This window comes from Bacillus sp. JH7, assembly GCF_001563515.1.
In the GTDB taxonomy this organism is placed as follows: domain Bacteria; phylum Bacillota; class Bacilli; order Bacillales; family Bacillaceae_G; genus Bacillus_A; species Bacillus_A cereus.
The window spans coordinates 1-56,765 of the sequence record NZ_LPUS01000034.1; the positions used below are offsets into that span (position 1 = coordinate 1).

The window sequence follows — 56,765 nt, forward strand, 5'->3', positions numbered from 1 at the left end:
TTCGCTCGACTTGCATGTATTAGGCACGCCGCCAGCGTTCATCCTGAGCCAGGATCAAACTCTCCAATAAAGTTAGTTTGTCTAGCATCTAAAATAAAAATTGACGTTTCACGTTGTTTGTTTCGTTCAGTTTTCAAAGAACTACTTGGTCGCTCATTTGCGACTTCCTTATGTTAACATTTTCGTTTTTCGATGTCAACTAAGTTTTTCAATTTCTTTTTGTCGTTTTCTGCGTTTCCGCATCAGCGACGGTTATTAATTTAACATATACAAACTATTAACGTCAACACTTTTTAATAAAAAATTCTTTTTCTTACATAACGAATACATTCTTCTGTGTTAGCTACTCTCCGGAATAAACAGAAAATGATTTTATATCTTTCTTCCATGGCTTTTTTTACAACTTCATGAATACGCTCATCTTCAAAATCAAATAAAAGTTCCTCTAATTCTCTCTTCAATATGTATTCCATTTCTTTTCTCTCTTCTTTTGTCAACATCAGCCCAAGCAAACAATCACCTCAATAATTCCTTACGCAACAATAAACGTTCCGCTCATTTTCAATTATCACAATCCTATCATCCATTATATCCACTACTTACGATATTAATCCTTTGTTCTCTTTTTTATATTTACAGCATATATGTAACTGAAAAGGATTGGACAAAGGGGCGTAATATTATGTTTTTCTTTTTTATTACGAGTAAGAGAAATTTTAAACACATTAGCTTAATAGTGATACTGTCCTTATTTACAGCATGGCTACTCTTTTTAAAAACATATTCACATGAATCTGCTTTTTCAACTGCTACAGGCCCTAAAGTAATTTACAAAGGAGACACCGCTAAAAAGCAAGTTGCATTTACGTTTGATATTAGTTGGGGAGACAAAAAAGCAATTCCAATCCTAGATACTCTTAAAGAAAGAGAAATTAAGAATGCAACATTCTTCCTTTCTGCTGCATGGGCCGAAAGACACCCCGATATTGTAGAGCGAATCATGAAAGACGGACACGAAATCGGTAGTATGGGGTACAATTACACATCCTACACTTCTCTAGAGACAAATGAAATAAGACGAGACCTTTTACGAGCACAAGATGTTTTTACGAAACTTGGTGTAAAACAAGTCAAGCTGTTACGTCCACCTAGTGGCGAATTTAACAAAGCAACCCTTAAAATCGCAGAATCACTTGGATACACCGTCGTGCATTGGAGTAATAATTCAAACGATTGGAAAAACCCAGGTGTAAATAACATCGTTTCCACTGTCTCTAATAATTTGAAAGGTGGAGATATCGTCTTATTACACGCATCCGATTCTGCCCTTCAAACAAATAGAGCTTTACCGCTGCTCCTGCAAAAAATAAAAAGTGATGGATATGAGCAAATATCCGTATCACAACTTATTTCCAACACAAGTACGAAAAGTGAAGATGTGAAGTAGCTTCTTCCCTACCACTCTTCACGCATAAAAAGCTCTACTACCTTTCAAGAAGGTGGTAGAGCTTTTTTAATCATACCATTTCCAGCATTATAACTGCTGGTGTATAAAATCTCTCTATTAAGCTGATTTACTTGTTTTTCCGATTAAACGATGTAATACAAGTAATTGATATGCATTACATAACAATAGCGGTATAACCATTAAATATAACCAATCTGTATCATTAATCCGAAGCGCCGGTACCCATTCAAGGATCGTTACAACAACCATAAAGAACAGAGCTGGCACAAATGCTTTTTTATTTGTTTCTTTGCTTTTTACATAAGCAACAATTGCTCCAAACACAAATAATATTCCAGCAACAAGTATGTTATTCCCTAACGAGACTTCCCCATTTGCAATAAGTACAGATCTTAAATACACAAAATCAAATAATACGAATGCAATAAAGAAGAGCTGGACTGCATTCCATAAAGAAGATGAGCGGAACATCCCTAGTCCAAAACGGTGGATTGTTAAATATGCAAAGAATCCCATTTGACTTATAACACTAAAAATAAATCCTACACCCATCAGCCAGAAAGATACTGCTAAAATCTCCTTACCGTCGAAATTTTGAAAAAATTTATTGTACTTGTCCCACTCCAAAACAAAACCAATAATAACTGTGCTAATTCCACCAAGAAACAACGTCGTTAAAAATAGTCGTACCCACTTGCGGCTATTCACAACACATCCCCCATTATCCTTATATTTCTAATTAAATTGTATCAATGACAATTTCAAAAAGCTAGCCATGTTCATGTATAAATTCCTTAAAGATATTTATATTAAAAAGAGAGAACTGTGCTGAAAGGAGTTCCAACTTATGAAACGGATGCTATTCATTTTCGTTTCTTCTTTTCTACTTATCGCACTTGCAGCATGCGCACAAGGAAAAGAAACGAAATCCGAACTAGATTACGATCAAACAAAGAAAATGATTGTTGATATTTTAAAAACAGATCAAGGTAAGAAAGCTATTCAAGATGTATTAACTGATGAAAAAATGAAACAAGCACTCATACTAGATGAAACAGTAGTAAAGAAAACGATTGAAGATGCCATGGTATCCGATAAAGGGCAACAATTCTGGGAAAAGCTCTTTAAAGATCCTGAGTTCTCATCGAAGTTCGCTAAAAGTATGGGGAAAGAACAAACCCAATTAATGAAAACCTTATTAAAAGACCCTGAATACCAAGCAGGCGTTATAGAAATTATGAAAAATCCTGAAGTAGAAAAAATGATGTTACAAACAATGAAGAGTAAAGAATACCGTCAATATCTACAACAAGTACTAACAGAAACTGCTGAAAGTCCACTCTTCCAAGCCAAGATGATTGATATCATTAGTAAAGGTGTGCAAAAAGCTGAAAAAGGCGGATCTGGTAAGAAAGAAGCAGGCGGTGACGGTGGTTCTCAAGGCGGGAAGAAGGAAGAATAGTAAAAAATAATAACTATAATAACGAGTGGACAATTTATACATTGTTCACTCGTTATTACTTTATCTTGCTATTAACAGACGAAATGGCCCCCTCTAGTTAAGCGAAAGGTTTACTAGCAACAAAAGCCTTATTGTTGTCAGTAACAGGTGAACCCCACTGATTAAAGTTTCACTTTATTTTTGTGTAACAGCTGTTCTATCAATTACTGTTTCAGCTATTTTACTATAAATAATGCCCGTTGTATGTGTATCTTCATATACTGAAGGAGCAAAGTCTTCTTTATTCCAATCGGGTTGTTGTAGCGGAATGCGACCAAGAACATTCGTTTGTAATTCGGTAGCTAACTTATCTCCCCCGCCTTTTCCAAATACATATTCTTTCTCACCAGTTACCTTACTTTCAAAATATGCCATATTCTCAACAACACCAAGAATACTATGTTCAGTGCGCAATGCCATCGCTCCAGCACGCGCTGCTACAAACGCAGCTGTTGGATGAGGCGTCGTTACAATAATCTCTTTGCAAGATGGCAACATTGAGTGCACATCTAACGCAACATCACCTGTGCCTGGTGGCAAATCTAGTACTAAATAATCTAAATCGCCCCATTCTACTTCTGTGAAGAAGTGGTTTAACATTTTCCCAAGCATAGGTCCTCTCCAAATAACTGGTGCATTATCCTCTACAAAGAAGCCCATTGAGATTACCTTTACACCTAAACGTTCCACCGGAATTATCTTGTCACCTCTTACGATAGGACGTTTTTCTATCCCCATCATGTCTGGCACACTAAAACCGTAAATGTCCGCATCAATAATACCAACTTTTTTTCCTAAACGAGCTAAAGCAACTGCAAGGTTAACGGAAACAGTTGATTTTCCCACGCCACCTTTTCCACTCGCTACTGCTAAGAATGTTGTTTTTGAATTAGGTGACAATAAAGATTCACTTTGCTCTTCTTCTTGTTCCGGTGCAAACTGAGCTAATTCCTCTTCTGTAAATTCTGCAAAACGAAGTCCAACTGTTGCTGCCCCAAGTTCTTTTACTAACTTTACAATTCCAGACTGCAACTGCATTTGTTCCGCTGTACCGGTTTTTACGATTGCAATTTTGACACTCACATGTTCCTTCTCTGGCTTGACTGTTACCTCTTTAATTGCACTTGTTTCTTTTAATGTTTTATGTAAAAACGGATCTACAATCCCTTCTAACGCTTCAACCACTTGCTCTTTCGTTATCATAATTAGCCCAGCCCCCTGTATGAAAAATAACGTAATGTTAATTGAATTTATCTCTGCTTATCCTTGAAATAAATGCGTTTACATTTCCAGTATAACATATTTTCCGAAAACTTCGTTAACGAGAGAAGCTCAAAAAAATCCTCCTTATTCTGGAGGATTTCCTTTTTCCGTGAAATAACGTAATATACCACGGTATATTGCAGCTGCTACCTTTTGCTGATATTTCTCCGAATTTAACATATACCTTTCGTTCACATTCGATAAAAAGCCAGCTTCAATTAAAGCACCTGGTGTTTTAGAATACTTTAATAAATATACATGCGAAATTGTCTTAGCAGAACGATTCGTGTTTTCTAAACTTGTTCTCAATTCAGCCTGTATAAATTTTGCAGCACGTTCATTTTCAATCGAAGAGCGGTAATAGAACGTTTGTGCGCCTTTCGATCCACTACTAGTTAAAGCATTTAAATGAATACTTGCAAAAAAGTCTACATCAGGTTTATTGATGATTTCTACACGTTTTTTTAAATCCTCTGCTTTACGTCTACTATATGACTTTGTATCTTTGTTAGCTAAATCATAATCTCCCTCACGCGTTAAAATAACTAGTGCACCTTGTTCTTGTAAATAGTCTTGTACCTTTTTTGTAATTTCAAGCGTAATATCCTTTTCTATAATATCCTTTCCACCAACAGCCCCTCCATCTGGTCCACCATGCCCAGCATCTAATACAATTACTTTCCCTGATAAGGGTAAATTCCAAGCTCGCCACGATTTTGTAATTTGAAATTCTTGTTTAACTAAAAAAAACAATACAACCGCAGCGAGTGCAAAAGAGATAATTCGAATTCTCTTCATACCTTTCCTCCTCCAGCTAGTCCCTCTAATTACTTATATGGGACAAGAGGAAAGTTTATGCTTGTCTTAATGAAGCTTTAATCGATATCTTCTTTCACCTTTTTCATACCCTTCTTGCCACCACAATCCTATAAACTGCTGACAAGATTCAAAAAGTAATTCCTCATCTTTCAACTTTATTTCTCGCATAGTCATACTCGTTAAAAATTGAAATAGCGTTTCAGTTAATTGTTGTTCTTCTTCTAAAGCTCTATATTTCACATCAAAAAACGATTCACCATAATAACCAAATTTACTGTATCTCGCTCCTAATAAATAAGATTCTATCCCTAATTCAATACAGTAATCTTCATACTGACGATGAAGCTCTTGCATTTGAAAGGCATCACGAATATTTGAACGCAATGTTTTTAATGATAATTCCCGCAACATCTTCCGCTCGTATTTTAACTGCTTTTCTTTTTGTTTTTCTTGTAAGCTGACAATGACATTCATAGTACTTATAAACCTCCCTAATACGTATTAGTCTAAACTTCTAAAGAAGAAGCATACGCGTGGCGGTAGCACTAAAATATTCCAAGCTATAAAAATTGCAAAAGAAGAATGAAACATAAAAAAACCCCAACCAAAATGGTTGGGGTTTGTAGTTCGCAAAAATTAACGTTTTGAGAACTGAGGTGCACGACGTGCGCCTTTAAGACCGTATTTTTTACGCTCTTTCATACGTGCGTCACGAGTTAATAGACCTGCACGTTTTAGTGTTAGACGGTATTCTGGATCAGCTTTTAATAAAGCGCGAGAAATACCGTGACGAATAGCACCAGCTTGACCAGTGTATCCACCACCATTTACGTTTACAAGTACATCGTAGTTACCTAAAGTTTCTGTTGCAACTAGAGGTTGTTTCACTACTTCACGTAATGCAGCAAATGGGATATAGTTTTCAAAATCACGACCGTTAATGATAACGCGTCCTTCGCCTGGAACTAGGCGTACGCGCGCTACTGAACTCTTACGACGTCCAGTGCCATAGTATTGAACCTGTGCCAAAGTAAGCCCTCCTTTAATTAATTATCCGCGAAGTTCGTAAACTTCTGGTTTTTGTGCTTGGTGTGGATGCTCTGCTCCAGCATACACGTTAAGTTTCTTAGAAACTTGACGGCCTAAGCGTCCTTTTGGAAGCATGCCTTTAATTGCAAGCTCTAACATTTGTACAGGGTAGTTTGTACGCATTTCAAGAGCTGTTCTTTGCTTAAGTCCACCTGGGTGGTTAGTGTGACGGTAGTAAATTTTATCGTTTAATTTATTACCTGTTAAATGAATTTTCTCAGCGTTAATAATAATTACATGATCACCCGTGTCAACGTGTGGTGTAAATGTAGGTTTGTTTTTACCACGTAAAATGGATGCTACTTCACTAGCAAGGCGACCTAAAGTTTGACCTTCAGCATCAACCACATACCATTTACGCTCAACTTCGTTAGCTTTTGCCATAAAAGTCGTACGCATGTGTTTCCCTCCTCGTTATCTTTTCCATAGAAAAAATCTATTGTTTATCTTAAACACGATTTCCTTCCGGGGCTAATCGTGGTTTTAGAAACAATACCATATGTTATGATATACTTTTGAGTTTCTAATGTCAAGCAAATGTTACACCAGGATTAGTTGTTATAGTTTACCTCCCATAAGTAAAGCCCATGACCTGGAGCCATCTTTCCAGCAAACTGACGATTTTGTTTCGCTAAAATCTCTGGAATGCTATCAGGATCAAGCTTTCCTTGCCCTACGCTAAGTAACGTACCAACAATAATTCTGACCATATTATATAAAAATCCATTACCTACAAAACGAAAAATCATTTCATCATTTTGTTCAATTAACTCGATTTCATAAATTGTTCGCACTTTATCTTTTTTGTCAGTTTTTGCCGAACAAAAAGAAGTGAAATCATGTGTTCCAATAAAATAAGGAATTGCTTTTCTTATAGAGTTGATTTCGAGCGGGTATGGATATTGATATACGTAATTTCTACGGAATACATCCGCAGTCTTTGATAATAATACACGATAACGATATTCTTTTTTCTCAACACCGTAACGTGCATGAAATTCTTCTGTTTTTTTCTCTACTTGCTTAATAACAATATCATCTGGCAACATTGTGTTTAAAGCATTAATCCATTGCCACTCTTCAAGAGACAAAGGAGTATCAAAGTGTATTACTTGTCCTTTTGCATGAACTGTAGAATCTGTTCTACCAGATGCCTGAACACGAACAAGTTCTCCCTTATGCAATTTCTGCAATGCTTTTTCTATCTCCTGTTGAACAGTACGATGGTTCGGCTGAATTTGATAACCACAAAAATGCATGCCATCATATGCAACCGTACATTTTATTCTATCCATTTCTCTATTCTCCATTACGATCGCACCCATGCCAAAATACAAGCTAAACAAAATAAGCTGACAATCGTTACTGTATCGCTTGTTTTCCAGCGTAGTTGCCTAAATTTAGTACGTCCTTCACCACTTTGATATCCACGAGCTTCCATCGCAATGGCTAAGTCCTCTGCACGCTTAAAAGCACTGATAAACAGAGGAACGAGCAGTGAAATAATAGCTTTCATTCTATCTTTTATCGGTCCCCCGGCAAAATCAATACCACGTGACGCTTGTGCTTTCATTATTTTACTCGTTTCATCCATTAATGTCGGGATAAAACGAAGAGAAATTGACATCATTAATGCGATTTCATGAACAGGAACCTTTATACGCTTCAACGGCTTTAATAACGTCTCCAAACCATCTGTAATTTCAATAGGTGTCGTCGTTAACGTTAATAATGTCGTCATTAAAATAATAACGAAGAATCGTACAGAAATGTATATCCCTTGCTCTAATCCTTTTTCATATATCGAAAACCAACCAAGCTGGAATAGTACATCCCCCTCCTTATTTGTAAAAATATGCAGGAAAAATGTAAAAAGAAAAATCCATAAAATTGGTTTTAAGCCCGAAAGTACATAACGAATCGGCACTTTTGCAAAAAATAAAGCAATGAGTGCATATAAAAATAAAAATCCATATGAAATCGCATTATTTGCTAAGAAAACAACAAATACATATAAAAAGACAATCAGCAGCTTCGTACGTGGATCAAGTTGATGAATAAGTGAATTCCCCGGGATATATCTCCCAATAATCAACTGCTGCATGATTCATGACCACCTTTTCGTAACACCTGCACAACTTCATGAGTAAGATCCTCTAAAGATAAGGTAGCCTTTGGAATTGAAATACCAAACTTCTCTTCAATTGCACGTTTATACTTTAATGACATAGGAAGATCCACACCAATTTTCTCTAGTTCATCGGCATGTGAAAATACTTCCTCTGCACTTCCTTGCAAAAAGACCGTTCCTTTATGCATAACTACAATCTGCTCCGCATACTGAGCAGCATCCTCCATATTATGCGTTACAAGGATAACTGTAAGCCCCTTTTCCTTGTGCAGCTTATAAAACATCTCCATAAGTTCGTTCTGCCCTTTTGGATCTAGTCCTGCTGTAGGTTCATCTAATACAAGCACTTCAGGTTCCATCGCCAGTACACCCGCTATAGCAACACGTCTCATTTGTCCACCACTTAATTCGAACGGAGAACGTGTTAACAGTTCCGGTTCTAGCCCTACAAGTTCAATTGCCTTTCTAGCCTTTTGCCTTGCTTCGTCTACAGATACTCCAAAATTAGTAGGGCCGAAACAAATATCTTTCTCCACAGTCTCTTCAAACAACTGATGTTCTGGGAATTGAAAGACAACCCCTACTTTTTTACGTAGTGGCTTTAACTTTTTTTCTTTCTTTCCTGCCGAAATCAAATGTTCACCAATTTGAACTGTACCATTTGTCGGCTGCAATAAACCATTTAAATGTTGAATCATCGTTGACTTACCTGAACCAGTATGACCAATAATGGCATAATAGCCCCCACTTGGAAACGACACATCTACATCATAAAGTGCGCGTCTTTCAAATGGAGTTTTATATTGATAACGATGCTCTACTTTTTGGAATGTAATCTCCAAAGTTCGTTCACCAAGCTTTCCATTGTAAGATGCGTATTTTGCAAGAGAATTTCATTTCTTTTTAATAATTCTGCTATTTTCACTGAAAACGGTACATCTAAGCCAATTTCTTGGAGCATATGAGAGGATTTGAAAATTTTTTCTGGAGTCCCTTCCTCTAATATTTCTCCCTTATTTAAAATAATGACACGATCTGACTGTGCCGCTTCTTCTAAATCGTGCGTAATCGATAACACGGTAATACCTTTTTGAGTAACAAGTTGTCTAACCGTTTCTACTACTTCACGTCTCCCTTGAGGGTCTAACATTGACGTTGCTTCATCTAATATTAAAATAGATGGTTGAAGTGCTAAAACGCCTGCTATTGCCACTCGCTGCTTTTGCCCACCAGATAAGGAATGAGGCTCATCATTAAGAAAATCTTCCATACGGACAAGTCGCAAGGCCTGTTCTAATCTTTCAATCATTTGTTCTCTTGGCATTCCGATATTCTCTAAGCCAAATACAACATCATCTTGCACTGTTGTTCCAACAAATTGATTATCTGGATTTTGAAATACCATTCCAATTTGTTTTCGAACATCCCATACCGTTTCCTCTGATAAAACCATTGTATCATTTACTGTAATAGTCCCTGCTTCTGGCAAAAACAAACCATTCAATAATTTTGCAAGTGTAGACTTTCCTGAACCGTTTTGTCCAATAATAGATACCCACTCTCCCTCATATAAGGAAAATGAAACATCTTTTAATGCATAAGTGGCTGCCCCAGGATATTGAAATGATATATTTTCTATCCGAAGTTTCTCTTTTTTCAATAGAAGGCACCCTTTCCTTCGCACAGTTAGCCTATTTTTATATTTAAAAAAAAGGGCCATGACCAGTTTCTTGAAAAGAACTGTCCTGCCCTTTTAATTATCATTATACTAACTCGATAATTACCATTGGTGCTGCGTCTCCGCGACGTGGACCAATTTTTGCAATACGAGTGTATCCGCCTTGGCGCTCAGCATAGCGTGGAGCTACATCAGCGAATAGTTTTTGAAGTGCATCTTGACCAGTCTCAGCGTTAGCTACTTCATTGCGAATGAAAGCTGCTGCTTGACGACGAGCATGAAGATCTCCGCGTTTACCTAAAGTGATCATTTTTTCCACTACAGAACGAAGTTCTTTTGCACGAGTTTCTGTCGTTTGGATGCGCTCGTTGATAATTAAATCAGTAGCTAAATCACGTAACATAGCTTTACGTTGCGCACTTGTACGGCCTAATTTTCTGTATGCCATTCGTAGTTCCCTCCTTTGTTGATGGGTTTAAATCCTCAGTCGTCTTTACGTAAACCTAAACCTAATTCCTCAAGTTTATGTTTAACTTCTTCTAAGGATTTACGTCCTAAGTTACGAACTTTCATCATATCTTCTTCTGTTTTGTTCGCAAGCTCTTGTACAGTATTAATTCCTGCACGTTTTAGGCAATTATAAGAACGAACAGAAAGGTCTAGTTCTTCGATAGTCATCTCAAGAACTTTCTCTTTTTGATCTTCTTCCTTCTCGACCATAATCTCAGCATTTTGTGCTTCATCAGTTAAACCAACAAAGATATTTAAATGCTCAGTTAAGATTTTGGCACCTAAAGAGATAGCTTCTTTTGGCCCGATGCTTCCATCCGTCCATACATCAAGCGTAAGCTTATCATAATTAGCCACTTGTCCGACACGTGTCTTTTCCACTTGGTAAGTCACACGTGATACTGGAGTATAAATAGAATCAATAGGAATTACTCCTATTGGTTGATCTTCGCTTTTATTTGCATCAGCTGGCGTATACCCACGGCCACGCTTTGCAGTTAAACGCACGCGGAAATGCGCATCTTTTGCTAACGTTGCAATGTGTAAATCTGGATTTAAGATTTCTACATCACTATCGTGAGTAATATCAGCAGCTGTGACAATACCTTCGCCCTGTACATCAATTTCCAACGTCTTCTCTTCTTCAGAGTAGATTTTAAGAGCTAACTTTTTCAAGTTTAAGATGATCGTCGTAACGTCTTCTACTACGCCCTCAACTGTTGAAAATTCATGTAATACGCCATCGATTTGGATAGCAGTAACAGCGGCACCAGGGAGTGAGGATAAAAGAATACGACGTAAGGAGTTACCCAAAGTAGTACCATATCCACGCTCAAGCGGTTCAATTACGAATTTACCATATTTAGCATCTTCGTTAAGTTCAACCGTTTCGATTTTCGGCTTTTCGATTTCAATCATTAACTAAACCCTCCTTCAAAACGTCGAAACCCCGGTTAAACAAAGGTATAACCCCTGTCTAACCGAAAGTCCCCCTTAGGCAGTTCCCGATTGTGCACAACAAGCGATGTTTCTGTACGAAATTTCTCGATAATGCATCATATCCATTATAGACAAAAGGGAAAATTCTATACAGAAAAATTACACACGACGACGTTTTGGTGGACGACATCCATTATGAGGAACTGGAGTAACATCTCTAATTGCTGTTACTTCTAGACCTGCAGCTTGAAGAGCACGAATTGCAGCTTCACGACCAGCACCAGGACCTTTAACAGTAACCTCTAAAGTTTTTAAACCGTGTTCCATTGCAGCTTTAGCAGCAGTTTCAGCAGCCATTTGCGCAGCGAATGGAGTAGATTTACGAGATCCACGGAAACCAAGTGCACCAGCACTAGACCAAGAAAGTGCGTTACCGTGAGTATCTGTAAGTGTTACGATTGTGTTGTTGAAAGTAGAACGAATATGAGCTATACCAGCTTCAATATTCTTTTTCACACGTTTTTTACGAGTGTTTGTTTTACGTGCCATTGTTAGTTCAACCTCCTTTACTTATTATTTCTTTTTATTTGCTACTGTACGACGTGGACCTTTACGTGTACGAGCATTGTTTTTAGAGTTTTGACCACGAACTGGTAAACCACGACGGTGACGAAGACCACGGTAAGAACCGATCTCCATTAGACGTTTGATGTTAAGAGATACTTCACGACGAAGGTCTCCCTCAACTTTAATACGATCGATGATATCACGGATACGTCCTAATTCGTCTTCCGTTAAATCACGAACTCGTGTTTCTTCAGAAATACCTGCTTCAGCAAGAATTTTTTCAGCAGTTGTGCGACCAATGCCGAATACGTAAGTTAAAGAAATAACAACGCGTTTGTCTCGAGGAATATCTACACCTGCGATACGTGCCATTACGAATGCACCTCCTTCTGATTAACCTTGTTTTTGTTTATGTTTAGGGTTTTCACAAATAACCATTACTTTTCCACGTCTACGAATAACTTTACATTTTTCGCAGATTGGTTTAACTGACGGTCTTACTTTCATGTCTCGAACCTCCTTAAAGATTACGGAGTGCTATATTATTTAAAACGGTACGTAATACGACCACGATTTAAATCGTACGGAGATAATTCTACCGTAACTTTGTCTCCTGGTAAAATACGAATGAAGTTCATACGGATTTTACCAGAAACGTGAGCCAATACGACATGCCCATTCTCTAATTCTACTTTGAACATAGCATTTGGCAACGTTTCAAGAACGGTACCTTCGACTTCAATTACATCATCTTTAGCCATTCAATAGTTCTCCCTTCTTCAAATCAGTAACATTTTACACTGCTCTGAAATCCCGGAGAGCCAGCTACTTATAAAGTGGTAAGGATTTCGTATCCTGCTTCTGTAAGAGCAATCGTGTGCTCAAAATGGGCACACCATTTACCATCTACCGTTACCACTGTCCAGTCATCAGATAGTGTTTTTACATATCGTCTTCCTTGATTCACCATCGGCTCAACACAGATGACCATTCCCGGCTTTAATCTAGGGCCTCTATTGGGTGGACCATAGTGCGGGATTTGAGGGTCCTCATGTAAGTCTTGCCCGATTCCGTGACCAACATACTCCCTAACGATCGAGAATCCATTCTCTTCAGCATGGGTTTGAACCGCATGTGAGATATTTGATAATCTCTCGCCTGGTTTTACTTGTTCTAGACCAAGATACAACGATTTTTCTGTGACATCAAGTAGCTTTTGAACAGATTCAGAAATGTTTCCAACTGGATACGTCCATGCAGAATCTCCATGGTACCCATTGTATTTCGCACCAATATCGATACTGATGATATCGCCCTCTTTGAGCTTGCGCTTCCCTGGAATTCCGTGTACAAGCTCTTCATTTACAGAAGCACATATGCTCCCCGGAAATCCGTTGTATCCTTTAAAAGATGGCGTAGCACCATATTTTTGAATCGTCTTTTCCGCTATTTGATCGAGCTCTTTCGTTGTAATTCCTGGAGTAATGTGCTGTTTCAACTCTTGATGAGTCAAAGCAACGATCCTGCCAGCTTCTCGCATGATTTCTATCTCGCGAGGAGTTTTGCAGATTATCATTACGCTAAGCCTCCGATGAGAACATCGATATCAGCAAATACTTTATTGATATCTTGCTCACCATTAATGCTTTGTAAGTAACCAAGCTCTTCGTAGAAATCAAGCAAAGGTTTTGTTTGCTTAATATTTACATCTAAACGATTTGCTACAGTTTCTTCATTGTCATCAGAGCGTTGATATAATTCGCCACCACATTTATCGCACACATCAGCTTTTGCTGGTGGATTGAATTCTAAGTGGTAAGTCGCACCGCACTCTTTACAAATGCGACGGCCTGTAAGGCGTTTTAATAACAACCCTGAATCCACATTAATGTTTAAAACATAGTCGATTTTTTTGCCAAGATCTTTCATAATTTCTTCAAGAGCTGATGCTTGTGCAACAGTTCGTGGGAAACCGTCTAGTAAGAAACCTCTTACGCAGTCGTCTTGACTTAAACGTTCACGAACGATTCCGATTGTAACTTCATCTGGAACAAGTGCACCTTTATCAATAAAAGATTTTGCTTGTAGACCCATTTCAGTTTCAGCCTTCATAGCTGCACGGAACATGTCTCCTGTTGAAATGTGAGGGATGTTATACTTGGCAACAATCTGTTCGGCTTGTGTACCTTTACCAGCACCAGGAAGCCCCATTAAAATTAAGTTCATCCTTGTTCCCCCTCAGAGTACATGAGCATGTAGGGAAGACAATTCTTCCCACTTACTCACTGCTTGATAAACCCTTTGTAATGGCGTTTTACCAGTTGGCTTTCTAGCTGCTTCATTGTTTCTAAAGCAACGCCGACAACGATTAACATACTCGTTCCACCGATCTGTGCAGATGGAGGAAGATTTCCCAATTTCGTAAAGATAACTGGTAAGATTGCAATCGCTGCTAGGAAAATTGATCCTACAAAGGTCAAACGATACAAGATTTTTGTTAGATATTGTTCCGTATTCTTACCCGGACGAATACCTGGAACATATCCACCTTGCTTGTTTAGATTCTCTGACATTTGCTCTGGATTAACCTGAACAAATGCATAGAAATATGTGAAGGCTACAATGAGCGCAACATATATGATCATTCCCACTGGGTGAGAATAGTTAAAGTTTGCAATAATCCACTGCGATACATCATGTTTCGGGAAGAACTGTGCAATAGTCGGAGGCGTAATTAAGAATGAAACAGCAAAAATTACTGGAATAACACCAGCACTATTTACCTTAAGCGGTAAATGTGTGTTTTGTGCTCCAGCATAACCACCATTTCCTCCTGTTACACGCTTCGCATATTGAATTGGGATCTTTCTAACAGCCTGTTGAATGAAAATAACACCCACAATAACTGCTAGCACAGCTAGTAAAATCAATGCAACTTTAACGATACTCATGAACAATTGATCTCCGATATTTTGAAACTGTTGCTGATACACTTGAGATATAACACTTGGGATCGCTGCGGCAATACCGCCAAAGATAAGGATGGAAATACCATTACCTACACCTTTAGCTGTAATCTGTTCACCTAACCACATTAAAAATGCAGTACCAGCAGTCAGTACCGTAGCAATGTATAAATAAGTGCTCCAACCTGGATTCAAAATTAATTGTCCACCTACCATACCGTTAAAACCGATTGACATACCAAACCCCTGAATAAACGCAAGAACAATTGTAAAGTAACGCGTGAATTGCGTTAATTTACGACGGCCCATTTCACCTTGCTTCGACCATTCCGAAAATTTAGGAACAACATCCATCTGCAATAATTGCACGATGATGGATGCTGTAATATACGGCATGATTCCCATCGCAAAGATGGAGAAGTTTTTCAAGGCTCCACCGCCAAATGTATTTAGAATACCTAAAGCATTTAATTGATCTTGTGCCTTCAGTACGTCTCCATTTGTAAATGGCACGGGGATAAACGTGCCAATCCTGAATACGATTAACATCGCTAAAGTGAATAATATTTTACGTCTTATCTCAGCAACGCGCATAAAGTTGGAGATTGTACGAAACATTAGATCACCTCAACTGATCCGCCAGCTGCTTCAATTGCTTCTTTAGCACTTGAAGAGAACTTGTGCGCTTTAACAGTTAGTTTTTTCTCTACTGCTCCGCTTGCAAGAACTTTAACACCGTCGTTTAACTTGCTGATAACGCCAGTTTCCAGCAATAATTCAGGTGTTACTTCTGTACCATCTTCAAAACGATTTAACGTTGATAAGTTTACAATAGCAAACTCTTTACGGTTAATGTTTGTGAAGCCGCGTTTTGGTAAACGACGGAATAATGGAGTTTGACCACCTTCGAAGCCAAGACGAACACCGCCGCCAGAACGTGCGTTTTGTCCTTTATGACCTTTACCAGCAGTTTTACCGTTACCAGAACCGATACCACGACCGACACGGTTACGTACTTTACGAGAACCTTCTGCAGGTTTTAATTCATGAAGTTTCATTCCCAGGCACCTCCTTATATTAATGAGTTATCCTTAAGCTTCTTTTACAGTTACAAGGTGAGAAACTTTGTTGATCATACCAAGAATAGCAGGAGTTTCTTCCTTAACTACAGTTGAATTCAACTTTTTAAGACCTAAAGCTTCTACCGTCGCACGTTGATCTTGTGGACGACCAATTACACTACGAGTGAGGGTAATTTCTAACTTTTTCGCCATTTGTTTTCCCTCCTTAACCTAGTAGCTCTTCTACAGATTTACCGCGTAATTTTGCAACATCTTCAGCGCGCTTAAGTTCGCTTAATCCGTTCACAGTAGCGCGAATCATGTTGATTGGTGTGTTAGAACCAAGAGATTTCGAAAGAATATCTTGTACACCAGCTAATTCAAGGACCGCACGAACAGGTCCACCAGCAATAACACCAGTACCCTCAGCAGCAGGTTTTAAGAATACTTCACCAGCGCCAAAATGACCGTTGATTGTGTGTGGAATTGTTGTACCAACTAATGGTACAGCGATTAAGTTTTTCTTAGCGTCTTCGATAGCTTTACGGATTGCGTCTGGTACCTCTTGTGCTTTACCAGTACCGAATCCAACATGACCGTTTTTATCGCCAACTACAACTAGTGCAGCAAAGCGGAAACGACGACCACCCTTAACAACTTTCGCGACACGATTTATCGTAACTACACGTTCTTCAAGTTCTAATTTACTTGGGTCAATGCGATGCATCAATTTTCCCTCCTTTGACCATTAAAATTGTAATCCAGCCTCACGAGCAGCTTCAGCTAGAGCTTTAACACGGCCATGGTATAAGTAACCACCGCGATCAAATACTACTTCTTTAACGCCTTTCTCTACAGCACGCTTAGCAACTGATTCTCCAACTTTCGTAGCAGCTTCAATATTGCTAGTACCGTTAAGAGCAAGGTCTTTATCAAGAGTAGATGCACTTACTAACGTTACACCATTCACATCATCAATAACTTGAGCGTAAATATGTTGGTTAGAACGGAACACGTTTAAACGTGGACGCTCTGCAGTACCAGTAAGTTTAGCACGTACACGTGCATGTCTTTTCTTACGAGTCGCATTTTTATCAGCTTTAGTGATCATTCTTGTCACTCCTTTCTCTCACCTAACGGGTTTACTTAGCAGTTTTACCTTCTTTACGACGAACAACTTCGCCTTCGTAACGAATACCTTTACCTTTGTAAGGCTCAGGAGCACGTACAGCACGGATGTTAGCAGCGAATTCGCCAACACGTTGCTTGTCGATACCTTTAATTACGATCTTAGTTGGTGCAGGTACTTCAACTTCAAGACCTGCTTCCGGAGTCATTTCTACTGGATGAGAATAACCTACGCTTAATACAAGTTTATCACCTTGTTTTTGAGCACGGTAACCAACACCGACTAATTCAAGTCCGCGTGCGAAACCTTCAGTTACACCTTCAACCATGTTTCCGATTAAAGCACGAGTTGTACCGTGTAATGCACGGTGTTCCTTCTGTTCAGATGGACGCTCAACTGTTAATGTATTCTCTTCAATTTTGATAAGCATATCAGCATTGAAAGTACGAGTTAATTCACCTTTAGGGCCTTTTACTGTTACAGTATTGTCTTCTGCAACTGTAATAGTAACACCTGCAGGGATTTCAAGAATCTTTTTACCAATACGAGACATGTGGTCACACCTCCGTTCGTTTTAAATATATATTACCAAACGTATGCTACTACTTCTCCACCAGTTTGTAATTGACGAGCGTCTTTGTCTGTCATTACTCCCTTAGATGTAGAAACAAGAGCGATACCTAATCCGTTAAGTACACGTGGTACTTCGTCAGCTTTAGCGTAAACGCGTAAGCCAGGTTTACTGATACGTTTTAATCCAGTGATTACACGTTCATTGTTTGCACCATATTTCAGGAAAATACGAAGGATACCTTGTTTGTTATCCTCGATGTATTCTACATCACGAATGAAACCTTCACGTTTTAAAAGTTCAGCGATCTCTTTTTTGATTTTAGAAGCAGGAACCTCTAATTTCTCATGACGTACCATGTTCGCATTACGGATGCGAGTAAGCATGTCTGCAATTGGATCTGTCATCACCATGTGTTTTACCTCCTTCCCATTTGTGGGTTTTACCAACTAGCTTTTTTAACACCAGGAATTTGACCTTTATATGCAAGTTCACGGAAACAAATACGGCAAAGTTTAAATTTGCGGTATACAGAATGCGGACGACCGCAGCGTTCGCAACGTGTATACTCTTGTACTTTAAACTTAGGAGTACGCTTTTGTTTCGCTATCATAGATTTTTTAGCCACGTTTTCGCCTCCTCTACTTAGCGTTGGCTTCCATTATTTTTGGAATGGCATACCGAATTGTGTTAAAAGTTCACGAGCTTCTTCATCAGTTTTCGCTGTAGTAACGATTACGATGTCCATACCGCGGACTTTGCTTACTTTATCATAATCAATCTCAGGGAAAATAAGTTGCTCTTTAACACCTAATGTATAGTTTCCACGACCATCGAATGATTTCTTAGAAACACCACGGAAATCACGTACACGTGGTAAAGAAACTGATACTAATTTGTCGAAGAACTCATACATTTGCTCGCCGCGTAAAGTTACTTTCGCACCGATTGGCATACCTTCACGAAGACGGAAACCAGCGATTGATTTTTTAGCACGAGTTACAACAGGTTTTTGACCTGTGATTTGTGTTAATTCTTCTACTGCGTTGTCTAACGCTTTTGAGTTAGATACCGCGTCACCAACACCAGTGTTGATTACGATCTTTTCGATTTTTGGTACCTGCATTACAGATTTATAGTTAAACTTGCTCACTAGAGCAGGAGTAATTTCCTTTTGGAACTTCTCTTTAAGGCGATTCAATGAAGTGACCTCCTTTCTTAAGAAAATTATTTATCTAATAATTCACCAGATTTTTTTGCAATACGAACTTTTTTACCATCTTCTACTTTGAAGCCTACACGAGTAGGTTCACCTGTTTTCGGATCTAAAATCATAACGTTAGAAACGTGAATAGGTGCTTCTTTAGTAATAATTCCACCTTGTGGATTTAATTGAGATGGCTTAGAGTGCTTCTTAACGATATTGACACCCTCAACGATAACACGGTTTTGCTTTGGGAAAGCCACAAGGATAACGCCTTGTTTTCCTTTGTCTTTACCAGTGATTACCTGTACTTTATCACCTTTTTTTACATGCATCTTAATTCTGCACCTCCTTAGCAAGGCAATACCTTAAATTATAGAACTTCTGGAGCTAAAGAAACGATCTTCATGAAGTTGCTATCACGTAATTCACGAGCTACTGGTCCGAAGATACGAGTACCACGTGGGCTCTTATCGTCTTTAATGATAACCGCTGCGTTTTCATCAAATTTGATGTAAGAACCGTCCGGACGACGAGCTCCGCTCTTCGTACGTACCACTACTGCTTTAACAACGTCACCTTTTTTAACAACGCCACCTGGTGTTGCTTGTTTTACCGTAGCAACGATAATGTCACCAATGTTAGCATATTTACGACCAGAGCCGCCTAATACTTTAATTGTTAAAAGTTCACGTGCACCAGAGTTGTCAGCAACTTTCAAACGAGATTCTTGTTGGATCATGTTATGAAACCTCCCTTCGGACTAAAAATTCCGATTCGTCTATTTAGATAATAACCGCTTCTTCAACGATTTCAACTAAACGGAAACGCTTAGTAGCAGAAAGCGGGCGAGTTTCCATGATTTTAACGATATCGCCAAGTTTCGCTTGGTTTTGCTCATCATGGGCTTTGTACTTCTTAGAATACTTAACACGTTTTCCGTACAAGGAATGAGTTTTGTAAGTTTCAACTAAAACTGTAATCGTTTTGTCCATTTTGTCAGACACTACACGACCAGTATAAACTTTGCGTTGGTTACGTTCGCTCACTATGCAAACCTCCCCTCAATTTATCGATTAATTCCGATCTCTCTTTCACGAACTACAGTTTTCATACGAGCAATTGCTTTACGCACTTCACGAATGCGAGTTGGATTCTCTAATTGTCCTGTAGCAAGTTGGAAGCGAAGATTAAACAACTCTTCCTTTAAAGCTTTAACTTTTGTTTCGATTTCGGCAGTGGTTAATTCACGAATATCATTAGTTTTCATTAGATTCACCACCATTTTCTTCACGTTTTACGAATTTACATTTCACAGGTAACTTGTGAGCTGCAAGACGTAATGCTTCGCGTGCTACCTCTTCAGATACACCCGCGATTTCGAACATAATTTTCCCAGGTTTTACTACTGCTACCCAGCCTTCTGGTGCCCCTTTACCGGAACCCATACGTACTTCTAGAGGTTTTGCAGTGTAAGGTTTAGAAGGGAAAATTTTAATCCATACTTTACCGCCACGTTTCATGTAACGAGTCATTGCACGACGAGCAGCTTCGATTTGACGGTTTGTAATCCATGAAGCAGCTTGTGCTTGTAAACCGAATTCACCGAAAGCAATTTCAGTTCCACCTTTAGCACGACCACGCATTTTACCACGATGCTCTCTACGATATTTTACGCGTTTTGGCATTAACATATTATTTTCCTCCTTCCTCAGAAGCTTTCTTTTTTGTAGGAAGGACTTCTCCACGGTAGATCCATACTTTTACGCCTAATTTACCGTATGTTGTATCAGCTTCAACTGCTGCATAGTCAATATCAGCGCGAAGTGTATGAAGTGGAACAGTTCCTTCACTGTAAGATTCTGCACGAGCGATATCAGCTCCGCCAAGACGACCAGAAACCTGTGTTTTAATACCTTTAGCACCTGCACGCATAGCACGTTGAATAACTTGCTTTTGTGCACGACGGAATGATACACGGTTTTCTAATTGACGAGCGATGTTTTCGCCTACTAATTTAGCGTTAAGATCAGCTCTCTTAACTTCTAAAATGTTGATGTGTACACGCTTGCCTGTTAATTGGTTAAGAGCTTTACGAAGTGCTTCAACTTCAGTACCACCTTTACCAATTACCATACCAGGTTTTGCAGTGTGAATTGTAACATTTACACGATTTGCTGCACGTTCGATTTCTACTTTAGCAACAGCAGAATCTTTTAAGCGTACATTAATGTACTCACGGATTTTGATGTCTTCATGTAATAATGTAGCGTAATCTTTCTCAGCGAACCAACGAGATTCCCAGTCACGGATAACGCCGACACGAAGACCAATTGGATTAACCTTTTGACCCATCGATTATCCCTCCTTCTTTTCTGATACCACAACTGTGATGTGGCTTGTGCGTTTGTTAATTTGGCTTGCACGACCCATTGCACGTGGACGGAAACGTTTTAACGTTGGACCTTCGTCAACGAAAACTTTTTCAACAACTAGGTTGTTAATGTCCATCTCATAATTGTGCTCTGCATTTGCGATTGCAGATTTTAAAACTTTTTCTACAACTGGAGAAGCAGTTTTTGGTGTGTGGTTAAGGATAGCAATCGCTTCACCCACTTGCTTACCTCGGATTAAGTCTACTACTAAACGAACTTTACGAGGAGCAATACGAACTGTTCTCGCTACTGCTTTAGCTTGCATTGAAGTGCCTCCTCTCATTATCTTCTAGTTTTCTTATCGTCAGCAAGGTGACCTTTGTACGTACGAGTTGGTGCGAATTCACCTAACTTATGGCCAACCATATCCTCAGTGATGTACACAGGTACGTGTTTACGACCATCATATACAGCGATTGTGTGTCCGATGAACTGAGGGAAGATTGTTGAACGGCGAGACCAAGTTTTAACAACTTGTTTTTGCTCAGATGCAACTAATTTTTCCATTTTGCTCATTAAGTGATCATCGACAAATGGTCCTTTTTTTAAGCTACGAGCCATTTTGGTGCCTCCCTTCGTGATTGGCGTACGGTTCTAGAAATGAACCGTACTACAATCCCATTATTTTTTACGACGACGAACGATGAATTTGTCAGACGCTTTGTTTTTCTTACGAGTCTTGAATCCAAGAGTTGGTTTACCCCATGGAGACATTGGAGACTTACGTCCGATTGGAGAACGTCCTTCACCACCACCGTGTGGGTGATCAACCGGGTTCATTACAGAACCACGAACTGTTGGGCGTTTACCTAACCAGCGAGAGCGACCTGCTTTACCGATTTTGATAAGTTCGTGTTGTTCGTTACCTACTTGACCGATTGAAGCGCGACAAGCAGATAATACAAGACGTACTTCACCAGAAGTTAAACGTACAAGTACGTATTTACCTTCTTTACCAAGTACTTGAGCAGATGTACCAGCAGAACGAACTAATTGTCCGCCACGACCAGGCTTAAGCTCGATGTTATGAACAACAGTACCTACTGGAATGTTGATTAATGGTAATGCGTTACCGATTTTAATGTCAGCTTCTGGGCCAGACATAACTTCCATACCTACTTCTAAAGATTTAGGAGCAAGAATGTAACGTTTTTCACCGTCAACGTAGTTAATTAATGCGATATTCGCAGAGCGGTTTGGATCGTATTCGATCGTAGCAACGCGTCCTGGAATTCCATCTTTGTTACGCTTAAAGTCGATGATACGGTATTGACGCTTATGTCCGCCACCTTGATGACGTACAGTGATTTTACCTTGGTTATTACGACCAGCCTTCTTGCTTAAAGGAGCAAGTAATGACTTTTCGGGTCTATCAGTCGTGATTTCAGCGAAATCATTCGTAGTCATATTACGACGACCGTTAGTAGTTGGATTATACTTTTTGATTCCCATCTCAATTTCCCTCCTTCTTTAGTAAGAATTAAACGCCTTGGAAGATTTCGATTTCTTTGCTGTCAGCAGTTAGCTTAACGATTGCTTTACGACGACGGCTAGTAAAACCAGCGTGACGACCAACGCGTTTTGCTTTCGGCTTGTAGTTCATGATGTTCACTTTTTCTACTTTAACACCAAAGATCGCTTCAAGAGCATCTTTAACTTCTGTTTTATTAGATTTAACGTCCACATCGAACGTGTATTTTTTTTCAGCCATCATTTCCATAGAACGTTCAGTGATAACTGGGCGCTTAATGATATCACGAGGATCTCTCATTATGCAAGCACCTCCTCTACTTTTTCCACTGCCGCTTTTGTCATGATTAGCTTATCATGATGAAGCACGTCTAAAACGTTTACGCCATCAGCAGTGATTACTGTTACTCCAGGGATATTGCGAGCAGATAACTCTACAGATTCGTTTGCATCAGCAGTTACGATAAGAGCTTTCTTCTCAACAGTTAATCCTTTAAGTACTGCTAGCATATCTTTTGTTTTTGGTGCATTTAACACTAGGTCTTCAAGAACTACAATGTTGTTCTCAACTACTTTAGTAGCTAATGCAGATTTGATTGCTAAACGACGAACTTTCTTAGGAAGTTTGTACGCATAGCTTCTTGGTGTAGGTCCGAATACCGTACCACCACCACGCCATTGAGGAGAGCGGATAGACCCTTGACGAGCACGTCCAGTTCCTTTTTGACGCCATGGTTTACGACCACCACCGCGAACTTCAGAGCGAGTTTTTACTTTGTGTGTACCTTGACGTAAAGATGCACGTTGCATCATTACAGCTTCGAAAAGTACAGCTTCATTTGGTTCGATACCGAAAATAGCTTCAGCTAATTCGATTTCACCAACCTGTGAACCAGTTTGGTTATATACAGTAACTTTTGGCATTGGAATTCCTCCTTCCTATTGTGAATTATTTGCTAACCTTCACAGCGCCTTGAACAACTACAAGAGATTTCTTAGCACCTGGAACGTTACCTTTTACTAGTAATAAGTTGCGCTCAGTGTCAACTTGAACGATTTCTAAGTTTTGGATAGTAACTTGGTCTCCACCCATACGTCCAGCAAGTTTTTTGCCTTTGAATACACGGTTCGGAGCAACTGGGCCCATTGAACCTGGACGACGGTGATAGCGAGAACCATGAGACATAGGTCCGCGAGATTGTCCGTGGCGTTTGATAACACCTTGGAAACCTTTACCTTTAGAAATTCCTGTTACATCAACGATTTCACCTGTAGCGAATACGTCAACTTTTACCTCTTGACCAACCTCTAATCCGTCCACGTCTGCATCGCGGATTTCGCGAATGAAGCGCTTAGGAGTTGTAGATGCTTTAGCAGTGTGGCCTTGTTCAGGTTTGTTAGTTAACTTTTCACGTTTATCTTCAAATCCTAACTGGATTGCATTGTAGCCATCAGTTTCAGTTGTTTTCTTTTGAAGAACAACGTTTGGATTAGCAGCGATAACTGTTACTGGGATTAACTCACCGTTCTCAGCAAATACTTGAGTCATACCGATCTTTCTTCCTAAGATTCCTTTGGTCATGAGTTACACCTCCTACATTTTTAAGTTATATAAATTATAGTTTGATTTCGATATCTACACCAGATGGTAAGTCTAAACGCATTAATGAATCTACTGTTTGTGGAGTAGGACTCACGATGTCGATTAGACGTTTGTGCGTGCGCATTTCGAATTGCTCACGAGAATCTTTGTACTTATGAACAGCACGAAGAATTGTGTAAACAGTTTTTTCAGTTGGTAATGGGATCGGACCAGAAACTGTTGCCCCAGAACGCTTAGCTGTTTCTACAATTTTCTCAGCTGACTGATCAAGAATACGGTGATCGTAAGCTTTTAAACGGATACGAATTTTTTCTTTTGCCATTATTTTCCCTCCTTCGTTCGCCTATTTCTAAAATAGACCTTCTCCATGGAAATTTCCCCACACCATGCCATGGCAAAGCGGCCGGGTGTGTCAGCAACCTTCCACTTCATCGCAGTCAAAGACCAACATTGTCTATTATACAATGTTATTCGTCTAGATGCAAGCATCTTTTTGTTTGCATCTGCTTTTCTCTACTTTTGCTATTATACATGGCACTTTAAAGAATTTCAAGTTTTCATCTAACAGAATTCATTTTACAGTTTCTGGATTATCTTTTGTTGTTTTTATATTACTATAGAAGAAACTCGTCAAAACAAAAAAAACACTCTCTTCTCCCTTATATAAACGCAAACAAAAAACCTAAGGGAAAATCCCTTAGGTTTTTTTATATCAGTTAAGATTACTCAACGATAGTAGCAACTACACCGTAACCTACTGTACGTCCACCTTCACGAATAGAGAATTTAGTTCCCTCTTCGATAGCGATTGGAGCGATAAGTTCGATAGTCATTTCGATGTTGTCACCAGGCATTACCATTTCAGTACCTTCTGGTAATTGGATGATACCAGTTACGTCAGTTGTACGGAAGTAGAACTGAGGACGGTAGTTAGCGAAGAATGGAGTGTGACGTCCACCTTCTTCTTTAGATAATACGAAAACTTCAGCTTTGAATTTAGCGTGAGCTTTTACAGAACCGCTTTTTGCAAGTACTTGTCCACGTTGGATGTCTTCACGAGCAACCCCACGAAGTAAAGCACCGATGTTGTCTCCAGCTTGAGCTTGGTCAAGAAGTTTACGGAACATCTCTACACCAGTTACAGTTGTAGAAGCATTTTCTTCAGCAAGACCGATGATTTCTACTACGTCACCAACTTTAACGATACCGCGCTCAACACGACCAGTAGCAACTGTACCACGACCTGTGATAGAGAATACGTCCTCTACAGGCATTAAGAATGGTTTGTCAGTTTCACGTTCTGGAGTTGGGATGTAAGCATCAACTTCAGCCATTAATTCAATGATTTTTGCTTCCCAATCAGCTTCTCCTTGAAGAGCTTTAAGAGCAGAACCTTTGATTACAGGAATGTCGTCGCCTGGGAATCCGTATTCAGATAATAGGTCGCGAACTTCCATTTCTACTAATTCTAATAATTCTTCGTCATCTACCATGTCGCATTTGTTTAAGAATACAACGATGTAAGGAACACCTACTTGACGAGAAAGAAGGATGTGCTCACGTGTTTGAGGCATTGGGCCATCAGCAGCAGATACTACTAAGATACCGCCGTCCATTTGAGCAGCACCAGTGATCATGTTTTTAACATAGTCAGCGTGACCTGGGCAGTCAACGTGTGCATAGTGACGAGTTTCAGTTTCGTACTCAACGTGTGCAGTTGAGATTGTGATACCGCGCTCTCTTTCTTCTGGAGCAGCATCGATTTGATCGTATCCGCGTGCTTCAGCACCACCAGCTTTTGCAAGAACTGTAGTGATCGCAGCAGTTAATGTAGTTTTACCATGGTCAACGTGGCCGATTGTACCGATGTTAACATGGGGTTTAGAACGTTCGAATTTAGCTTTAGCCATTCTAAATTCCTCCTTAGTTTATATAGGTTATTTTATATTTAGACTAGAAAGTGAAACTTACGTCCCACTTTCTAAGCTTACATAAGTAGTTATACTTGAACAATCGATAAAAATCAATTATTCACCTTTATTTTTTTTGATAATTTCTTCAGAAACAGACTTTGGTACTTCTTCATAGTGGTCAAACACCATAGAGAATGTTCCGCGTCCTTGAGTGTTAGAACGTAATGACGTTGCATAACCGAACATTTCAGAAAGTGGAACCATAGCGCGAACAACTTGTGCGTTACCGCGAGCTTCCATACCTTCTACACGTCCACGACGAGATGTTACGTCACCCATAATGTCACCCATGTACTCTTCAGGAATTACAACTTCAACTTTCATCATTGGCTCAAGAATTACTGGGCTACATTTAGAAACCGCAGCTTTAAGTGCCATAGATGCAGCGATTTTGAACGCCATCTCAGATGAATCGACATCATGGTAAGATCCGTCAACTAATGCAGCTTTAATGTCAACTAGTGGATAACCAGCTAGTACACCATTTTTAAGTGCATCTTCAAGACCTGCTCCAACAGCTGGGATGTATTCACGAGGAACTACACCACCGACGATCTTGTTTTCGAATTCGAATCCTTTACCTTCTTCGTTAGGTTCAAACTCAATCCAAACGTGACCGAATTGTCCACGACCACCAGATTGACGAGCGAACTTACCTTCAACTTTCGCAGCAGCGCGGAAAGTCTCACGGTATGCTACCTGAGGAGCACCAACGTTTGCTTCCACTTTGAATTCACGACGCATACGGTCAACGATGATATCAAGGTGAAGTTCACCCATACCAGCGATGATAGTTTGGCCAGTTTCTTGGTCAGTGTGAGCACGGAATGTTGGATCTTCTTCAGAAAGCTTAGATAATGCTGTACCCATTTTATCTTGGTCAGCTTTAGATTTTGGTTCGATAGCTACAGAGATAACTGGCTCTGGGAATTCCATAGACTCAAGGATAACAAGGCTCTTCTCGTCACAAAGAGTATCACCAGTAGTAGTATCTTTTAAACCTACAGCAGCAGCGATATCACCAGCGTAAACTGTTGAAATCTCTTCACGGCTGTTAGCGTGCATTTGTAGGATACGACCTACACGCTCACGCTTACCTTTAGTTGAGTTTTTCACGTATGATCCAGAGTTTAACACACCAGAGTACACACGGAAGAACGTTAACTTACCAACATAAGGGTCAGTCATGATTTTGAATGCTAAAGCTGCGAATGGTTCTTCATCGCTAGACTTACGTTCTACTTCTTCATCTGTATCCGGTAGAGTACCTTTAATAGCAGGTACATCTAGTGGAGATGGAAGGTAGTCGATAACTGCGTCTAACAGAATTTGAACACCTTTGTTTTTGAATGCAGAACCACAGATTACTGGGAAGAATTCTACAGAAGTTGTAGCCTTACGGATACCAGCTTTAAGCTCTTCTACAGTGATTTCTTCACCTTCTAGGTACTTCATCATCATTTCTTCATCAAGCTCAGCTACCGCTTCAATAAGTTTTCCACGGTATTCTTCAGCTAATTCTTTGTGCTCTTCAGGAATTTCAACACGTTGAATGTCTGTTCCTAAATCGTTACCGTACATGTAAGCACACTCTTCAACAAGGTCAATGATACCATTGAACTCATCTTCAGCACCGATTGGTAACTGAATTGGATGTGCGTTTGCTTGTAAACGATCGTGGATTGTTCCTACAGAGTATAAGAAATCTGCACCGATCTTATCCATTTTGTTAACGAATACGATACGAGGTACGCCGTAAGTAGTAGCCTGACGCCAAACAGTTTCTGTTTGTGGTTCTACACCAGATTGCGCATCAAGTACTGCTACAGCGCCATCAAGTACGCGTAAAGAACGTTCTACTTCTACTGTGAAATCTACGTGTCCTGGAGTATCAATGATGTTTACACGATGACCTTTCCATTGTGCTGTAGTTGCAGCAGAAGTAATTGTGATACCACGCTCTTGCTCTTGCTCCATCCAGTCCATCTGAGATGCACCTTCGTGAGTTTCACCGATTTTATGAATACGTCCTGTGTAGTACAGAATACGCTCAGTTGCTGTTGTTTTACCAGCATCGATGTGAGCCATGATACCAATATTACGAGTGTTTTCTAAAGAGAACTCTCTTGCCATTTGGTGTCTTGCTCCTTCCATATATGGATTGGATTTTTTTATTTTAAGTAGCAAAAAAGCCACTTTATATTGTTACACATGTCAGTATGTCCAGTACTCTCATTATGTAAAACGAGCGCCCGATGAAAGGGAGAGGCATTCTCCCTCTCCACACTTCCATAAGCGACAAATAAAGCGGTTTATGCTTACATTTATTTTACGTTGAATCCTACCAACGGTAATGAGCAAATGCTTTGTTAGCTTCTGCCATTTTATGAGTGTCTTCACGTTTCTTAACAGATGCACCAGCGTTGTTAGCTGCATCTAAGATTTCGTTAGCAAGACGCTCTTCCATAGTTTTTTCACCACGAAGACGAGCGTAGTTTACTAACCAACGAAGACCTAAAGTTGTACGGCGTTCTGGACGAACCTCAACTGGAACTTGGTAGTTAGCACCACCAACACGACGAGCGCGTACTTCAAGAACAGGCATGATGTTCTTAAGAGCTTGCTCGAATACTTCCATTGGCTCTTTACCAGTACGTTCGTTTACGATATCGAACGCATTATAAAGAATTGTTTGAGATTTACCTTTTTTACCGTCAACCATCATTTTGTTGATAAGGCGTGTTACTAGCTTCGAATTGTACATTGGATCTGGTAACACGTCACGTTTCGCAACAGGTCCTTTACGAGGCATATTGAGTTCCTCCTTTCATTTTAAAGTTATTATTTTTTAGCAGGTTTTGGTCTCTTAGTACCATATTTAGAACGTCCTTGCATACGTTTGTCAACACCAGCTGTGTCAAGCGCACCACGAACGATGTGGTAACGTACCCCCGGTAAATCCTTTACACGACCACCGCGAATTAATACTACGCTATGCTCTTGTAGGTTATGACCGATACCTGGGATGTAAGCTGTAACCTCGATACCGTTTGTTAAACGTACACGAGCGTATTTACGTAACGCTGAGTTAGGTTTCTTTGGAGTCATTGTACCAACACGAGTACATACACCACGTTTTTGAGGTGCAGAGATATCAGTTGATTTTTTCTTTAAAGAGTTAAAACCTTTGTTTAACGCAGGTGATTTAGATTTCCATACTTTATCAGTACGACCATTTCTCACTAATTGGTTAATAGTAGGCATTTGATTATCCTCCCTTCGCATGTTTGTATGACCACATATCCAGGTGGTTCATTATTAGTTGAAAACAAAGTTTTTGCAAGGAAGAGCAAATGCTCTCTCCTCACAAAAACAGTTTTAACTTATTATTCCTATTGCTGAAGCTCCCACTTGAATCCCCGAAGCTTTACCAAGCTTACGAACTGATTCAACTTTTGTTATGGGCACGTTATATTGCATTGCAACACGAATGATAGCATGGGTTAACCGCATGTCAGCATCCTCTGCGATGACAACTTCTTTAACTGTACCATTTTTGATTGCCTCCAATGTGCGTTTATGACCAACGACTACATTTTCAGCAGTTGATACTTTTTGATAAGACATATAAATATCCTCCAAAGCATCGTTCAGGAGCAACCTTGATTATAGTAACATTTTGACTCATACAATGTCAACTAAGATTAATTGTTTTTATACAAAATTTATGCCGGAAAATTTTACTGTTCCACATAAACCTCATCGTTTTCTACATTCATGTCATCTTGTGTTGTTTTTACAAGATCCACTTTGCGATAACGATTCATACCTGTTCCAGCAGGAACAAGTTTACCGATAATAACATTTTCTTTTAATCCTAGAAGTTCATCGCGTTTACCCTTAATTGCTGCATCAGTTAAGACACGAGTTGTTTCTTGGAACGATGCTGCAGATAAGAATGAATCTGTTTCAAGTGAAGCTTTTGTAATACCAAGTAGAACAGGTCTAGCTGTTGCTGGTTGCTTACCTTGCAGTAAGACCTTAGCATTCGCATCAGTGAACTGATGGATATCTAGTAATGTTCCTGGTAATACATCTGTTTCACCTGCATCACTTACACGAACTTTACGTAACATTTGACGTACCATTACTTCTACGTGTTTGTCACCAATTTCTACCCCTTGCATACGGTATACTTTTTGAACTTCACGTAATAAGTATTCTTGAACCGCCGTAATGTCCGTTACTTTTAGTAATTCTTTCGGATCAATAGAACCTTCTGTTAACTCTTTACCGTGGCTAATTGGCTGTCCTGGAGTTACTTTCAGACGAGCACCGTAAGGAATAGCATACGTACGAGCTTCAACTTCACCCTGTACAACTACTTCTTGGCGATCTTTAACGTCGTTGATCGCTGCGATAACACCGTCGATTTCACTGATAACTGCCTGACCTTTCGGATTACGAGCTTCGAAGATCTCTTGGATACGAGGTAAACCTTGAGTGATATCATCTCCGGCAACCCCACCTGTATGGAATGTACGCATCGTTAACTGTGTACCTGGCTCACCGATAGATTGAGCTGCGATAATACCTACCGCTTCTCCTACTTCTACGTCTGTTCCAGTTGCTAAGTTACGACCGTAACACTTCTTACATACACCGTGGCGAGTGTTACACGTAAACGCTGAACGAATGTTTACAGTTTCAACACCCGAATTTTCAACGATATGAGCGATATCTTCAGTAATTAATTGATTTTCAGCAACTAATACTTCACCTGTTTCAGGATGTTTTACAGTTTTTCTTGCAAAACGTCCAACAAGACGATCATATAATGACTCGATAACTTCATTACCCTCTTTAATCGCACCGATTAATAAACCGCGATCTGTTCCACAATCATCTTCACGAACGATTACATCTTGTGCAACGTCAACAAGACGACGTGTTAAGTAACCAGAATCGGCAGTTTTAAGTGCTGTATCAGCAAGACCTTTACGCGCACCGTGCGTAGAGATGAAGTACTCAAGTACTGTTAAACCTTCACGGAAACTCGATTTGATTGGAAGTTCGATGATACGACCAGATGGATTGGCCATAAGACCACGCATACCAGCAAGCTGAGTAAAGTTAGATGCGTTACCACGGGCACCTGAGTCACTCATCATGAAGATTGGGTTGCGTTTATTCAAGGATTTCATCAGTTTTCCTTGGATAACATCTTTTGCATTACTCCAAATAGAGATAACGCGATCGTAACGTTCTTCTTCCGTGATTAAACCGCGACGGAATTGTTTAATTACATTATCTACTTTTGCTTGTGCTTCGTGGAGAATTTCATCTTTTTCGCCTAATACAAGAATGTCAGATACCCCAACTGTAATACCAGCTTTTGTAGAGTACTTGAATCCTAAGTTTTTCATACGGTCAAGCATGCGAGACGTTTCTGTAATTTGGAAACGTTTGAATACTTCCGCAATGATGTTACCAAGGATTTTCTTGCTAAATGGCGCCACTTCTTCGCGACTAGCAATAATTTCTTTAATGTTCGCACCTTTTTCAACGAAATATTTCGCTGGTGTTTCTTTTTCAAGGTTTGAATTTGTTGGTTCATTAATATAAGGGAACGACTCTGGTAAGATTTCGTTAAATATTAATTTACCAACTGTTGTTAATAGAAGCATACTCTTTTGCTCTTCAGTAAATGTTGCGTTGTTTACTGCACTTGCAGCTACTGCAACACGTGTATGAAGATGAACATATCCATTTTGATATGCAAGCAATGCTTCGTTTGCATCTTTGAAGACCATACCTTCACCGATTGCACCTTCACGCTCAAGTGTTAAGTAATAGTTACCTAATACCATATCCTGAGATGGAGTAACAACTGGTTTACCGTCTTTCGGGTTCAAGATGTTTTGTGCCGCTAACATAAGAAGACGAGCTTCAGCTTGAGCTTCTGATGATAAAGGTACGTGAACGGCCATTTGGTCACCGTCAAAGTCCGCGTTGTATGCAGTACATACAAGTGGGTGAAGACGGATTGCGCGACCTTCTACTAATGTAGGTTCAAACGCCTGGATACCAAGACGGTGAAGTGTTGGTGCGCGGTTTAGAAGTACTGGATGTTCTTTAATCACAGACTCTAAAACGTCCCAAACTTCAGGTTGTACACGCTCGATTTTACGTTTCGCACTCTTAATGTTATGTGCTAATCCTTTTTCAACTAACTCTTTCATTACGAAAGGTTTGAACAGTTCAAGCGCCATTTCTTTTGGTAATCCACATTGATACATCTTTAAGTTCGGTCCTACAACGATTACAGAACGACCAGAGTAGTCAACACGTTTACCTAATAAGTTTTGACGGAAACGTCCTTGTTTACCTTTAAGCATGTGAGATAGTGATTTTAATGGACGGTTACCTGGTCCAGTAACTGGACGGCCACGACGACCATTATCGATTAATGCGTCTACAGCTTCTTGTAACATACGTTTTTCGTTTTGAACGATGATGCTTGGTGCACCTAAGTCCAATAGACGTTTTAAACGATTGTTACGGTTAATTACACGACGGTATAAGTCGTTTAAGTCAGAAGTAGCAAAACGTCCACCGTCTAACTGTACCATTGGGCGTAGTTCTGGTGGAATTACTGGTAGAACATCTAAGATCATCCAAGACGGTTCATTTCCAGAGTTACGGAATGCTTCTAATACTTCTAGACGTTTAATAGCACGAGTACGGCGTTGTCCTTGTGCTGTTTTTAATTCTTCTTTTAAGAAGTCTACTTCTTTATCTAAATCGATGTCTTGTAGTAGCTTTTTAATTGCTTCTGCACCCATAGCAGCTTGGAATGTGCTACCATATCGATCACGATATGCACGGTATTCTTTTTCAGAAAGTAATTGCTTCTTATCAAGTGGTGTATCTCCACTTTCTGTTACAACATAAGAAGCGAAATAAATTACTTCTTCAAGCGCGCGAGGGGACATGTCTAAGACAAGTCCCATGCGGCTCGGGATACCTTTGAAATACCAAATATGAGATACAGGAGCAGCTAATTCAATATGACCCATACGTTCACGACGTACTTTTGCACGCGTTACTTCAACGCCACATCGATCACAAACTACACCTTTATAACGTACACGTTTGTATTTTCCGCAATGACATTCCCAGTCCTTTTGTGGTCCGAAAATACGCTCACAGAACAAGCCATCTTTTTCAGGCTTTAACGTACGATAGTTAATAGTTTCTGGTTTCTTAACTTCACCGTATGACCAAGAACGAATCTTGTCAGGTGAAGCAAGTCCAATCTTCATATATTCAAAGTTATTTACATCTATCAAGGGGCCTACCTCCCTTTTAGTCTACAGGTTATCCCAATTATTCCTTAGTTGTCTCAACTTCGACATTCAATTTATCTGCTGATTGATGATCATCGTCATCTTCTGTATCACGCATTTCAATTTCTGTATCGTCGCTAGACATCATTTTAACGTCCATACCTAAACTTTGCAGCTCTTTAATCAATACTTTGAATGATTCAGGAACGCCTGGTTCTGGAACATTTTCGCCTTTAACAATTGCTTCATAAGTCTTAACACGTCCAACAACATCATCAGACTTCACTGTTAAGATTTCTTGAAGAGTATAAGCAGCACCGTAAGCTTCAAGTGCCCAAACCTCCATCTCACCGAAACGCTGTCCACCGAACTGAGCTTTACCTCCAAGAGGTTGCTGCGTTACAAGTGAGTATGGTCCAGTAGAACGAGCATGAAGTTTATCGTCAACCATGTGCGCAAGTTTGATCATATACATGACACCAACAGATACGCGGTTATCGAATGGTTCACCAGTACGTCCGTCATACAGGATTGTTTTCGCGTCATTTGCCATACCAGCTTCTTCAATTGTGCCCCAAACATCTTCCTCACGAGCACCATCGAATACTGGTGTTGCAATGTGAATGCCAAGGTATCTTGCTGCCATACCAAGATGAAGCTCTAATACCTGACCGATATTCATACGAGATGGTACCCCTAATGGGTTTAACATGATATCGATTGGCGTACCGTCTGGTAAGTAAGGCATATCTTCTTCTGGTAAAATACGAGAAATAACACCTTTGTTACCGTGACGTCCGGCCATCTTGTCACCTTCAGAAATTTTACGTTTTTGAACGATATATGCACGTACAAGTTGATTCACGCCTGGTGGCAATTCATCGCCATCTTCACGGTTGAATACTTTTACGTCTAAGATAATACCGCCACCACCGTGTGGTACACGTAGTGATGTATCACGTACTTCACGCGCTTTTTCTCCAAAGATAGCATGTAATAGACGTTCTTCAGCTGTTAATTCTGTTACACCTTTAGGTGTTACTTTACCAACAAGTAAATCTCCATCTTTTACTTCAGCACCAACGCGAATGATACCGCGCTCGTCAAGGTTACGTAATGCGTCTTCCCCAACGTTTGGAATGTCACGTGTAATTTCTTCTGGTCCAAGCTTCGTATCACGAGCTTCTGATTCATATTCTTCAATATGAATAGAAGTGTACACATCATCTTTTACAAGGCGCTCACTCATGATGATCGCATCCTCGTAGTTATAACCGTCCCAAGTCATGAAGCCAACAAGCACGTTACGTCCAAGTGCTAGTTCACCTAATTCCATAGAAGGACCATCCGCAAGGATTTCACCTTTTACAACTTCATTTCCAACACTTACGATTGGACGTTGGTTGTAACAAGTTCCTTGGTTAGAACGAATGAATTTTTGCATTTTGTAGCGATCTAAGTCGCCTTTTACTGTTTGACCGTCAACTTCTACATAGCGACGTACCCAAACTTCACGTGCTTCTACGCGCTCAACAACACCAGGATGTTTACAGATTACTGCAGCACCTGAGTCTTTTGCTGATACGTACTCCATACCTGTACCTACAATCGGAGATTCCGGATTCATTAACGGAACCGCCTGACGTTGCATGTTCGCTCCCATAAGTGCGCGGTTAGAGTCATCGTTTTCTAAGAACGGAATACAAGCTGTCGCTGCCGACACTACTTGTTTTGGAGATACATCCATGTAGTCGATGCGTTCTCTATTTGTGACAATGTTTTCACCACGGAAACGAGCTACGATATCTTCACTTAGGAATTCACCTTCGTCAGATAATTTCATATTCGCTTGGGCTACAACATAATTATCTTCTTCATCTGCTGTTAAGTAATCAACATGCCCTGTTACAAGACCAGTTTCTGGGTCAACACGACGGTATGGTGTTTCAATGAAACCAAACTCATTTACTTTCGCGAACGAAGATAATGAGTTAATCAAACCGATGTTTGGTCCCTCTGGTGTTTCAATCGGACACATACGACCGTAGTGAGAGTAATGAACGTCACGCACTTCAAAGCCTGCGCGCTCACGCGTTAAACCACCAGGTCCTAATGCAGATAGTCTTCGTTTGTGAGTTAACTCTGCTAATGGGTTTGTTTGGTCCATAAACTGAGATAACTGAGAACTTCCGAAGAACTCTTTAATAGATGCAATAACAGGACGAATATTAATTAGTGCCTGTGGTGTAATCGCATTTGTATCTTGGATCGACATTCTCTCACGAACAACACGTTCCATACGAGAAAGACCGATACGGAATTGATTTTGTAATAGTTCTCCAACAGAACGCAGACGACGGTTTCCTAAATGGTCAATATCATCTGTATCCCCTACTTTGTATAGTAGGTTGAAGAAGTAACTGATAGAAGCAAGGATATCACCTGGTGTGATGTGTTTCACATCACGAGTAATGTTTGCATTACCAATTACATTAATTACGCGTTCGCCTTCCGACTCAGGAGCATAAATCTTAATAGATTGCAGCTCAACATCGCCTTCTACCACTCCACCCATTGGTTTCGCTGTTTTGAATCCAATGTTTTTCTCTAAGTAAGGTAAAATGCGATCAAGTGTACGACGATCTAAGATTGTTCCTTCTGCCGCTAAAATTTCACCAGTTTCTGGATCCACTAATGTTTCAGCTAAACGTTGATTAAACAATCTGTTTTTAATGTGTAACTTCTTGTTGATCTTATAGCGACCTACATTTGCTAAATCGTAGCGCTTTGGATCGAAGAAACGAGACACAAGTAAGCTCTTAGCGTTTTCTACTGTTGGTGGTTCACCAGGACGTAGACGCTCATAAATTTCAAGCAATGCTTTTTCTGTGCTATCTGTGTTGTCTTTTTCTAATGTGTTGCTTAAGTATTCGTTATCACCTAAAAGCTCGGTGATTTCTTGATCAGAGCCAAACCCTAATGCGCGTAACAAAACAGTTACAGGAAGTTTACGCGTACGGTCAATACGCACATATACAACATCCTTAGCATCTGTCTCATACTCTAACCAAGCTCCGCGGTTTGGAATTACAGTAGCAGTAAAACCACGTTTTCCGTTTTTATCCACTTTGCCACTATAGTATACGCTTGGAGAGCGAACTAACTGGGAAACGATAACACGTTCTGCACCGTTAATTACGAATGTTCCAGTCTCTGTCATGAGTGGGAAATCTCCCATGAACACATCTTGTTCTTTTACTTCACCAGTTTCCTTGTTGATTAGACGCACTTTTACACGAAGTGGTGCTGCATACGTCACATCACGCTCTTTGCATTCGTCTACAGAGTATTTAGGTTCACCTAAGCTGTAGTCGATAAATTCAAGCGATAGATTTCCCGTAAAGTCTTCAATCGGAGAAATGTCTTGGAACATTTCTCGCAAACCCTCATCAAGAAACCACTGATAAGAAGAGGTTTGAATTTCGATAAGATTTGGTAACTCTAATACTTCACTAATACGGGCATAACTTCTTCGTTGGCGGTGGCGTCCGTATTGAACTAGTTGACCTGTCAACTGCTTCACCCCTCAAATCATGAGTATTATAAATGCACAAAAAAATTTGTGCAAAATCACAAATAAATACAACTACTGCTATTAGCGTAGTCTCTTTCTCTTAAAGATAAATACGTTGAGTCTTTCTACCTGCTCAAAAAAGAAAAATGGCTTCTATAAGAAAACCATCATTCTGTTTCATAATCTGCTGATTTTACTATCTTTTCCAAGAGAAACAAAAATATACATCTTTCTCAACGCAGAAAATCATATATTGGCATTGTATAATGTTAACATAGCCAAAAATAACCGTCAACGTTTTTTTGATTTTATGATATAATATCCTTTTTTCTTTTCTACAACCTCAACTTCAGAAAATACTTCTTCTAGTTTTTTTAGCGCAGACGGTGCACCTTGTTTCTTTTGAATAACAATCCAAAGCTCTCCATCTGGAACTAAATACTCCACAGCTTTTTCTAAAATCTCATGTACGATATCTTTACCCGCACGAATTGGAGGGTTAGATAGAATAGCAGCATACTTACCATCTACATTTTCATAGACGCTACTTTGAAAAATACGTATATTCTCGATTTTGTTATTAGCGGCGTTTTCTTTCGCAAGCCCAAGTGCCCTCTCGTTCACATCCACCATGTGAACTTCACGACCTTGAAACTCTTTCGCTAACGACAAACCAATAGGACCGTATCCGCAACCTACGTCTAATATATCACCTTTAATATCTGGCATTTGAAACGCTTCAATTAAAAGACGGGAACCAAAGTCCACTTCGTTTTTCGAGAACACCCCATGGTCAGATAAGAAAGTGAATCGAGATCCACGAAGGGCAAACTCCCATCGCTTACGATCACTTTTACTAGAAGGGTCGTTAGAAAAATAATGGTCTGCCATATGGCCACCTCTTTTCTTTACAGTTAAAAAAAAAGCTCGCATGAGAGCGAGCTTTTTTAAAGCATCAAAAGTTAATTACTTAACTTCTACAGCAGCGCCAACTTCTTCAAGTTTAGCTTTGATTTCTTCAGCTTCTTCTTTAGCAGCAGCTTCTTTGATTACTTTTGGAGTGTTGTCAACTAATTCTTTAGCTTCTTTTAAGCCAAGACCAGTGATTTCACGAACAACTTTGATAACTTTGATTTTTTGTGCACCAGCGCTAGTTAGTTCCACATCAAATTCAGTTTTCTCAGCAGCAGCTTCTCCAGCGCCACCAGCAACAGCTACAGGAGCAGCAGCAGTTACGCCGAATTCTTCCTCGATAGCTTTTACTAAGTCGTTAAGTTCTAATACAGTCATAGATTTAACTGCTTCAATGATTTGTTCTTTAGTCATTGTAAATATCCTCCCTTAAATAGGTTTGTATTGTTTTATCGATAATACGTAATTATCTTTTAAAAAATTAAGCGCCTTGCTCTTCCTTTTGGTCTGCAACTGCTTTAGTAGCAAGTGCAAGGTTACGGATTGGAGCTTGAAGAACGCTAAGAAGCATAGAAAGTAAGCCTTCACGTGATGGAAGAGTAGCGATTGCTTTAACCTCATCAAGTGTTACAAGTTTACCTTCGATTACGCCCGCTTTAATTTCTAAAGCTTCATGATCTTTAGCGAAGTCATTTAATACTTTCGCAGGAGCAACTACATCCTCGTTACTGAACGCGATTGCGTTTGGTCCTGTTAAGAATTCATTTAACTCAGCCATTTCAGCAGATTCTGCAGCACGACGAGTTAGAGAGTTTTTGTAAACTTTGAACTCAACGCCAGCTTCACGTAATTGCTTACGTAATTCTGTTGCTTCAGAAACTGTTAAACCACGGTAGTCAACAACGATTGTAGATTTACTAGCGCGAAGTTTGTCCGCGATTTCAGTTACAACTTGTTGTTTAGTTTCGATTACTTTGCTCATGTTATTACACCTCCTGTAGATTATATAGAAGATGTACCGAAAGTGCACTAAAAACCTCCATGCCCAACTTGTAGACATGGAGGCATATAGTCACAGAAAAAAGATTCCGCTTCGTATATTAACACCTAGGTAGGAAATTAAGTCTATTGACACCTACTGTCTACGGTACACTAATTAAATTCACAACATAAATGATTATATTAAAACTTCTTTATGAAGTCAACTTCCAAAATTTACGCTAATGTAGAAACGTCTACACGTACGCCAGGTCCCATTGTAGAAGCAACTGTTACATTCTTCATGTAAGTACCTTTTGCAGCAGCTGGCTTAACTTTTTGTAAAGTGTCAGCAATTGTTTTGAAGTTTTCTACTAATTTAGCATCTTCGAAAGATACTTTACCGATTGGAACGTGGATGTTACCAGCTTTATCAACGCGGTATTCAACTTTACCAGCTTTGATTTCGTTAACAGCTTTAGTTACATCGAAAGTAACTGTTCCAGTTTTAGGGTTTGGCATTAAACCTTTAGGTCCTAATACGCGACCAAGTTTACCAACTTCACCCATCATGTCAGGAGTTGCTACTACTACATCGAAATCGAACCAACCTTGTTGGATTTTACCGATGTAATCAGTATCGCCTACGAAGTCAGCTCCAGCAGCTTCAGCTTCTTTAGCTTTTTCACCTTTAGCAAATACTAATACACGTTGTACTTTACCAGTACCGTGTGGAAGAACAACTGCACCACGGATTTGTTGGTCAGCTTTCTTAGGGTCAACACCTAAACGGAATGCAGCTTCTACAGTTGCATCAAATTTAGCTGTGTTTGTTTTCTTTACTAATTCTACTGCTTCTGTTGCAGAGTAAGCAGCTGCACGATCAACAAGCTTTGCAGCTTCTACGTACTTTTTACCTCTTTTAGCCATTTTTATTTCCTCCTCGAATGTGGTTTTAGCGGAATAACCTCCCACGTTTACGCCTGTTTTCAGGTATAACCTGAGGATGAGCGCCATCCATTTATTTAAAAACGATAATCATTTACGATAATAAAGGTTGCGAATTGGAATTCCAGACCCGCAACCTTTTTTAAAAACAAATCGAATTAGTCTTCGATAACGATGCCCATACTGCGTGCAGTACCTTCAACCATACGCATTGCAGCTTCTACGCTAGCAGCGTTTAGGTCAGGCATTTTAGTTTCAGCGATTTCGCGTACTTTATCACGCTTAACAGTTGCCACTTTATTACGGTTTGGTTCACCAGAACCAGACTCAATACCAGCTACTTTCTTAAGAAGAACAGCAGCAGGAGGAGTTTTAGTAATGAAAGTGAATGAACGGTCCTCAAATACCGTAATTTCAACAGGGATGATAAGACCAGCTTGATCTGCTGTACGAGCGTTAAACTCTTTACAGAAGCCCATGATGTTAACACCTGCTTGTCCTAATGCTGGACCAACTGGTGGAGCTGGGTTAGCTTTACCTGCAGGAATTTGAAGCTTTACCATTTTAATTACCTTTTTAGCCACGAGACACACCTCCTTAAGTCCGTGATGTGGTCAATTGGACAGTGATTTGCCCTCCCACGTCATATTTTATCTGTAAGGATAAAATCTTTCAAAAAACGTCTCCGATAACGAAGACGTACTGACTTAAAAGATATTATCACTTTTTACAATTCATTTCAAGTTTCATTTTATAATTTTTCAATTTGATGGAAGTCAAGTTCAACTGGAGTCTCGCGACCAAACATATCCACAAGCACGCTAACCTTTTTCTTCTCCACATCAATTTCTTCAATAGCACCTGTATAATCTGCGAATGGCCCCTCATTTACACGTACTGTCTCATGAAGTTCAAAGTCGAAATCAACCACTTCGTTGTCCATTCCCATATGTTTCATAATGGTAACAACTTCCTCTTCTAATAGAGGTGATGGTTTAGATCCAGAACCAGAAGAACCAACGAACCCAGTTACACCCGGCGTGTTACGTACAACATACCAAGAGTCATCAGTCATGATTAATTCTACTAATACATAACCTGGGAACACTTTTCTTTTCATTAATTTTTCTTTTCCGTTTTTCATTTCTACTTCTACTTCTTCCGGGACAACAACACGGAAAATTTTATCTTGCATACCCATTGATTCTACACGTTTCTCTAGGTTTGCTTTTACTTTATTTTCATATCCAGAATAAGTATGGACAACATACCAACTTTTTTCCATTCATTTAGGACGAGCGTCCTTCCCTCCCTGACGTACATTTTTTTGCGCAAATGAAAAAACCCGTTCACCGGGCTTTTACACAGTTCTTATAAATAACATTATATCATGGATAAGTGCTTCTTATTCAAGAATTAACCAAGAATTAACCGAATTAAAGAAGAAATGCCCATATCAACTACTGCGAAGAAAATCGCAAAGAACACAACTGTAGCAACAACAGTCGCTGTTGAGCGGAGTAATTCATCTTTTTTAGGCCAACTTACTTTTTTCATTTCGCGACCTACATCGCCGAAAAAGTTCGTTAAACGCATCTGCGGGACCTCCAGTGTATTATTTCAATTATTTATTTTGTTTCCTTGTGAACTGTATGCTGATTGCATGTTTTACAAAACTTTTTTATTTCAAGTCGCTCTATTGAGCTCGTATCTTTCATAGTAGAGTAGTTTCGATTTTTACACTCTTCACATGAGAGTACAACTTTTTTCCTCATTAGTTACACCAACCTTGTAACATTATGTCCCTAAAAATGTATCATACAATAAAAGACAATGTCAATGACATGCATTTTGTACTCTCTACAAAAGAAAACAGGTGATTTATTTTACACCTGCAGCACTTGTTACTTCTTATGAATTTAAAGTTGTACTTTCTCTCATTTCCATATATCGTTCCAATTTCCTCTTTACTCTTTGTAAAGCGTTATCAATAGATTTCACATGCCTGTTTAACTGTTCTGAAATCTCTTGATAAGAACGACCATCTAAATATAAAGAAAGCACTTTTCTTTCTAAATCGCTTAATAATTCAGATATTTTTGATTCTATGTCTGTATATTCTTCCTGGCTAATGATCATCTCTTCAGGATCAGTCACCTTCGCTTCAGAAATAACATCCAATAACGTTCGATCAGATTCCTCATCGTAAATCGGCTTATCTAAAGACACATACGAATTTAAAGGAATATGTTTTTGTCTTGTTGCCGTTTTAATAGCGGTAATAATTTGTCGAGTGATACATAGTTCAGCAAATGCTTTGAATGAAGACAGCTTGTCCTCTTTATAATCACGAATTGCTTTAAACAACCCTATCATACCTTCTTGAACAATGTCTTCTCGATCGGCACCCACTAAAAAGTAAGATCTTGATTTCGCACGAACAAAGTTCTTATACTTGTGAATTAAATATTCTAGAGCGTCAGTATTACCTTTTCGAACTAACTCAACGATTGCCTCATCCTCTAAATCACGAAATGTAACGTCGCCTATACTTACGAAGCCTGCTTCCACCTTGATCCCTCCGACCGCTATTTATTTAGCAATATTATACAGTAAAAAGATAAAGAGCGTCAATGCTTCAACGCTCTCCTCTTCTTAATTTTTCTAATTTTTCTGTAATATCCTTACTAAATATCTTTCGCATGGCGGGCTGCTGTTCTTTCGTGTCTTTTGTACGCCTTCTTACTTGTTGTTCCATCGCTTGTACTTCCAACTCTAATTCACGCGCAGATTTTCGAAGGGCACCTTGCCCAAATATAACCCATTGTTCTGTATAATCAGAAGTCGCAACATATATTTGTGTATTTATATTTCTAAGCTCTATCGCAAGTTGCTCTATCTTTTCGTCTGCAGTTTGATTCTTTCGTGTGAATATTACTTCTACACGAGATTGTTTCATCTTTTTCTCAATACCATGGACTGTATAGGCATCAAAGACTATCATCACTTTTGTGCCTGTATAACCTTGATAATCCGCCATCTTATCAATAAGCGCATCTCTTGATGATTGTAAATCTACATCCCGCAGTTTCTTCAAATCTCCCCAAGCTCCGATAATGTTGTAGCCGTCAACGATTAAAATATCGTTCATTTTTTATTTACCAATTTCGTGACGTTTACGATATACCTCATACATTAACAAACTTGCGGCTACTGAAGCATTTAAGGATGTAACTTTACCAACCATCGGTAGAGTGATTAAGAAATCACACTTTTCACCAATAATACGACTCATACCTTTTCCTTCACTACCAATTACTAATCCAATCGGCATTGTACCATCTAAATTACGGTAATCCGTTTTCCCTTTGGCATCTGTACCAGCAATCCAAAGTCCACGCTCTTTTAATTCATCAATTGTACGAGATAAGTTTGTTACGCGCGCAACAGGAATGTATTCAATCGCTCCTGTTGATGCTTTCGCAACTGATGCGGTAAGTCCCACAGCTCTTCTCTTCGGAATAATAATTCCATGAGCTCCTGTTGCATCAGCAGTACGCATAATAGAACCTAGGTTATGCGGATCTTCAATCTCATCTAAAATCAAGAAGAACGGATCTTCATTACGTTTTTCTGCCACTTTGAATAAATCTTCTAACTCTGCATACTGATATGCAGCTACTTGAGCAATTACACCTTGATGATTACCCTCAACTAATTGATCTAACTTTTTCTTTGGTGCATGTTGTAAAATAATCTTATTTTCTTTCGCTAACGCTAGTACAATTTGTACTTGTCCTTTGGCAGCACCTTCTGCGATCCAAATTTTATTAATATCTCTCCCTGATCTTAACGCTTCAATTACAGGGTTACGTCCGATAATATATTCACTAGTCATGATGATGTGCCCCCTTCCTTTTCTTCTAAAACTGCAATTGCCTTATATACAATTTCGTCTAATCTTTCACGATTATTTAATAAATGATGATAACCAATTAGTGCTTCAAAGGCTGTACTATGTCGATATGTTTGTACATCCGTATTTTTCGGAACTGTACCTGAATTTGCATTACGCCCTCTTCTTAATACCGCCTCTTCTTCCTCTGTCAAAAATGCCGTCTCTAATAAATGATAAACAACTTTCGCCTGTGCTTTTGCTGAAACAAAGCTCGTCCCTAAGCGATGTAATTGATTAGGGCGAACTTTTCCTTTTTGAAGGAGGTGATAGCGGATATATTGTTCATATACCGCATCACCCATATACGCTAACGCCAAGCTGTTTAATTGCTTTGCATCAATCATCCTTATCCTCTTTTCCATCTTGTACCTTGAGCGGTATCTTCTAAAATAATATTACGTTCTTTTAAATCGTCACGAATTTGATCAGACAATGCGAAATCGCGATTTTTACGAGCTTCAATGCGCTTTTGGATAAGCTCTTCAATTTCTTCATCCAGTAATTCTTCTTTTGATAATTCTAATCCTAAAATATCAAATAACGTTTCCAGTTGTTTTACGTATGCTTCAATCACAACTTTAGATGTATGCTCTTCAAGTAAATATTGATTTGCATGATTTGCTACGTTGTATAATTCGGTAATTGCATTTGCAGTGTTAAAGTCATCATTCATTGCCTCTTCAAATGCAGTCTGGAATTTCTCTATTTCAGCTAACCATTTCTCATTATGGTCCGTTAAATCCGTACTACTCTCCATACGATGCTTTAAGTTTCCATAAGCTGTTTTAATTCTTTCCAGTCCATTATTCGTACTTTGTAATAACTCTTCACTAAAGTTAATCGGGTGACGATAGTGTACTGATAACATAAAGAATCTAATTAACTGCGGGTCGTATTGCTTAATAATATCGTGAACTAAAATAAAGTTACCCAGCGATTTAGACATCTTCTCATTGTTAATATTAATATATCCATTATGCATCCAGTAACGTGCAAACGTTTTTCCAGTCAATGCCTCTGACTGCGCAATTTCATTTTCATGATGCGGGAACGCCAAGTCTTGCCCACCAGCATGAATGTCAATTGTATCCCCTAAATACTTACGCGCCATTGCTGAGCATTCAATATGCCATCCTGGACGTCCTTGCCCCCAAGGGCTTTCCCAGAAGATTTCTCCTTCTTTCGCAGCTTTCCATAAAGCAAAATCAAGAGGGTCTTGTTTCTTTTCCCCTACCTCAATACGAGCACCGTGACGTAAATCTGCGATTGGTTGATGTGATAATTTACCGTAACCTTCGAATTCCTTCGTCTTAAAGTACACATCACCCTCTGATTCATATGCATACCCTTTATTCACAAGTTCTTGAATAAATTCAATAATGATATCCATATTTTCTGTTACACGAGGATGAACTGTTGCGTGTTTGCAACCTAGTGCTGTTACATCTTCAAAGTACGCTTCAACAAAACGATCAGCAATCGTTGGTACATCTTCACCTAATTCATTTGCCGCTTTAATTAATTTATCATCTACGTCCGTAAAGTTAGATACATATTGCACATCGTATCCTTTGTATTCTAAATAACGACGCACTGTATCGAATACCATAGGAGGTCTTGCATTCCCAATATGAATGTAGTTATAAACTGTAGGTCCGCATACATACATCTTTACCTTATTTTCTTCTAATGGAACAAACTCTTCTTTTTGACGTGTTAACGTATTATAAATGTGAATAGTCATTTTTATCCTTCCTTTCTACCTTTAATTCCAATTGTTTCTTCAATTTATCAAGTTCTACTTCCATAGCCTTTAATTTATCAAAAATCGGATCTGGAAGGTCAGAGTGATTTAATTCTTGACCAATCTTTACTCCATTTTGAATAACGACACGGCCAGGTATACCTACAACTGTAGAATGTGCAGGAACTTCTTTTAATACGACAGACCCTGCTCCGATTTTAGAATTCTCTCCCACAGTAATAGACCCAAGAACTTTAGCACCTGTCGCAATTAATACATTATCCTGAATTGTTGGGTGCCTCTTCCCTTTTTCTTTTCCTGTACCACCTAATGTAACCCCTTGATAAATCGTTACATTATCACCAATTTCACAAGTTTCTCCAATTACAACTCCCATTCCATGATCTATAAAAAAGCGTCGACCAATAGTTGCTCCTGGATGGATCTCAATGCCAGTAAAAAAGCGGCTCACTTGTGAAACAAAACGTGCAAGAAAGAAAAAATTTCTTTTATAAAAAGCATGTGCAATTCGATGGGCCCAAACTGCATGTAATCCAGAGTAAGTTAAAATGACTTCGAAATAACCTCTTGCCGCTGGATCCTGTTCAAAAACGACTTCAATATCTTCCCGAAGCCTCTTAAACATCGGTGTTCCCTCCCCTTTATGGGCTGCTTTTTTGTCGAACGAACTAACTCCCCTAACTCATCACTTCTCCCCTAATTCTTTATATAAGGAGATAAATTCTATATTCATACCTATTTACACGGTATAAAAAAAAGGCGTCTCTGTCATATTGACAGAGACGCCTTTTAAGCGCGGTTCCACTCTGTTTAGGCTTAAAAAAGCCTCAAACTCATCCATGATAACGGTGTACACCGCTCCTGCTTACTTTGCGGCCTAAGACATCCCACGAAGCAATTCGCTGTTCAGCAGAAGACTCGAAGGGGCATTTCAAAAATCCGCTTATAAACCACTCCCAGCCTAAAGGTGGTTCTCTCTGTAAAAAGCCTGATTTTCTACTTCTCCTTCTCGTCGCTTTTCCTTATTAGGTTTTAGGTATACTTATTATATTTCTAAACCTAGAAAATGTTAACCAATTACTTTTTGAAGACGATTTAAAACTTTTTCTTTTCCAAGAAGTGCAATAGCATTCGGAAGCTCTGGACCATGCGTTTGTCCTGTAGTTGCAACACGGATTGGCATAAATAAATTTTTACCTTTATGTCCTGTTTCCTTTTGAACTGCTTTAATCGCTGCCTTAATTGCTGCTGGCTCCATTGCTTCTAGAGCTTCTATTTGACCAGCAAATGCACGAAGTACTTCAGGTACTTGTTCACCATTTAATACTTCTTGTCCTTCTTCTTCATAATCAACATGATCTTTAAAGAACATTTCAGAAAGCTCTACAATTTCAGCTCCAAAACTCATTTGTTCATGGTATAAAGCAATTACATCACGAATCCAAGCTTGGTCTTGTTCGCTTAAAGTTTCTCCCACACGTCCAGCTTTCACTAAATGCGGTAAGCTTAACTCTACAACCGTATCTAAATCTTGCTTTTTCATATACTGGTTGTTCATCCATTTTAGTTTTTGAGAATCAAATAATGCAGGTGATTTTGATAAACGAGCTGCATCGAACATTTTGATAAACTCATCTTTAGAGAAGATTTCTTCTTCTCCTACCGGAGACCAACCTAGTAGTGCAATAAAGTTAAAGATTGCTTCTGGAAGATACCCAAGCTCTTTATATTGCTCAATAAATTGAATAATAGATTCATCACGCTTACTTAACTTTTTACGACTTTCATTAACAATTAGAGTCATATGACCGAATTGTGGAATATCCCAGCCGAAAGCTTCATAAATCATCATTTGTTTCGGTGTATTTGAAATATGATCATCACCACGAAGTACATGTGTAATTTCCATTAGATGATCATCTACTGCTACTGCAAAGTTATAAGTTGGAATTCCATCTTTTTTCACAATAACAAAATCACCGAAATCATTTGAATGGAACGCAACTTCATCTTTTACAATATCTTTGAATGTGTAGTCACGATCAGCTGGTACACGGAAACGAATACTTGGAATACGTCCCTCAGCTTCAAATTCTTTCACTTGTTCTTCAGTTAATTCACGGTGGTTACCTGCGTAACGAGGTGTTTCACCGCGAGCGATTTGTCCTTCACGCTCTGCTTCTAGCTCTTCTTCTGTCATATAACATTTATAAGCTAGACCACGCTCTAATAAATCTTCATATAATTTTTTATAAATATCTAAACGCTCTGTTTGGCGATATGGTCCAAATTCACCACCAACATCAACACCTTCATCCCAGTCCATACCGAGCCATTTCAAGTATTTTAATTGGCTTTCTTCTCCACCAGCCACGTTACGTTTTACATCAGTATCTTCAATACGAATAATAAATTTGCCATCTAAATGACGAGCAAATAAATAATTAAATAATGCCGTACGCGCATTTCCGATATGTAAGTGTCCTGTTGGACTTGGCGCGTAGCGTACTCTCACTTGCTTTTCCATAATTGGTACACCTTCCATCCTTAATGTCAACACATTCTATAATTGTACACCAAAAAAATGTGATTATCCATCTTACGAATTAAAAACCATCATTTTTTCTGTAATAAAACAACCGCTTGAGAAGCAATCCCTTCTTCTCTACCTGTAAATCCTAATTTTTCTGTTGTTGTTGCCTTTACATTAATGTTATCGATAGACGTTTCTAACAGTTCACTAATGCGCTTACGCATGCTCTCAATATGTGGTGCCATTTTTGGTTGTTGAGCAATAATTGTACAATCTAAATTTCCTAACTCGTAACCTTGTTCACGCACAAATTCCCAAACTTTTTGTAACAATACAGCTGAATCTGCATCTTTAAAAGCTGGGTCTGTATCAGGAAAGTGCTTTCCGATATCTCCTGCTGCAATCGCACCTAAACATGCATCAGCAATCGTATGTAACAATACATCTGCATCTGAATGACCAATTAATCCTTTCTCGTGTGGAATTGTAATTCCACCGATAATCAACGGGCGCCCTTCCGCAAATTCATGTACATCAAAACCTTGTCCAATTCGAAACATCCTTACTTCCTCCTTAAGCTAAACTACTGAGCTTTATGACTCTATATTATATCGCTATCCTTATAAAGAAAAGCCCGGCTGTTGCCGAGCTTTTCTTTATTAACACATCATCAACATTATTTCTTCTGAACACGTAGGAAACTTTCAGCAATTAATAGATCTTCCGGAGTCGTCACTTTAATATTATAGTAACTCCCCTCTACTACACCTACTTGCTTCCCAACACGTTCTACGAGACTTGCATCATCTGTGCCAAGAAAACAACTTTGCTTTGCGCTTCTATGAGCTTCTAGCAAAAGAGAAACAGAGAATCCTTGTGGTGTTTGTACAGCGTTAAGTTGAGATCGCTCTACCGTTTCTACAACAACACCCTGCTCTACTTTCTTAACAGTATCTTTTACTGGCACTGCACAAATGGAAGCTCCATATTTTTCTGCTGCAATTAATACATCGCGAATCACTTTATTCGTTACGAACGGGCGCGCCCCGTCATGCACAAGAACATATTCGACACCACTCGCATACTGAAGTGCGTTATATACGCTATCTTGTCTTTCGGCTCCACCCTGAATAAATTGTACGTGCTTTTCAATCTGGTACTTCTGCATTAACTCTTCAAAATACGGGCGTTCTTCTTCGTTAATTGCCATAATAATACTTTTGCACGCTTTATCTTTTTCAAAAGCACGCAATGTGTGCACAATAATTGGTACTTCATCTATAAGTAAAAATAACTTATTTTTACCAGCACCCATTCGTTTTCCTTGGCCCGCTGCCGGAATAATTAATGTATACATATTAATAATCCTCTACTTATAATGCTTTTTCTAGCAATTTACGTTTTGCAAAAATCATACGACCAGCCGATGTTTGTAATACGCTAGTAACAAGTACGTCAAGTTGTGAACCCACATACTCTCTACCATCTTCTACTACAATCATCGTACCATCATCTAAGTATGCAACACCTTGATTTTGTTCTTTACCATCTTTCACAACATAAACACTTAATTCTTCACCAGGGAGTACGACTGGTTTAATCGCATTAGCTAAATCATTAATGTTTAACACCGTAACCCCTTGTAATTCAGAAACTTTGTTTAAATTGAAATCGTTTGTTACTACAGTTCCACCAGTGATTTTTGCCAACTTTACAAGCTTGCTATCTACTTCTTGGATATCATCGAAATCGCCTTCATAAATTTCTACCGGAATCGGCATCTCCTTTTGAATACGATTTAAAATGTCTAGCCCTCTGCGGCCACGATTACGCTTTAAAGCATCTGAAGAATCGGCAATATGCTGAAGCTCTTCTAATACGAATTGCGGAATGACAATTGTTCCTTCTAAAAACTTTGTTTGGCAAATATCTGCAATACGTCCGTCAATAATTACACTCGTATCGAGAATTTTCCAATGAGTCGTAGATTTTTCTGCTTCGACCTCTACCTCTTCATTCTCACTATTGTTTTTCTTCTTACCTCCGCGTTGGGGTAATGTAAATAATCCTAGCAATTCATTCCTCTTTTTAAATCCTACTTGGAATCCTAAATATCCAAGTAAAAGGGTGAAGAACACTTGCAACACCGTACTAATAACTGGAATTGTAAATTCACGAATTGGTATCAAAATTAAATATGCAACAATAAGACCAGAGATTAATCCTAATGTACCAAATAAAACATCTGCTACAGGCGCCTTTACAAGAGCCTCTTCAATATGCTTAATAAGTTGAACAATATAATCTACAAGCCAAAATGTTGTTAAAAATAAAATAATTGCACCAATAATTGCACGAACATACGATCCTTCCAACAAAGGAACCGCACCGATATCTAATACATTAATAATTTTTGGGATTAAGTAAATCCCTAACGCTCCCCCGATCACTAAAAAGAAGAGCTGTACAATCCGTTTTAACATCCAACCACCTCCTACTCATTATTAACCATTGTTTCGCTAATCAAAACGCCGAATGCAAAAGCGGACGTGTTTTTTTGTAAATAGTTTTATTTACCAATATATCATATCATATACCAAAAATGTTCTAGTGTCGTTATATTATAGAATCAATGTAATATTCTTAATTGTGTCTACTCATATAGAGATGCTCTTGAATTCTTTTTAGACCTTCTCGTATTTTCTTCGCTCTCACTTCTCCAATTCCTTCCACATCATCCAATTCATTAATAGTTGCTCGGCAAACACCTTGCAATGTTTTAAATCGATTAATTAAATTCTCGATAATAAGTGGCGGAACACGAGAAATCTTGCTTGTGATTCGGTACCCTCTAGGTGTCACACTTTCTTCTAAGCTTGTTTGTCCTGGATAGCCAAGTAATTTAACTAAATCACTATCCTCTAAAAGTTGTGTATTTGCAAGATCTTGTAACTTTTTCAAGATTTGATGATGGTCTTGTGTTTTCTCCTGGTGATAATCTTTAATTAACAATGCTGCCTCTGCCTCTAAATCAGCTAGTAATTCTGTAAGCTGTAAACGAATTAACCTACCTTCTGTTCCTAACTCATGAATATAGCTCAATATTTCATTTTTTATACGCAGCACCATTTCAACACTATGTAAAACGTGAACCACCTCGGACATTGTAACGACCTCTTCAAATTCTAGAATACCCAAATTCGTAATGCCGTCATTCCATACAGCCTTATATTTTTCTAGCGTTTGAATTGCTTGATTTGCTTTTGTTAAAATGACACCTATATCTTTTAATGTATAACGTAAGTTCCCTTGATATAGCGTAATTACATTACGTCTTTGTGAAATGGCCACAACAAGGCTGCCCGTCTGCTTTGCTACACGCTCTGCTGTTCGGTGACGCATACCTGTTTCAATAGAATCAATAGATGAATCCGGAACTAACTGTGCGTTTGCAATTAAAATTTTACTTCCAGTTTCATTTAAAATAAGTGCTCCATCCATTTTTGCTAATTCATATAAACTAGCAGGAGAGAATGCGCAATTAATATGAAAACCACCATCAACAATGCTTTTAATCTGCTCATTATACCCAAGAACAATTAGTCCCCCTGTTTGTGCACGAAGTACATTATCTATCCCTTCGCGCAGTGGTGTTCCCGGGGCCACGAGCTGTAAAATATTAATTATACTTTTGACACGTTGCTTATTTTCTTCCATAGCCTAGCCTCCTAATGTCAAACGAAGCGCTTCTCCTAAATTAGAAACACCTACAACCTCAATCCCCTCTGGAATTGTCCACCCCCCTAAATTTTTTCTAGGAATGATAGCACGTTGAAATCCTAATTTAGCTGCTTCTTGTACACGTTGTTCGATTCTTGATACTCTTCTTATTTCTCCAGTTAATCCAACTTCTCCTATTACCGCATCAGTTGGTGCCGTAGATTTATCTCTAAAACTTGAAGCTATACTTAAGGCAACAGCTAAATCAATTGCCGGTTCATCTAATTTCAAACCACCAGCTACTTTTAAATACGCATCTTGATTTTGTAATAGTAAACCTGTTCTTTTCTCTAGTACCGCCATAATAAGCGAGACACGATTATGATCAATTCCTGTCGCCATTCTTCGAGGATTTCCAAAACTAGTAGGGGAAATTAATGCCTGTATTTCTACTAAAACTGGTCTTGTTCCTTCCATTGAGGCAACTACTGTTGAACCTGCAACTCCAACTGGTCTTTCCTCAAGGAAAATTTCAGAAGGATTTAAGACTTCTGCAAGGCCAAGTTCTTTCATTTCAAAGATACCCATTTCATTCGTAGAACCAAAACGATTCTTTACAGCTCGTAAAATACGATATGTATGGTGTCGATCTCCTTCAAAGTAAAGAACTGCATCGACCATATGTTCTAGCATACGCGGTCCCGCAATTGCACCTTCTTTTGTCACATGCCCTACGATGAAAATTGGGATTCCCTTTGTTTTTGCAAGTTTCATTAATTCTGCTGTACATTCACGTACTTGCGCCACACTACCAGGAGCTGATGTCACTTCAGGTAAATGTATCGTTTGAATAGAATCAATAACAACAAAAGCAGGATTCATCTCTTCAATATGTGCTGCAATACGCTGTAAATCTGTCTCTGATACAACAAATAGATTACTACCATTTACATGTAAACGATCTGCACGAAGTTTAATCTGCTTTGCTGACTCCTCACCTGATATATACAATACATCATATGAAGCATCTGCTAATTGCGAGGAAATCTGTAATAATAACGTTGATTTTCCAATCCCAGGGTCCCCACCAATAAGTACTAAAGATCCATCTACAATTCCGCCACCTAGTACACGGTTAAACTCCTGAAATTTTGTTTCAATACGTGCCTCAGACTTTGTTTCTACTTCTATAAGACGTCTTGGTTTTGTTACTTCTGTTTGAATTGCATTTGCATAATTTAGGCGTCTGGATGATACAACGGGTTCCATCTCTTCAACAAGCGAATTCCATTGACCACACCCTGGACATTTACCCATATATTTTGGTGATTGATAACCACACTCTTGACATGTGAATTTTGTTTTCTTTTTAGCCATATCTTTTTATATTTCACTTCGCTTTCATCTATAAACATTTGACCTTCTCGTACAAGAAAGAGGGCTATCTCGTAGCCCTCTTAGTTTGTCTATACTTATTTTACCTTTTCAGCACTATGAATGACAAATGTTTCCCCTTCTACATCAAAGATAACTTTTTGTCCTTTCTCAATAGCACCTTTTAAAAGTTCTTCCGATAGTCTATCTTCTACATGCTTCTGAATTGCTCTACGTAGTGGACGAGCACCATATTCACGATCAAACCCTTTATCAGCAATAGCTGCAATCGCCCCTTCTGTTAATTGCAATTCAATTTCTTGTTCTTTTAAGCGATTCACTAACTGATTTACCATAAGAGTCACAATTTCTTGAATATGTTTTTTCTCAAGCATATGGAATACGATAATTTCATCAATACGGTTTAAGAATTCTGGACGAAATGCCTTTTTCAGCTCATCCATTACTTTACCTTTCATATCCGAATAATCACGGCTTTCATCTTGTACGTTAAATCCAAGATGTTTGTTACGTTTTAACGCCTCAGCACCAACGTTAGACGTCATAATAACAATCGTATTACGGAAGTCAACTGTACGTCCTTTAGAATCAGTTAAACGACCATCTTCCAATACCTGTAGTAAAATATTAAATACATCAGGATGCGCCTTCTCTACTTCATCTAATAGGACAACTGAATACGGCTTACGACGAACCTTCTCTGTTAATTGTCCGCCTTCTTCATACCCAACATATCCTGGAGGAGAACCAACTAAGCGAGAAGTTGAATGTTTCTCCATATACTCAGACATATCAATGCGAATCATTGCATCCTCATCACCGAACATAGATTCTGCTAACGCTCTTGCTAATTCTGTTTTACCTACACCTGTTGGTCCTAAGAAAATAAATGAACCAATTGGACGTTTCGGATCTTTCAGTCCTGCTCTTGCACGACGAACAGCTTTCGCTACAGCCACTACCGCTTCATCCTGGCCGATGACACGATCATGAAGAATGGATTCTAAGTTTAATAATTTATCAGTCTCTGTTTGTGCAAGTTTAGAAACAGGGATACGTGTCCATGTAGAAACGACATTTGCAATATCTTCTACCGTAACCTCTGAATTTTCTTTTCCTTGTTGTTCTTTCCACTGACGCTTTGTATCTTCCAATTTCTCACGTAAGCGTTGTTCCATATCACGTAAGGAAGCAGCCTTTTCAAACTCTTGACTTTGTACAGCCGCATCTTTTTCTTTTCGAATTTCCTCAAGCTTCACTTCAAGCTCTTTTAAGTTTGGTGGTGTTGTATAAGAACGTAAGCGAACCTTTGAAGCAGCTTCATCAATTAAATCAATTGCTTTATCTGGTAAGAAACGATCCGTAATATAACGATCGGAAAGTTTCACAGCTGCATCAATTGCATCATCTGTAATAGACACACGGTGATGGGCCTCATAACGATCGCGTAAACCTTTCAAGATTTGAGTTGATTCTTCTAGACTCGGCTCATCAACATGAATTGGCTGGAAACGTCTCTCTAAAGCTGCATCCTTTTCAATATATTTACGATACTCATCTAAAGTTGTCGCACCAATACATTGTAATTCTCCGCGTGCTAAAGATGGTTTTAAAATATTTGATGCATCGATTGCACCTTCTGCTCCACCTGCACCGATTAGTGTATGAAGTTCATCAATAAATAGAATAATATTCCCTGCTTGACGTATTTCATCCATTACTTTCTTTAAACGATCTTCAAACTCACCACGATATTTCGTCCCAGCTACCACTGTTCCCATATCTAGTGTCATAACACGCTTATCTCTTAACGTTTCAGGAACTTCATTATTTACGATTTGCTGTGCTAACCCTTCAGCAATTGCTGTTTTACCTACACCAGGCTCTCCAATTAACACTGGATTGTTTTTTGTTCTACGGCTTAACACTTCAATTACACGTTGAATTTCTTTACTACGTCCAATAACAGGATCCAAACGATTCTCACGTGCAACAACTGTTAAGTCGCGCGCTAAACTGTCTAGTGTCGGTGTATTTGCATTTGTCGATGAACCACCTTGGTGACCTGAACTTGCTTCGTTACTTCCAAGAAGTTGTAACACTTGTTGTCTTGCTTTGTTGAGGCTGACGCCTAAATTATTTAAAACACGTGCCGCTACACCTTCACCTTCACGGATTAAGCCAAGTAAAATATGTTCTGTTCCAACGTAAGAATGTCCTAGCTTACGCGCTTCATCCATAGACAATTCAATAACTTTTTTAGCACGAGGTGTATAATGTACAGTTTGAGAAGCTTCTGTTCCACGTCCAATTAACGCTTCTACCTCTTTTTGCACTTTCTCCGGGCTCAATCCAAGAGCAATTAACGCTTTTGCTGCAATTCCTTCACCTTCGCGTACAAGCCCAAGTAAAATATGTTCTGTTCCAATGTTATTATGCCCAATGCGAATTGCTTCCTCTTGAGATAAAGCTAATACTTTCTGTGCTCTTTCTGTAAATCTTCCAAACATCATAGAAATCGCCTCCTACTTGCGCTTAGTTTTTTTCAATACGTAATCGCTCACGGATTAAGGTTGCTCTTCGATAATCTCTTTCTTCTGGTCCTAAAGGTCCTCCTGCGTATTGTTGTAAAATACCAGGTTGCGTAAGAACCATTAGCTCAGTCAAAATATTTCTCGATATACCTTTTATATATCCTAGATCAATACCAAGTCGTACATCCGATAAGCAAGTTGCCGCTTCTGCAGATTGAATTAAACGACTATTTGCTAGTATACCGTAAGAACGATAAACCTTATCTTCAAGCTCAATACTCGAATTTTGTACAATTAATTCTCTGGCCAATTTTTCTTGTTGTATAATTTGCTGCATGACACTCTTTAAATCTGCAATAATATCTTCTTCGGATTTCCCTAGCGTCATTTGATTTGATACTTGAAATATATTACCTAACGCTTCGCTACCTTCACCGTATATTCCTCTTACTACTAAACCTAATTTTTGAATTACTTGTATAATACGGCTAATTCTTTTTGTTAAAACCAGCCCTGGTAAATGAATCATTACAGAAGCTCTTAATCCTGTACCAACGTTAGTAGGACAACTCGTAATATATCCAAGTGATTCATCAAAAGCATATTCAACCTCTTTCTCAATCCAATTATCTATTTGATTGGCGCTTTGAAGCGCCTTTGATAACTGTAGTCCTGGAAATAGGCACTGAATCCTAATGTGGTCTTCCTCATTAAGCATCACA

Annotated in this window: 72 protein-coding genes, 1 rRNA gene and 2 other annotated features (1 of these 75 running past the window's edge); of the genes, 2 read left to right on the forward strand and 71 right to left on the reverse strand. The window is 39.0% G+C overall.

Features of this window, described 5'->3' with window-relative positions:
• Together AU379_RS27485 and AU379_RS27490 are read right to left on the reverse strand one after the other, a co-directional pair.
• Positions 1-70 (reverse strand): 16S ribosomal RNA (locus AU379_RS27485); the annotation flags it as partial.
• A 223-nt stretch (positions 71-293) separates the two neighbouring features.
• Entirely contained in the window at positions 294-512 is a 219-nt protein-coding gene (locus AU379_RS27490; RefSeq protein WP_000901147.1) for a hypothetical protein, read from the reverse strand.
• A gap of 170 nt (positions 513-682) precedes the next feature.
• On the opposite strand from AU379_RS27490, the gene pdaB reads away from it, so the two are divergent.
• Positions 683-1,447 (forward strand): polysaccharide deacetylase family sporulation protein PdaB, encoded by a 765-nt coding sequence (gene pdaB, locus AU379_RS27495; protein ID WP_000464705.1) that lies wholly within the window; start codon positions 683-685, stop codon positions 1,445-1,447.
• A 117-nt stretch (positions 1,448-1,564) separates the two neighbouring features.
• On the opposite strand, the gene kbaA is transcribed toward pdaB, so the two are convergent.
• The gene (gene kbaA / locus AU379_RS27500; RefSeq protein ID WP_001088526.1) at positions 1,565-2,176 is read right to left on the reverse strand and encodes a KinB signaling pathway activation protein KbaA; all 612 of its coding nucleotides are present in this window, start codon (positions 2,174-2,176) and stop codon (positions 1,565-1,567) included.
• A 139-nt stretch (positions 2,177-2,315) separates the two neighbouring features.
• Here kbaA and gerD point away from each other — a divergent pair, with 139 nt between their 5' ends.
• Positions 2,316-2,930: a spore germination lipoprotein GerD gene (gerD, locus tag AU379_RS27505; RefSeq protein WP_000827296.1), complete on the forward strand. Its 615-nt coding sequence runs from the start codon at positions 2,316-2,318 to the stop codon at positions 2,928-2,930.
• A gap of 174 nt (positions 2,931-3,104) precedes the next feature.
• Here the strand turns inward: gerD and AU379_RS27510 are convergent, their stop codons facing one another.
• From AU379_RS27510 to AU379_RS27840, 68 genes are all read right to left on the reverse strand, one after another.
• Positions 3,105-4,172 (reverse strand): Mrp/NBP35 family ATP-binding protein, encoded by a 1,068-nt coding sequence (locus tag AU379_RS27510; protein ID WP_000628846.1) that lies wholly within the window; start codon positions 4,170-4,172, stop codon positions 3,105-3,107.
• 144 nt (positions 4,173-4,316) lie between these two features.
• Positions 4,317-5,030, reverse strand: a complete 714-nt coding sequence (gene cwlD / locus AU379_RS27515) for an N-acetylmuramoyl-L-alanine amidase CwlD (protein WP_000822439.1) — start codon at positions 5,028-5,030, stop codon at positions 4,317-4,319.
• A gap of 66 nt (positions 5,031-5,096) precedes the next feature.
• Complete coding sequence (locus tag AU379_RS27520; protein ID WP_001101005.1) at positions 5,097-5,525, reverse strand: DUF2521 family protein; 429 nt, start codon at positions 5,523-5,525, stop codon at positions 5,097-5,099.
• A gap of 162 nt (positions 5,526-5,687) precedes the next feature.
• Positions 5,688-6,080: a 30S ribosomal protein S9 gene (gene rpsI, locus AU379_RS27525; RefSeq protein ID WP_000079986.1), complete on the reverse strand. Its 393-nt coding sequence runs from the start codon at positions 6,078-6,080 to the stop codon at positions 5,688-5,690.
• Positions 6,081-6,101: 21 nt separating this feature from the next.
• Complete coding sequence (gene rplM, locus AU379_RS27530; RefSeq protein WP_001260793.1) at positions 6,102-6,539, reverse strand: 50S ribosomal protein L13; 438 nt, start codon at positions 6,537-6,539, stop codon at positions 6,102-6,104.
• Between the two features lie 152 nt (positions 6,540-6,691).
• On the reverse strand, positions 6,692-7,435 hold the full coding sequence (gene truA, locus AU379_RS27535; RefSeq protein WP_061140080.1) for a tRNA pseudouridine(38-40) synthase TruA: 744 nt from the start codon (positions 7,433-7,435) through the stop codon (positions 6,692-6,694).
• Between the two features lie 14 nt (positions 7,436-7,449).
• Positions 7,450-8,244, reverse strand: a complete 795-nt coding sequence (locus AU379_RS27540) for an energy-coupling factor transporter transmembrane protein EcfT (protein WP_001186526.1) — start codon at positions 8,242-8,244, stop codon at positions 7,450-7,452.
• Positions 8,232-9,113 (reverse strand): energy-coupling factor ABC transporter ATP-binding protein, encoded by an 882-nt coding sequence (locus tag AU379_RS27545; protein WP_000406535.1) that lies wholly within the window; start codon positions 9,111-9,113, stop codon positions 8,232-8,234. The genes AU379_RS27540 and AU379_RS27545 overlap by 13 nt, the downstream gene beginning before the upstream one ends.
• Positions 9,089-9,931 carry an energy-coupling factor ABC transporter ATP-binding protein gene (locus tag AU379_RS27550; RefSeq protein ID WP_000711759.1) on the reverse strand — a complete coding sequence of 281 codons (843 nt, stop codon included), beginning with the start codon at positions 9,929-9,931 and terminating at the stop codon, positions 9,089-9,091. Before AU379_RS27550 ends, AU379_RS27545 begins: the two co-directional genes overlap by 25 nt.
• A gap of 103 nt (positions 9,932-10,034) precedes the next feature.
• Complete coding sequence (gene rplQ / locus AU379_RS27555) at positions 10,035-10,397, reverse strand: 50S ribosomal protein L17 (RefSeq protein ID WP_000331490.1); 363 nt, start codon at positions 10,395-10,397, stop codon at positions 10,035-10,037.
• 35 nt (positions 10,398-10,432) lie between these two features.
• Positions 10,433-11,377, reverse strand: a complete 945-nt coding sequence (locus AU379_RS27560) for a DNA-directed RNA polymerase subunit alpha (protein ID WP_000569643.1) — start codon at positions 11,375-11,377, stop codon at positions 10,433-10,435.
• 180 nt (positions 11,378-11,557) lie between these two features.
• A complete protein-coding gene (gene rpsK / locus AU379_RS27565; protein ID WP_000101798.1) occupies positions 11,558-11,947 on the reverse strand; it encodes a 30S ribosomal protein S11 in 390 nt (129 codons plus the stop codon).
• A 24-nt stretch (positions 11,948-11,971) separates the two neighbouring features.
• Complete coding sequence (rpsM, locus tag AU379_RS27570; protein ID WP_000090788.1) at positions 11,972-12,337, reverse strand: 30S ribosomal protein S13; 366 nt, start codon at positions 12,335-12,337, stop codon at positions 11,972-11,974.
• Positions 12,338-12,358: 21 nt separating this feature from the next.
• Entirely contained in the window at positions 12,359-12,472 is a 114-nt protein-coding gene (gene rpmJ / locus AU379_RS27575; protein ID WP_000868344.1) for a 50S ribosomal protein L36, read from the reverse strand.
• Between the two features lie 35 nt (positions 12,473-12,507).
• On the reverse strand, positions 12,508-12,726 hold the full coding sequence (gene infA / locus AU379_RS27580; RefSeq protein WP_001029884.1) for a translation initiation factor IF-1: 219 nt from the start codon (positions 12,724-12,726) through the stop codon (positions 12,508-12,510).
• 68 nt (positions 12,727-12,794) lie between these two features.
• Complete coding sequence (map, locus tag AU379_RS27585; protein WP_000582539.1) at positions 12,795-13,541, reverse strand: type I methionyl aminopeptidase; 747 nt, start codon at positions 13,539-13,541, stop codon at positions 12,795-12,797.
• Complete coding sequence (locus AU379_RS27590) at positions 13,541-14,191, reverse strand: adenylate kinase (RefSeq protein ID WP_001048989.1); 651 nt, start codon at positions 14,189-14,191, stop codon at positions 13,541-13,543. Before AU379_RS27590 ends, map begins: the two co-directional genes overlap by 1 nt.
• A 56-nt stretch (positions 14,192-14,247) precedes the next feature.
• Positions 14,248-15,549 (reverse strand): preprotein translocase subunit SecY, encoded by a 1,302-nt coding sequence (gene secY / locus AU379_RS27595; RefSeq protein WP_000490117.1) that lies wholly within the window; start codon positions 15,547-15,549, stop codon positions 14,248-14,250.
• Positions 15,549-15,989, reverse strand: coding sequence for a 50S ribosomal protein L15 (gene rplO / locus AU379_RS27600; protein ID WP_000766081.1), 441 nt, complete (start codon positions 15,987-15,989; stop codon positions 15,549-15,551). The genes secY and rplO overlap by 1 nt, the downstream gene beginning before the upstream one ends.
• A 33-nt stretch (positions 15,990-16,022) precedes the next feature.
• Positions 16,023-16,205 (reverse strand): 50S ribosomal protein L30, encoded by a 183-nt coding sequence (rpmD, locus tag AU379_RS27605; protein WP_001085234.1) that lies wholly within the window; start codon positions 16,203-16,205, stop codon positions 16,023-16,025.
• 13 nt (positions 16,206-16,218) lie between these two features.
• Complete coding sequence (gene rpsE, locus AU379_RS27610; RefSeq protein WP_000554646.1) at positions 16,219-16,719, reverse strand: 30S ribosomal protein S5; 501 nt, start codon at positions 16,717-16,719, stop codon at positions 16,219-16,221.
• A gap of 21 nt (positions 16,720-16,740) precedes the next feature.
• Positions 16,741-17,103 (reverse strand): 50S ribosomal protein L18, encoded by a 363-nt coding sequence (gene rplR / locus AU379_RS27615; RefSeq protein ID WP_000628816.1) that lies wholly within the window; start codon positions 17,101-17,103, stop codon positions 16,741-16,743.
• A gap of 31 nt (positions 17,104-17,134) precedes the next feature.
• Complete coding sequence (gene rplF / locus AU379_RS27620; protein ID WP_000086558.1) at positions 17,135-17,674, reverse strand: 50S ribosomal protein L6; 540 nt, start codon at positions 17,672-17,674, stop codon at positions 17,135-17,137.
• 32 nt (positions 17,675-17,706) lie between these two features.
• The gene (gene rpsH / locus AU379_RS27625; RefSeq protein WP_000245511.1) at positions 17,707-18,105 is read right to left on the reverse strand and encodes a 30S ribosomal protein S8; all 399 of its coding nucleotides are present in this window, start codon (positions 18,103-18,105) and stop codon (positions 17,707-17,709) included.
• Between the two features lie 29 nt (positions 18,106-18,134).
• Positions 18,135-18,320, reverse strand: coding sequence for a 30S ribosomal protein S14 (rpsN, locus tag AU379_RS27630; RefSeq protein WP_001085700.1), 186 nt, complete (start codon positions 18,318-18,320; stop codon positions 18,135-18,137).
• A 33-nt stretch (positions 18,321-18,353) separates the two neighbouring features.
• Entirely contained in the window at positions 18,354-18,893 is a 540-nt protein-coding gene (gene rplE / locus AU379_RS27635) for a 50S ribosomal protein L5 (protein ID WP_001080831.1), read from the reverse strand.
• 26 nt (positions 18,894-18,919) lie between these two features.
• The gene (rplX, locus tag AU379_RS27640; RefSeq protein ID WP_000558200.1) at positions 18,920-19,231 is read right to left on the reverse strand and encodes a 50S ribosomal protein L24; all 312 of its coding nucleotides are present in this window, start codon (positions 19,229-19,231) and stop codon (positions 18,920-18,922) included.
• A 38-nt stretch (positions 19,232-19,269) separates the two neighbouring features.
• Positions 19,270-19,638, reverse strand: coding sequence for a 50S ribosomal protein L14 (gene rplN, locus AU379_RS27645; protein ID WP_000615912.1), 369 nt, complete (start codon positions 19,636-19,638; stop codon positions 19,270-19,272).
• Between the two features lie 43 nt (positions 19,639-19,681).
• A complete protein-coding gene (gene rpsQ, locus AU379_RS27650; RefSeq protein ID WP_000004106.1) occupies positions 19,682-19,945 on the reverse strand; it encodes a 30S ribosomal protein S17 in 264 nt (87 codons plus the stop codon).
• Positions 19,946-19,965: 20 nt separating this feature from the next.
• Complete coding sequence (gene rpmC / locus AU379_RS27655) at positions 19,966-20,166, reverse strand: 50S ribosomal protein L29 (protein WP_000855718.1); 201 nt, start codon at positions 20,164-20,166, stop codon at positions 19,966-19,968.
• Positions 20,156-20,590: a 50S ribosomal protein L16 gene (gene rplP / locus AU379_RS27660; protein ID WP_000928969.1), complete on the reverse strand. Its 435-nt coding sequence runs from the start codon at positions 20,588-20,590 to the stop codon at positions 20,156-20,158. Before rplP ends, rpmC begins: the two co-directional genes overlap by 11 nt.
• Position 20,591: 1 nt before the next feature.
• A complete protein-coding gene (gene rpsC, locus AU379_RS27665) occupies positions 20,592-21,251 on the reverse strand; it encodes a 30S ribosomal protein S3 (protein ID WP_000529956.1) in 660 nt (219 codons plus the stop codon).
• Between the two features lie 3 nt (positions 21,252-21,254).
• Positions 21,255-21,596 carry a 50S ribosomal protein L22 gene (rplV, locus tag AU379_RS27670; protein WP_001148024.1) on the reverse strand — a complete coding sequence of 114 codons (342 nt, stop codon included), beginning with the start codon at positions 21,594-21,596 and terminating at the stop codon, positions 21,255-21,257.
• Between the two features lie 17 nt (positions 21,597-21,613).
• The gene (rpsS, locus tag AU379_RS27675) at positions 21,614-21,892 is read right to left on the reverse strand and encodes a 30S ribosomal protein S19 (RefSeq protein ID WP_000124454.1); all 279 of its coding nucleotides are present in this window, start codon (positions 21,890-21,892) and stop codon (positions 21,614-21,616) included.
• Positions 21,893-21,952: 60 nt separating this feature from the next.
• The gene (gene rplB, locus AU379_RS27680; protein WP_000511583.1) at positions 21,953-22,783 is read right to left on the reverse strand and encodes a 50S ribosomal protein L2; all 831 of its coding nucleotides are present in this window, start codon (positions 22,781-22,783) and stop codon (positions 21,953-21,955) included.
• Positions 22,784-22,811: 28 nt separating this feature from the next.
• Positions 22,812-23,102 (reverse strand): 50S ribosomal protein L23, encoded by a 291-nt coding sequence (gene rplW / locus AU379_RS27685; protein WP_001205558.1) that lies wholly within the window; start codon positions 23,100-23,102, stop codon positions 22,812-22,814.
• Positions 23,102-23,725, reverse strand: a complete 624-nt coding sequence (rplD, locus tag AU379_RS27690; RefSeq protein ID WP_001127258.1) for a 50S ribosomal protein L4 — start codon at positions 23,723-23,725, stop codon at positions 23,102-23,104. Before rplD ends, rplW begins: the two co-directional genes overlap by 1 nt.
• Positions 23,726-23,750: 25 nt before the next feature.
• Positions 23,751-24,383 (reverse strand): 50S ribosomal protein L3, encoded by a 633-nt coding sequence (gene rplC / locus AU379_RS27695; RefSeq protein ID WP_000160207.1) that lies wholly within the window; start codon positions 24,381-24,383, stop codon positions 23,751-23,753.
• Between the two features lie 34 nt (positions 24,384-24,417).
• Entirely contained in the window at positions 24,418-24,726 is a 309-nt protein-coding gene (gene rpsJ, locus AU379_RS27700; RefSeq protein ID WP_001040596.1) for a 30S ribosomal protein S10, read from the reverse strand.
• Positions 24,727-25,126: 400 nt separating this feature from the next.
• Entirely contained in the window at positions 25,127-26,314 is a 1,188-nt protein-coding gene (tuf, locus tag AU379_RS27705) for an elongation factor Tu (RefSeq protein ID WP_001029614.1), read from the reverse strand.
• Between the two features lie 117 nt (positions 26,315-26,431).
• The gene (gene fusA, locus AU379_RS27710) at positions 26,432-28,510 is read right to left on the reverse strand and encodes an elongation factor G (RefSeq protein ID WP_000090370.1); all 2,079 of its coding nucleotides are present in this window, start codon (positions 28,508-28,510) and stop codon (positions 26,432-26,434) included.
• A gap of 208 nt (positions 28,511-28,718) precedes the next feature.
• The gene (gene rpsG, locus AU379_RS27715; RefSeq protein WP_001137491.1) at positions 28,719-29,189 is read right to left on the reverse strand and encodes a 30S ribosomal protein S7; all 471 of its coding nucleotides are present in this window, start codon (positions 29,187-29,189) and stop codon (positions 28,719-28,721) included.
• A gap of 29 nt (positions 29,190-29,218) precedes the next feature.
• The gene (rpsL, locus tag AU379_RS27720; RefSeq protein ID WP_001142341.1) at positions 29,219-29,641 is read right to left on the reverse strand and encodes a 30S ribosomal protein S12; all 423 of its coding nucleotides are present in this window, start codon (positions 29,639-29,641) and stop codon (positions 29,219-29,221) included.
• Positions 29,642-29,755: 114 nt separating this feature from the next.
• The gene (locus AU379_RS27725; protein WP_000121837.1) at positions 29,756-30,004 is read right to left on the reverse strand and encodes a 50S ribosomal protein L7ae-like protein; all 249 of its coding nucleotides are present in this window, start codon (positions 30,002-30,004) and stop codon (positions 29,756-29,758) included.
• Between the two features lie 113 nt (positions 30,005-30,117).
• A complete protein-coding gene (rpoC, locus tag AU379_RS27730) occupies positions 30,118-33,729 on the reverse strand; it encodes a DNA-directed RNA polymerase subunit beta' (RefSeq protein WP_000567939.1) in 3,612 nt (1,203 codons plus the stop codon).
• Between the two features lie 37 nt (positions 33,730-33,766).
• Positions 33,767-37,300, reverse strand: a complete 3,534-nt coding sequence (rpoB, locus tag AU379_RS27735; RefSeq protein WP_000147553.1) for a DNA-directed RNA polymerase subunit beta — start codon at positions 37,298-37,300, stop codon at positions 33,767-33,769.
• A gap of 291 nt (positions 37,301-37,591) precedes the next feature.
• The gene (locus AU379_RS27740) at positions 37,592-38,191 is read right to left on the reverse strand and encodes a class I SAM-dependent methyltransferase (RefSeq protein ID WP_000763262.1); all 600 of its coding nucleotides are present in this window, start codon (positions 38,189-38,191) and stop codon (positions 37,592-37,594) included.
• A gap of 75 nt (positions 38,192-38,266) precedes the next feature.
• Entirely contained in the window at positions 38,267-38,626 is a 360-nt protein-coding gene (gene rplL / locus AU379_RS27745) for a 50S ribosomal protein L7/L12 (RefSeq protein WP_000159736.1), read from the reverse strand.
• A gap of 67 nt (positions 38,627-38,693) precedes the next feature.
• The gene (rplJ, locus tag AU379_RS27750) at positions 38,694-39,194 is read right to left on the reverse strand and encodes a 50S ribosomal protein L10 (protein WP_000048716.1); all 501 of its coding nucleotides are present in this window, start codon (positions 39,192-39,194) and stop codon (positions 38,694-38,696) included.
• Between the two features lie 39 nt (positions 39,195-39,233).
• Positions 39,234-39,378 (reverse strand) — a sequence feature (ribosomal protein L10 leader region).
• A 49-nt stretch (positions 39,379-39,427) separates the two neighbouring features.
• On the reverse strand, positions 39,428-40,120 hold the full coding sequence (gene rplA, locus AU379_RS27755) for a 50S ribosomal protein L1 (RefSeq protein ID WP_001987630.1): 693 nt from the start codon (positions 40,118-40,120) through the stop codon (positions 39,428-39,430).
• A gap of 176 nt (positions 40,121-40,296) precedes the next feature.
• Entirely contained in the window at positions 40,297-40,722 is a 426-nt protein-coding gene (gene rplK, locus AU379_RS27760) for a 50S ribosomal protein L11 (protein WP_001085872.1), read from the reverse strand.
• Positions 40,723-40,889: 167 nt separating this feature from the next.
• Positions 40,890-41,423, reverse strand: coding sequence for a transcription termination/antitermination protein NusG (gene nusG, locus AU379_RS27765; protein WP_000415794.1), 534 nt, complete (start codon positions 41,421-41,423; stop codon positions 40,890-40,892).
• Positions 41,424-41,554: 131 nt separating this feature from the next.
• Positions 41,555-41,734, reverse strand: a complete 180-nt coding sequence (gene secE, locus AU379_RS27770; protein WP_001241323.1) for a preprotein translocase subunit SecE — start codon at positions 41,732-41,734, stop codon at positions 41,555-41,557.
• A 32-nt stretch (positions 41,735-41,766) separates the two neighbouring features.
• A complete protein-coding gene (gene rpmG, locus AU379_RS30175; protein ID WP_014481927.1) occupies positions 41,767-41,913 on the reverse strand; it encodes a 50S ribosomal protein L33 in 147 nt (48 codons plus the stop codon).
• A 136-nt stretch (positions 41,914-42,049) separates the two neighbouring features.
• Positions 42,050-42,709 carry an RNA polymerase sporulation sigma factor SigH gene (locus AU379_RS27775; protein ID WP_000387193.1) on the reverse strand — a complete coding sequence of 220 codons (660 nt, stop codon included), beginning with the start codon at positions 42,707-42,709 and terminating at the stop codon, positions 42,050-42,052.
• A gap of 67 nt (positions 42,710-42,776) precedes the next feature.
• Positions 42,777-43,289, reverse strand: coding sequence for an NYN domain-containing protein (locus tag AU379_RS27780; protein WP_000997886.1), 513 nt, complete (start codon positions 43,287-43,289; stop codon positions 42,777-42,779).
• Positions 43,290-43,292: 3 nt separating this feature from the next.
• The gene (gene rlmB / locus AU379_RS27785) at positions 43,293-44,036 is read right to left on the reverse strand and encodes a 23S rRNA (guanosine(2251)-2'-O)-methyltransferase RlmB (protein ID WP_000200237.1); all 744 of its coding nucleotides are present in this window, start codon (positions 44,034-44,036) and stop codon (positions 43,293-43,295) included.
• Positions 44,033-44,440 (reverse strand): Mini-ribonuclease 3, encoded by a 408-nt coding sequence (locus AU379_RS27790; protein WP_000564261.1) that lies wholly within the window; start codon positions 44,438-44,440, stop codon positions 44,033-44,035. The genes rlmB and AU379_RS27790 overlap by 4 nt, the downstream gene beginning before the upstream one ends.
• Positions 44,441-44,442: 2 nt before the next feature.
• Positions 44,443-45,840 carry a cysteine--tRNA ligase gene (cysS, locus tag AU379_RS27795; protein WP_000152276.1) on the reverse strand — a complete coding sequence of 466 codons (1,398 nt, stop codon included), beginning with the start codon at positions 45,838-45,840 and terminating at the stop codon, positions 44,443-44,445.
• Entirely contained in the window at positions 45,821-46,486 is a 666-nt protein-coding gene (gene cysE, locus AU379_RS27800) for a serine O-acetyltransferase (protein ID WP_000476497.1), read from the reverse strand. Before cysE ends, cysS begins: the two co-directional genes overlap by 20 nt.
• Before the next feature lie 150 nt (positions 46,487-46,636).
• Positions 46,637-46,883: a binding site (T-box leader), on the reverse strand.
• A gap of 47 nt (positions 46,884-46,930) precedes the next feature.
• Positions 46,931-48,388 (reverse strand): glutamate--tRNA ligase, encoded by a 1,458-nt coding sequence (gltX, locus tag AU379_RS27805; protein ID WP_000415143.1) that lies wholly within the window; start codon positions 48,386-48,388, stop codon positions 46,931-46,933.
• A gap of 89 nt (positions 48,389-48,477) precedes the next feature.
• Entirely contained in the window at positions 48,478-48,954 is a 477-nt protein-coding gene (gene ispF / locus AU379_RS27810; RefSeq protein WP_000488391.1) for a 2-C-methyl-D-erythritol 2,4-cyclodiphosphate synthase, read from the reverse strand.
• 116 nt (positions 48,955-49,070) lie between these two features.
• Positions 49,071-49,751, reverse strand: coding sequence for a 2-C-methyl-D-erythritol 4-phosphate cytidylyltransferase (ispD, locus tag AU379_RS27815; protein WP_000288282.1), 681 nt, complete (start codon positions 49,749-49,751; stop codon positions 49,071-49,073).
• Positions 49,752-49,767: 16 nt separating this feature from the next.
• Positions 49,768-50,877 (reverse strand): PIN/TRAM domain-containing protein, encoded by a 1,110-nt coding sequence (locus AU379_RS27820; RefSeq protein ID WP_000919677.1) that lies wholly within the window; start codon positions 50,875-50,877, stop codon positions 49,768-49,770.
• A gap of 160 nt (positions 50,878-51,037) precedes the next feature.
• Positions 51,038-52,111, reverse strand: a complete 1,074-nt coding sequence (gene disA, locus AU379_RS27825) for a DNA integrity scanning diadenylate cyclase DisA (protein WP_000392158.1) — start codon at positions 52,109-52,111, stop codon at positions 51,038-51,040.
• Positions 52,112-52,114: 3 nt separating this feature from the next.
• Complete coding sequence (gene radA, locus AU379_RS27830) at positions 52,115-53,491, reverse strand: DNA repair protein RadA (protein WP_061140079.1); 1,377 nt, start codon at positions 53,489-53,491, stop codon at positions 52,115-52,117.
• 95 nt (positions 53,492-53,586) lie between these two features.
• Positions 53,587-56,022 carry an ATP-dependent protease ATP-binding subunit ClpC gene (gene clpC, locus AU379_RS27835; protein WP_000971184.1) on the reverse strand — a complete coding sequence of 812 codons (2,436 nt, stop codon included), beginning with the start codon at positions 56,020-56,022 and terminating at the stop codon, positions 53,587-53,589.
• Between the two features lie 22 nt (positions 56,023-56,044).
• Positions 56,045-56,765: the 3' portion of a protein arginine kinase gene (locus AU379_RS27840; protein ID WP_000050842.1), read on the reverse strand. It continues 344 nt past the right edge of the window; only the last 721 of its 1,065 coding nucleotides appear in the window; its start codon lies off the right edge, out of view; its stop codon occupies positions 56,045-56,047.

Excerpts from the sequence above, each read along its gene's own strand:
- rpsL (WP_001142341.1), bottom strand. The coding sequence starts at position 29,641 with ATGCCTACTATTAACCAATTAGTGAGAAATGGTCGTACTGATAAAGTA.
- secE (WP_001241323.1), bottom strand. The coding sequence starts at position 41,734 with ATGCGTTTAACGAACTTTTTCGGCGATGTAGGTCGCGAAATGAAAAAA.
- rpsK (WP_000101798.1), bottom strand. The coding sequence starts at position 11,947 with ATGGCACGTAAAACAAACACTCGTAAAAAACGTGTGAAAAAGAATATT.
- rplC (WP_000160207.1), bottom strand. The coding sequence starts at position 24,383 with ATGACCAAAGGAATCTTAGGAAGAAAGATCGGTATGACTCAAGTATTT.
- disA (WP_000392158.1), bottom strand. The coding sequence starts at position 52,111 with ATGGAAGAAAATAAGCAACGTGTCAAAAGTATAATTAATATTTTACAG.
- nusG (WP_000415794.1), bottom strand. The coding sequence starts at position 41,423 with ATGGAAAAAAGTTGGTATGTTGTCCATACTTATTCTGGATATGAAAAT.
- clpC (WP_000971184.1), bottom strand. The coding sequence starts at position 56,022 with ATGATGTTTGGAAGATTTACAGAAAGAGCACAGAAAGTATTAGCTTTA.
- rpsS (WP_000124454.1), bottom strand. The coding sequence starts at position 21,892 with ATGGCTCGTAGCTTAAAAAAAGGACCATTTGTCGATGATCACTTAATG.
- rplB (WP_000511583.1), bottom strand. The coding sequence starts at position 22,783 with ATGGGAATCAAAAAGTATAATCCAACTACTAACGGTCGTCGTAATATG.
- AU379_RS27560 (WP_000569643.1), bottom strand. The coding sequence starts at position 11,377 with ATGATTGAAATCGAAAAGCCGAAAATCGAAACGGTTGAACTTAACGAA.
- AU379_RS27540 (WP_001186526.1), bottom strand. The coding sequence starts at position 8,244 with ATGCAGCAGTTGATTATTGGGAGATATATCCCGGGGAATTCACTTATT.
- rpsH (WP_000245511.1), bottom strand. The coding sequence starts at position 18,105 with ATGGTGATGACAGATCCAATTGCAGACATGCTTACTCGCATCCGTAAT.
- rplV (WP_001148024.1), bottom strand. The coding sequence starts at position 21,596 with ATGCAAGCTAAAGCAGTAGCGAGAACAGTTCGTATTGCTCCTCGTAAA.
- rpmD (WP_001085234.1), bottom strand. The coding sequence starts at position 16,205 with ATGGCGAAAAAGTTAGAAATTACCCTCACTCGTAGTGTAATTGGTCGT.
- tuf (WP_001029614.1), bottom strand. The coding sequence starts at position 26,314 with ATGGCTAAAGCTAAATTCGAACGTTCTAAACCCCATGTTAACATCGGT.
- cysS (WP_000152276.1), bottom strand. The coding sequence starts at position 45,840 with ATGACTATTCACATTTATAATACGTTAACACGTCAAAAAGAAGAGTTT.
- gerD (WP_000827296.1), top strand. The coding sequence starts at position 2,316 with ATGAAACGGATGCTATTCATTTTCGTTTCTTCTTTTCTACTTATCGCA.
- AU379_RS27780 (WP_000997886.1), bottom strand. The coding sequence starts at position 43,289 with ATGAACGATATTTTAATCGTTGACGGCTACAACATTATCGGAGCTTGG.
- rplP (WP_000928969.1), bottom strand. The coding sequence starts at position 20,590 with ATGTTAATGCCAAAACGCGTAAAATATCGTAGAGAGCATCGTGGTAAA.
- rplL (WP_000159736.1), bottom strand. The coding sequence starts at position 38,626 with ATGACTAAAGAACAAATCATTGAAGCAGTTAAATCTATGACTGTATTA.
- rplA (WP_001987630.1), bottom strand. The coding sequence starts at position 40,120 with ATGGCTAAAAGAGGTAAAAAGTACGTAGAAGCTGCAAAGCTTGTTGAT.
- rplR (WP_000628816.1), bottom strand. The coding sequence starts at position 17,103 with ATGATCACTAAAGCTGATAAAAATGCGACTCGTAAGAAAAGACATGCA.
- fusA (WP_000090370.1), bottom strand. The coding sequence starts at position 28,510 with ATGGCAAGAGAGTTCTCTTTAGAAAACACTCGTAATATTGGTATCATG.
- rlmB (WP_000200237.1), bottom strand. The coding sequence starts at position 44,036 with ATGACTAGTGAATATATTATCGGACGTAACCCTGTAATTGAAGCGTTA.
- rplO (WP_000766081.1), bottom strand. The coding sequence starts at position 15,989 with ATGAAACTTCATGAATTAAAACCTGCAGAAGGTTCTCGTAAAGTACGT.
- rplQ (WP_000331490.1), bottom strand. The coding sequence starts at position 10,397 with ATGGCATACAGAAAATTAGGCCGTACAAGTGCGCAACGTAAAGCTATG.
- rpmG (WP_014481927.1), bottom strand. The coding sequence starts at position 41,913 with ATGAGGAAAAAAGTTGTACTCTCATGTGAAGAGTGTAAAAATCGAAAC.
- rpsG (WP_001137491.1), bottom strand. The coding sequence starts at position 29,189 with ATGCCTCGTAAAGGACCTGTTGCGAAACGTGACGTGTTACCAGATCCA.
- rpsC (WP_000529956.1), bottom strand. The coding sequence starts at position 21,251 with ATGGGTCAAAAGGTTAATCCAATTGGTCTTCGTGTCGGCGTTATCCGT.
- AU379_RS27725 (WP_000121837.1), bottom strand. The coding sequence starts at position 30,004 with ATGTCTTATCAAAAAGTATCAACTGCTGAAAATGTAGTCGTTGGTCAT.
- AU379_RS27510 (WP_000628846.1), bottom strand. The coding sequence starts at position 4,172 with ATGATAACGAAAGAGCAAGTGGTTGAAGCGTTAGAAGGGATTGTAGAT.
- cwlD (WP_000822439.1), bottom strand. The coding sequence starts at position 5,030 with ATGAAGAGAATTCGAATTATCTCTTTTGCACTCGCTGCGGTTGTATTG.
- AU379_RS27790 (WP_000564261.1), bottom strand. The coding sequence starts at position 44,440 with ATGATTGATGCAAAGCAATTAAACAGCTTGGCGTTAGCGTATATGGGT.
- rplX (WP_000558200.1), bottom strand. The coding sequence starts at position 19,231 with ATGCATGTAAAAAAAGGTGATAAAGTACAGGTAATCACTGGTAAAGAC.
- rplJ (WP_000048716.1), bottom strand. The coding sequence starts at position 39,194 with ATGAGCAAAGTAATCGAAACTAAACAACAAGTTGTAACTGAAATCGCG.
- pdaB (WP_000464705.1), top strand. The coding sequence starts at position 683 with ATGTTTTTCTTTTTTATTACGAGTAAGAGAAATTTTAAACACATTAGC.
- gltX (WP_000415143.1), bottom strand. The coding sequence starts at position 48,388 with ATGGAAAAGCAAGTGAGAGTACGCTACGCGCCAAGTCCAACAGGACAC.
- rpmC (WP_000855718.1), bottom strand. The coding sequence starts at position 20,166 with ATGAAAACTAATGATATTCGTGAATTAACCACTGCCGAAATCGAAACA.
- rpsE (WP_000554646.1), bottom strand. The coding sequence starts at position 16,719 with ATGCATCGCATTGACCCAAGTAAATTAGAACTTGAAGAACGTGTAGTT.
- rpsJ (WP_001040596.1), bottom strand. The coding sequence starts at position 24,726 with ATGGCAAAAGAAAAAATTCGTATCCGTTTAAAAGCTTACGATCACCGT.
- AU379_RS27740 (WP_000763262.1), bottom strand. The coding sequence starts at position 38,191 with ATGGCAGACCATTATTTTTCTAACGACCCTTCTAGTAAAAGTGATCGT.
- infA (WP_001029884.1), bottom strand. The coding sequence starts at position 12,726 with ATGGCTAAAGATGATGTAATTGAAGTCGAAGGTACCGTTCTTGAAACG.
- rpmJ (WP_000868344.1), bottom strand. The coding sequence starts at position 12,472 with ATGAAAGTAAGACCGTCAGTTAAACCAATCTGCGAAAAATGTAAAGTT.
- truA (WP_061140080.1), bottom strand. The coding sequence starts at position 7,435 with ATGGATAGAATAAAATGTACGGTTGCATATGATGGCATGCATTTTTGT.
- rplN (WP_000615912.1), bottom strand. The coding sequence starts at position 19,638 with ATGATCCAACAAGAATCTCGTTTGAAAGTTGCTGACAACTCTGGTGCA.
- rpsM (WP_000090788.1), bottom strand. The coding sequence starts at position 12,337 with ATGGCACGTATCGCAGGTGTAGATATTCCTCGAGACAAACGCGTTGTT.
- rplM (WP_001260793.1), bottom strand. The coding sequence starts at position 6,539 with ATGCGTACGACTTTTATGGCAAAAGCTAACGAAGTTGAGCGTAAATGG.
- AU379_RS27820 (WP_000919677.1), bottom strand. The coding sequence starts at position 50,877 with ATGTTAAAACGGATTGTACAGCTCTTCTTTTTAGTGATCGGGGGAGCG.
- AU379_RS27590 (WP_001048989.1), bottom strand. The coding sequence starts at position 14,191 with ATGAACTTAATTTTAATGGGGCTTCCTGGTGCTGGTAAAGGTACACAA.
- rplD (WP_001127258.1), bottom strand. The coding sequence starts at position 23,725 with ATGCCAAAAGTTACTGTATATAACCAAACTGGTTCACAGGTTGGTGAA.
- radA (WP_061140079.1), bottom strand. The coding sequence starts at position 53,491 with ATGGCTAAAAAGAAAACAAAATTCACATGTCAAGAGTGTGGTTATCAA.
- rplF (WP_000086558.1), bottom strand. The coding sequence starts at position 17,674 with ATGTCTCGTATTGGTAAAAAGATTCTTGAAATCCCTGCAGGTGTTACT.
- rplW (WP_001205558.1), bottom strand. The coding sequence starts at position 23,102 with ATGAGAGATCCTCGTGATATCATTAAGCGCCCAGTTATCACTGAACGT.
- cysE (WP_000476497.1), bottom strand. The coding sequence starts at position 46,486 with ATGTTTAAGAGGCTTCGGGAAGATATTGAAGTCGTTTTTGAACAGGAT.
- ispD (WP_000288282.1), bottom strand. The coding sequence starts at position 49,751 with ATGTATACATTAATTATTCCGGCAGCGGGCCAAGGAAAACGAATGGGT.
- ispF (WP_000488391.1), bottom strand. The coding sequence starts at position 48,954 with ATGTTTCGAATTGGACAAGGTTTTGATGTACATGAATTTGCGGAAGGG.
- secY (WP_000490117.1), bottom strand. The coding sequence starts at position 15,549 with ATGTTTCGTACAATCTCCAACTTTATGCGCGTTGCTGAGATAAGACGT.
- AU379_RS27520 (WP_001101005.1), bottom strand. The coding sequence starts at position 5,525 with ATGAATGTCATTGTCAGCTTACAAGAAAAACAAAAAGAAAAGCAGTTA.
- map (WP_000582539.1), bottom strand. The coding sequence starts at position 13,541 with ATGATAATCTGCAAAACTCCTCGCGAGATAGAAATCATGCGAGAAGCT.